This window comes from Aurantiacibacter xanthus (assembly GCF_003584015.1).
Classification (GTDB): Bacteria; Pseudomonadota; Alphaproteobacteria; order Sphingomonadales; family Sphingomonadaceae; genus Alteraurantiacibacter; species Alteraurantiacibacter xanthus.
This window is the reverse complement of record NZ_QXFM01000066.1, coordinates 54003-111511: the sequence shown is the minus strand read 5'-3', so window position 1 is coordinate 111511 and position 57509 is coordinate 54003. Positions and strand designations below refer to the sequence as shown.

Annotated in this window: 48 protein-coding genes and 1 tRNA gene (2 of these 49 cut by a window edge); 22 read left to right on the top strand and 27 right to left on the bottom strand. The window is 64.2% G+C overall.

The features are described 5' to 3' along the window. Positions 1-936 carry the 3' portion of a DUF3734 domain-containing protein gene (locus D2V17_RS07190; protein WP_119592401.1) on the top strand. It extends 249 nt beyond the left edge of the window, so 936 of the gene's 1185 nt are visible here — the last part of the coding sequence; its start codon lies beyond the left edge, outside the window; it ends in the stop codon at positions 934-936. On the opposite strand, the gene D2V17_RS07185 is transcribed toward D2V17_RS07190, so the two are convergent. Genes D2V17_RS07185 through D2V17_RS07170 form a run of 4 tightly spaced genes read right to left on the bottom strand, consistent with a single transcriptional unit; the run spans position 933 to position 3764 of the window. Then, positions 933-1136 carry a hypothetical protein gene (locus tag D2V17_RS07185; protein WP_119592400.1) on the bottom strand — a complete coding sequence of 68 codons (204 nt, stop codon included), beginning with the start codon at positions 1134-1136 and terminating at the stop codon, positions 933-935. The genes D2V17_RS07190 and D2V17_RS07185 overlap by 4 nt on opposite strands. After that, entirely contained in the window at positions 1136-1318 is a 183-nt protein-coding gene (locus tag D2V17_RS07180; RefSeq protein ID WP_119592399.1) for a DUF4169 family protein, read from the bottom strand. Before D2V17_RS07180 ends, D2V17_RS07185 begins: the two co-directional genes overlap by 1 nt. Beyond that, positions 1318-1812: a GreA/GreB family elongation factor gene (locus D2V17_RS07175; protein WP_119592398.1), complete on the bottom strand. Its 495-nt coding sequence runs from the start codon at positions 1810-1812 to the stop codon at positions 1318-1320. The genes D2V17_RS07180 and D2V17_RS07175 overlap by 1 nt, the downstream gene beginning before the upstream one ends. A gap of 5 nt (positions 1813-1817) precedes the next feature. After that, complete coding sequence (locus D2V17_RS07170) at positions 1818-3764, bottom strand: lytic transglycosylase domain-containing protein (RefSeq protein WP_119592397.1); 1947 nt, start codon at positions 3762-3764, stop codon at positions 1818-1820. Between the two features lie 109 nt (positions 3765-3873). Between D2V17_RS07170 and dapA the strand changes: the two genes are divergently transcribed. Continuing rightward, the gene (gene dapA, locus D2V17_RS07165; RefSeq protein WP_119592396.1) at positions 3874-4755 is read left to right on the top strand and encodes a 4-hydroxy-tetrahydrodipicolinate synthase; all 882 of its coding nucleotides are present in this window, start codon (positions 3874-3876) and stop codon (positions 4753-4755) included. A 46-nt stretch (positions 4756-4801) separates the two neighbouring features. Here the strand turns inward: dapA and D2V17_RS07160 are convergent, their stop codons facing one another. Further along, complete coding sequence (locus D2V17_RS07160) at positions 4802-6760, bottom strand: alpha/beta hydrolase family protein (protein WP_119592395.1); 1959 nt, start codon at positions 6758-6760, stop codon at positions 4802-4804. Positions 6761-6922: 162 nt separating this feature from the next. Here D2V17_RS07160 and smpB point away from each other — a divergent pair, with 162 nt between their 5' ends. From smpB to alaS, 8 genes are all read left to right on the top strand, one after another. Continuing rightward, positions 6923-7405 carry an SsrA-binding protein SmpB gene (gene smpB, locus D2V17_RS07155; RefSeq protein ID WP_119592432.1) on the top strand — a complete coding sequence of 161 codons (483 nt, stop codon included), beginning with the start codon at positions 6923-6925 and terminating at the stop codon, positions 7403-7405. Positions 7406-7594: 189 nt separating this feature from the next. Beyond that, positions 7595-8119 (top strand): DUF2062 domain-containing protein, encoded by a 525-nt coding sequence (locus tag D2V17_RS07150; protein WP_119592431.1) that lies wholly within the window; start codon positions 7595-7597, stop codon positions 8117-8119. Positions 8120-8232: 113 nt separating this feature from the next. Next, positions 8233-10617 carry a hybrid sensor histidine kinase/response regulator gene (locus D2V17_RS07145; protein WP_119592430.1) on the top strand — a complete coding sequence of 795 codons (2385 nt, stop codon included), beginning with the start codon at positions 8233-8235 and terminating at the stop codon, positions 10615-10617. A gap of 81 nt (positions 10618-10698) precedes the next feature. After that, positions 10699-12180 (top strand): DUF4139 domain-containing protein, encoded by a 1482-nt coding sequence (locus D2V17_RS07140; RefSeq protein ID WP_119592394.1) that lies wholly within the window; start codon positions 10699-10701, stop codon positions 12178-12180. A 155-nt stretch (positions 12181-12335) separates the two neighbouring features. Continuing rightward, positions 12336-13946, top strand: coding sequence for a DUF4139 domain-containing protein (locus D2V17_RS07135; RefSeq protein WP_119592393.1), 1611 nt, complete (start codon positions 12336-12338; stop codon positions 13944-13946). Positions 13947-14081: 135 nt separating this feature from the next. Next, the gene (gene recA, locus D2V17_RS07130) at positions 14082-15149 is read left to right on the top strand and encodes a recombinase RecA (RefSeq protein WP_119592392.1); all 1068 of its coding nucleotides are present in this window, start codon (positions 14082-14084) and stop codon (positions 15147-15149) included. A gap of 230 nt (positions 15150-15379) precedes the next feature. Next, positions 15380-16201, top strand: coding sequence for a class I SAM-dependent methyltransferase (locus D2V17_RS07125; RefSeq protein WP_119592391.1), 822 nt, complete (start codon positions 15380-15382; stop codon positions 16199-16201). Between the two features lie 91 nt (positions 16202-16292). Then, positions 16293-18956 (top strand): alanine--tRNA ligase, encoded by a 2664-nt coding sequence (gene alaS, locus D2V17_RS07120; protein WP_119592390.1) that lies wholly within the window; start codon positions 16293-16295, stop codon positions 18954-18956. Positions 18957-18984: 28 nt separating this feature from the next. Here alaS and D2V17_RS07115 read toward each other — a convergent pair whose 3' ends face one another. After that, positions 18985-20727: a cation:proton antiporter domain-containing protein gene (locus D2V17_RS07115; protein WP_483950239.1), complete on the bottom strand. Its 1743-nt coding sequence runs from the start codon at positions 20725-20727 to the stop codon at positions 18985-18987. Between the two features lie 161 nt (positions 20728-20888). On the opposite strand from D2V17_RS07115, the gene putP reads away from it, so the two are divergent. Continuing rightward, complete coding sequence (gene putP, locus D2V17_RS07110; protein WP_119592389.1) at positions 20889-22349, top strand: sodium/proline symporter PutP; 1461 nt, start codon at positions 20889-20891, stop codon at positions 22347-22349. Here the strand turns inward: putP and D2V17_RS07105 are convergent, their stop codons facing one another. The 6 genes from D2V17_RS07105 to D2V17_RS07080 all read right to left on the bottom strand — a co-directional run bounded on the left by D2V17_RS07105 (position 22350) and on the right by D2V17_RS07080 (position 31868). Further along, on the bottom strand, positions 22350-23954 hold the full coding sequence (locus D2V17_RS07105) for a bifunctional GNAT family N-acetyltransferase/carbon-nitrogen hydrolase family protein (protein ID WP_119592388.1): 1605 nt from the start codon (positions 23952-23954) through the stop codon (positions 22350-22352). It lies immediately after the preceding gene. A gap of 99 nt (positions 23955-24053) precedes the next feature. Continuing rightward, complete coding sequence (locus D2V17_RS07100; protein ID WP_119592387.1) at positions 24054-25283, bottom strand: NADP-dependent isocitrate dehydrogenase; 1230 nt, start codon at positions 25281-25283, stop codon at positions 24054-24056. A 112-nt stretch (positions 25284-25395) separates the two neighbouring features. Next, entirely contained in the window at positions 25396-26307 is a 912-nt protein-coding gene (locus tag D2V17_RS07095; protein ID WP_245978586.1) for an NAD(P)H-dependent flavin oxidoreductase, read from the bottom strand. 139 nt (positions 26308-26446) lie between these two features. After that, entirely contained in the window at positions 26447-28237 is a 1791-nt protein-coding gene (locus D2V17_RS07090; RefSeq protein ID WP_119592386.1) for an acyl-CoA dehydrogenase C-terminal domain-containing protein, read from the bottom strand. Positions 28238-28404: 167 nt separating this feature from the next. Beyond that, positions 28405-30735, bottom strand: coding sequence for a 3-hydroxyacyl-CoA dehydrogenase/enoyl-CoA hydratase family protein (locus tag D2V17_RS07085; RefSeq protein ID WP_119592385.1), 2331 nt, complete (start codon positions 30733-30735; stop codon positions 28405-28407). Further along, positions 30735-31868, bottom strand: coding sequence for a thiolase family protein (locus D2V17_RS07080; RefSeq protein WP_119592384.1), 1134 nt, complete (start codon positions 31866-31868; stop codon positions 30735-30737). Before D2V17_RS07080 ends, D2V17_RS07085 begins: the two co-directional genes overlap by 1 nt. A gap of 153 nt (positions 31869-32021) precedes the next feature. Here D2V17_RS07080 and D2V17_RS07075 point away from each other — a divergent pair, with 153 nt between their 5' ends. From D2V17_RS07075 to D2V17_RS07055, 5 genes are all read left to right on the top strand, one after another. Further along, positions 32022-33731, top strand: a complete 1710-nt coding sequence (locus tag D2V17_RS07075) for a long-chain-fatty-acid--CoA ligase (protein WP_119592383.1) — start codon at positions 32022-32024, stop codon at positions 33729-33731. Further along, positions 33728-34147, top strand: a complete 420-nt coding sequence (locus D2V17_RS07070; protein ID WP_119592382.1) for a MerR family transcriptional regulator — start codon at positions 33728-33730, stop codon at positions 34145-34147. The genes D2V17_RS07075 and D2V17_RS07070 overlap by 4 nt, the downstream gene beginning before the upstream one ends. A 433-nt stretch (positions 34148-34580) precedes the next feature. Further along, positions 34581-35630: an oligosaccharide flippase family protein gene (locus D2V17_RS07065; RefSeq protein WP_147367279.1), complete on the top strand. Its 1050-nt coding sequence runs from the start codon at positions 34581-34583 to the stop codon at positions 35628-35630. Further along, positions 35627-36694 (top strand): polysaccharide pyruvyl transferase family protein, encoded by a 1068-nt coding sequence (locus D2V17_RS07060; protein ID WP_119592380.1) that lies wholly within the window; start codon positions 35627-35629, stop codon positions 36692-36694. The genes D2V17_RS07065 and D2V17_RS07060 overlap by 4 nt, the downstream gene beginning before the upstream one ends. A gap of 250 nt (positions 36695-36944) precedes the next feature. Next, positions 36945-37904 (top strand): glycosyltransferase family 2 protein, encoded by a 960-nt coding sequence (locus D2V17_RS07055; protein ID WP_119592379.1) that lies wholly within the window; start codon positions 36945-36947, stop codon positions 37902-37904. Between the two features lie 143 nt (positions 37905-38047). On the opposite strand, the gene D2V17_RS07050 is transcribed toward D2V17_RS07055, so the two are convergent. Both D2V17_RS07050 and D2V17_RS21900 read right to left on the bottom strand, forming a co-directional pair. Then, complete coding sequence (locus D2V17_RS07050) at positions 38048-38584, bottom strand: glycosyltransferase (protein ID WP_281270552.1); 537 nt, start codon at positions 38582-38584, stop codon at positions 38048-38050. A gap of 44 nt (positions 38585-38628) precedes the next feature. Beyond that, complete coding sequence (locus D2V17_RS21900) at positions 38629-38787, bottom strand: glycosyltransferase family 2 protein (RefSeq protein ID WP_147367277.1); 159 nt, start codon at positions 38785-38787, stop codon at positions 38629-38631. Between the two features lie 666 nt (positions 38788-39453). On the opposite strand from D2V17_RS21900, the gene D2V17_RS07035 reads away from it, so the two are divergent. Then, positions 39454-40575, top strand: a complete 1122-nt coding sequence (locus tag D2V17_RS07035) for a hypothetical protein (protein WP_147367275.1) — start codon at positions 39454-39456, stop codon at positions 40573-40575. 133 nt (positions 40576-40708) lie between these two features. On the opposite strand, the gene D2V17_RS07030 is transcribed toward D2V17_RS07035, so the two are convergent. From D2V17_RS07030 to cpdR, 3 genes are all read right to left on the bottom strand, one after another. Further along, positions 40709-40912: an Arm DNA-binding domain-containing protein gene (locus tag D2V17_RS07030; RefSeq protein ID WP_119592374.1), complete on the bottom strand. Its 204-nt coding sequence runs from the start codon at positions 40910-40912 to the stop codon at positions 40709-40711. 158 nt (positions 40913-41070) lie between these two features. After that, positions 41071-41145 (bottom strand) — tRNA-Val (locus D2V17_RS07025). 69 nt (positions 41146-41214) lie between these two features. Continuing rightward, on the bottom strand, positions 41215-41589 hold the full coding sequence (gene cpdR, locus D2V17_RS07020) for a cell cycle two-component system response regulator CpdR (RefSeq protein ID WP_119592373.1): 375 nt from the start codon (positions 41587-41589) through the stop codon (positions 41215-41217). A gap of 172 nt (positions 41590-41761) precedes the next feature. Here cpdR and D2V17_RS07015 point away from each other — a divergent pair, with 172 nt between their 5' ends. Next, the gene (locus D2V17_RS07015; RefSeq protein ID WP_119592427.1) at positions 41762-42751 is read left to right on the top strand and encodes an N-formylglutamate amidohydrolase; all 990 of its coding nucleotides are present in this window, start codon (positions 41762-41764) and stop codon (positions 42749-42751) included. A 235-nt stretch (positions 42752-42986) separates the two neighbouring features. Here the strand turns inward: D2V17_RS07015 and D2V17_RS07010 are convergent, their stop codons facing one another. Continuing rightward, positions 42987-43772 carry a SapC family protein gene (locus D2V17_RS07010; RefSeq protein WP_119592372.1) on the bottom strand — a complete coding sequence of 262 codons (786 nt, stop codon included), beginning with the start codon at positions 43770-43772 and terminating at the stop codon, positions 42987-42989. A 129-nt stretch (positions 43773-43901) separates the two neighbouring features. Next, complete coding sequence (locus D2V17_RS07005) at positions 43902-45326, bottom strand: FAD-binding oxidoreductase (protein ID WP_119592371.1); 1425 nt, start codon at positions 45324-45326, stop codon at positions 43902-43904. A 138-nt stretch (positions 45327-45464) separates the two neighbouring features. Between D2V17_RS07005 and D2V17_RS07000 the strand changes: the two genes are divergently transcribed. From D2V17_RS07000 to D2V17_RS06990, 3 genes are all read left to right on the top strand, one after another. After that, positions 45465-46034, top strand: a complete 570-nt coding sequence (locus D2V17_RS07000; RefSeq protein WP_119592370.1) for a hypothetical protein — start codon at positions 45465-45467, stop codon at positions 46032-46034. A gap of 154 nt (positions 46035-46188) precedes the next feature. After that, positions 46189-47574: a DEAD/DEAH box helicase gene (locus D2V17_RS06995; RefSeq protein WP_119592369.1), complete on the top strand. Its 1386-nt coding sequence runs from the start codon at positions 46189-46191 to the stop codon at positions 47572-47574. Between the two features lie 160 nt (positions 47575-47734). Beyond that, on the top strand, positions 47735-47956 hold the full coding sequence (locus tag D2V17_RS06990; RefSeq protein ID WP_147367273.1) for a hypothetical protein: 222 nt from the start codon (positions 47735-47737) through the stop codon (positions 47954-47956). Between the two features lie 22 nt (positions 47957-47978). On the opposite strand, the gene D2V17_RS06985 is transcribed toward D2V17_RS06990, so the two are convergent. From D2V17_RS06985 to D2V17_RS06970, 4 genes are all read right to left on the bottom strand, one after another. After that, positions 47979-48704, bottom strand: a complete 726-nt coding sequence (locus D2V17_RS06985) for a Crp/Fnr family transcriptional regulator (RefSeq protein WP_191229112.1) — start codon at positions 48702-48704, stop codon at positions 47979-47981. A gap of 147 nt (positions 48705-48851) precedes the next feature. After that, positions 48852-51140: an ATP-dependent helicase gene (locus D2V17_RS06980; RefSeq protein ID WP_119592366.1), complete on the bottom strand. Its 2289-nt coding sequence runs from the start codon at positions 51138-51140 to the stop codon at positions 48852-48854. 14 nt (positions 51141-51154) lie between these two features. Continuing rightward, the gene (gene rsmD, locus D2V17_RS06975) at positions 51155-51721 is read right to left on the bottom strand and encodes a 16S rRNA (guanine(966)-N(2))-methyltransferase RsmD (RefSeq protein ID WP_119592365.1); all 567 of its coding nucleotides are present in this window, start codon (positions 51719-51721) and stop codon (positions 51155-51157) included. Further along, complete coding sequence (locus tag D2V17_RS06970) at positions 51718-52494, bottom strand: pseudouridine synthase (protein ID WP_119592364.1); 777 nt, start codon at positions 52492-52494, stop codon at positions 51718-51720. The genes rsmD and D2V17_RS06970 overlap by 4 nt, the downstream gene beginning before the upstream one ends. 160 nt (positions 52495-52654) lie before the next feature. On the opposite strand from D2V17_RS06970, the gene D2V17_RS06965 reads away from it, so the two are divergent. After that, on the top strand, positions 52655-53980 hold the full coding sequence (locus tag D2V17_RS06965) for an AmpG family muropeptide MFS transporter (protein WP_119592363.1): 1326 nt from the start codon (positions 52655-52657) through the stop codon (positions 53978-53980). A gap of 200 nt (positions 53981-54180) precedes the next feature. Here the strand turns inward: D2V17_RS06965 and D2V17_RS06960 are convergent, their stop codons facing one another. The 4 genes from D2V17_RS06960 to trpB all read right to left on the bottom strand — a co-directional run. Continuing rightward, positions 54181-55524, bottom strand: a complete 1344-nt coding sequence (locus D2V17_RS06960) for a bifunctional folylpolyglutamate synthase/dihydrofolate synthase (RefSeq protein WP_119592362.1) — start codon at positions 55522-55524, stop codon at positions 54181-54183. Between the two features lie 158 nt (positions 55525-55682). Then, entirely contained in the window at positions 55683-56531 is an 849-nt protein-coding gene (gene accD, locus D2V17_RS06955; protein WP_119592361.1) for an acetyl-CoA carboxylase, carboxyltransferase subunit beta, read from the bottom strand. After that, positions 56528-57319: a tryptophan synthase subunit alpha gene (trpA, locus tag D2V17_RS06950; RefSeq protein ID WP_119592360.1), complete on the bottom strand. Its 792-nt coding sequence runs from the start codon at positions 57317-57319 to the stop codon at positions 56528-56530. The genes accD and trpA overlap by 4 nt, the downstream gene beginning before the upstream one ends. Beyond that, positions 57316-57509, bottom strand: partial view of a tryptophan synthase subunit beta gene (gene trpB, locus D2V17_RS06945; RefSeq protein ID WP_119592359.1) — the 3' portion only. Its footprint extends 1024 nt past the window's final position; the window shows 194 of its 1218 coding nt (coding positions 1025-1218); the start codon falls outside the window, past its right edge; its stop codon occupies positions 57316-57318. The genes trpA and trpB overlap by 4 nt, the downstream gene beginning before the upstream one ends.

The window sequence follows — 57509 nt, the reverse complement described above, 5'->3', positions numbered from 1 at the left end:
GCGCCAGCCGACAGCGGCCCGGCGCGGCGCTGGTTCAACGAGGTTTCGGCAGCGCTCGTCGCCAGCGTGGGGGCACCGGGCTTTTTCCGTCCGCGTCTGCCGGGGTTCACCGCGCCGGCCGCGCTGTTTACCGCGACCAGCATTTACGACACCTCGCCGCTGCGCGAAACGCTCACCGAACTGGTCGACTTCGACCTGCTGAACGACGGGCCGATGCGCTTCAGCGTCGGCGCGGTCAACGTGATCACGGGCAACCTGACCTGGTTCGACAACCGCCAGTGCCGGATCGGCCCCGAACACATCATGGCCTCGGGCGCGCTGCCGCCGGGTTTCCCGCCGGTCGAGGTCGACGGCCAGTTCTACTGGGACGGCGGCCTCGTCTCGAACACCCCGCTGCAATATGTGATCGACGAGGAGGAGGGGACCGACATGACGATCTATCAGGTCGATCTGTTCCACACCCGCGGCGCGGTTCCGGAAGATCTTGCGGACGTCATGCAGCGTGAAAAAGACATCCGCTTTTCCAGCCGTACCCGGCTCAACACCGACCTGTTGCAGCAGATCAAGGAGCTGCGGGTGACGGCCAACCGGCTGGCGAAGAAGCTGCCGGACGAATGGGCGAAGGATCCCGATCTCGTCGAACTGACCCGCCATCCCGACCCCGGCGCGGTGGCGATCATGCATCTGATCAACCGGCGCGAACTCTACGAGACCTTCTCGAAGGACTACGAATTCTCGCGCGCGACGGTGAACGAACACTGGCGCACCGGGGCGGAAGATGCGCGGATCTCGCTTGAGCATCCGTGCTGGACCGGACGCAATCGCCATCGGCAGGGGCTGATCACCTACGATCTGCGCAACCCCGATGGTCCGCGCGTGCGGGATGCGCTTGGCACTGAACTCGCCAATGCCCGCAAGGGCGCGCCTACGCCTTAGCCTTCGGTAAGATCGAGGTAGGCAACCACGTCGTTGTCGGTGGCGAGGAACAGTCCGGCCTGCACTTCCTCGGGCTGCTGCGCGGCCATCGCCATGGCCTCGGCCAGTGTGCCGTACATCAGCGTTTCTGCCGCGCCGCCCTCGGCCTCGTGATCGAGGTGGTAAAGGCGCACCGTCGCTTCGGAATAGGTCGAGCGCATCAGTCATCCCTCTCCAGCCGCGCGCCGTCGAGCAAGCGCTCGGCGCGGTTCTGGTCTTGCTGGCGGAGCGTCTTCTCGGCCTTGGTCTGGCCGAATTTCGCGCGGTTGGCCTCGGCCTCGCGGGCCTTGTCGGCGCGGTGCTTCGCCTTGCGGGCTGAGCGCAAATTGATGACGTCGGCCATCAGTCGCGGCCCTCGGGGTAGGAGATGGCCATCACCTCCCACTCCTTCTCGCCGCCGGGCAGGCGCACGGTCTTGAGGTCGCCCACCGCCGCGCCGCGCAGTGCGCGCGCAATCGGGGTCGACCAGCCGACCAGACCTTGCCCCGCGTCCTGCTCCTTGTCGCCGACGATGGTGAGCACGCGCTCCTCGTCGTCTTCATCCGCAATGGTGACCTTGGCACCGAAGAACACCCGGCTCTTGTCGGGCTGCTGGGCCGGGTCGATCACGCGGGCGTGCTTCATGACCTTGGCGAGATAGGACAGCTCGCGGTCGATCTCGCGCATCCGTTTGCGGCCATAGAGATAGTCGCCGTTCTCGCTGCGGTCGCCGTTGCCCGCCGCCCAGCTGACGATCTCGACGATCTCGGGCCGCTCCTTGCCGAGCAGGTGGTCATAGCGCGCCTTGAGCGCGGACAGGCCCGCAGGCGTGATGGGGCTGGTCTTGTCGGGTGTCATGGTGGTCAGCGCAGGAAGTCGCTCACCCCGCGCGGGCGGATGGAACTCGCCTGATCGGGATAGAGGTTCTCGTAGACCACGGCGTTTTCGATCACGCGCTGGACGTAGTTCTTCGTCTCGTAAAACTCGATGCGTTCGATCCATTCCAGCCAGTCGACCGCGCCGGTGCGCGGATCGCCGTTGTTGCGCAGCCACTTGTTCACGTTGCCCGGCCCGGCATTGTAGGCCGCAATCGCCAGCGGATAGCTGCCGTTGTAGTAGCGGATCAGCCGCTCGATATGGTTCGAACCGAGCTGGATCGAATACTGCGGATCGGAAATCAGCCGGTCGGCGGAGAAGGGCACTCCGGCAAAACCGGCCTCTTCGCGTGCGGTGGCGGGCATGAACTGCATCAGGCCGCGTGCGCCGGCATGGCTGATGGCGTTTTCGGCAAACTGGCTTTCCTGCCGGGCGAGGGCGTGGACCATGGTCCAGTTGACGCCCGCCGGGGTCTGTACGCGCGGATAGCCGGTGCGAGTGAAGCCCGAATAGCCGTCGGCCTGCGCCGCTTCGCCAAGGATCACGGCCAGATCGCGGCGACCGATATCGCGCGCGAGGTCGGCCACCAGCACATGGTCTTCCAGCGTCTCGGCCTGATCGGCGATGGCGCGATAGAAGCGGATACCGGTCGCCCACGGCGCATCGCGCGCCACTTCTGACACCGCCTGCGTCAGCGGCTGCGCGTTGAACCGCGCGCGCGCCTCGGGCGAGGGCGTGACATCGGGCGCACCGGCGAGCGAGGGGATCGCACGCCCCATCCGCTCCAGCGCGAGCTGGCCGTAGAAGCGGTCAGGGTAGGCTGCCGCCATATCGTAATAGCGGTTGGCCTCGGCATTGTTGCCGGCGCGGCGCATGGCCTCGCCGGCCCAGAAGAAGCCTTTGGAGCGCGTCTGCGGGGTGCGCGCGGCGGAGCCGTACTGGTAGAACAGCGGCGCGGCAGAGGTGCCGTCGCCCAGCCGCCACAGCGCATTGGTGCCGCCCGCCCACATCAGCGAGGTGAAATCGTCGCGCAGGCGATATTCGCCTTGCGAGATATCGGTGCCCGGCGCGAAGGCTTCGAGCGCGCGGGTGGCGATCCGCACGGTGTCGCTCGCCGAAGCGGCGCGGCCCAGCGCCAGCAGTTCGGTGATCCAGGCGGTCTGATCGAGCGGCAGGCGCGAAAGCGCGGGGCTGTTCGCGACCAACGAGATCGCCTCTGCGGTCCGCCCCGACTGGCGCAGTTCGCGGCTGCGGTTGAACAGATAGCCCGGATCGCTGAGCGCGCCGGGGGCGTCGGTATAGCCGTTGCCGCCTTGCAGGATCGCGAGGCGCGCGGCGAACACCCGGCGTTTCGACGGAGCCACGCGGTCAAGCTGGCGTTCGGCCGCCTGCCGCTCGCGCTGCCACAGCAGCGCATCCATGCGGGTATCCTGATCGTCCTGCGTGAAATGATGGCCGTTCATCGCCATCAGCGCGGCCTCGGCGGTGGGGCTCATCTCGCCGCCGCGCCATGCCTCGCGCGCCAGAATTTCGGACCGGGCCGGGTCGCTCCCCATCAGCGCCAGCGCATAGTGTGCCTTGGCGAAGTTGGTGACCGGCGGATAGACGGCGAAGTATTCGAGCAGCGCCGCCTCGGGCACGAATTCGCCGCGCAGCCGCTTCTCGGCGCGTTCGCGCAGGGTCTGCTCGTCAGGGAAATTGGGGTTCGCCAGCAGGAACGAGGAATATTCGGCAAAGGGCAGGTTGGCCTGCCGGTCGGCAAAGAGCGCTTCCCAGCGGTTGATCTGGGCGGCGATTCGGCCCGGCTGCGAGGCAACGAGGTTTGAGCGGGCGGTGTCCCAGTCAGCAGCTTCCTGCGCCAGCGCGATACCGGGGTACGAAAGCGCCACAGGGGCGATCAGCGAATAGATGCAATGTCGAACCATGCTGGACATAGTGCCAGCCCTCTCCTTATCAGGCGCTGAATGACCGGGTCCGCATCGTTTTGGCGGACATCGGGTTAACCGATAGCGAATTTGTGCAAGTGCGAGGAGCCAGCTCACCATGTTTTCCGGATCAATTCCAGCCCTTGCCACGCCCTTTGCCGACAACCGGGTCGACGAACAGGCCTATCGCCGCTTCATCGAGTGGCAGATCGAAAACGGCTCGTCCGCGCTGGTTCCCTGCGGCACCACCGGCGAAAGCGCCACGCTCGACAACGACGAACATCACCGCGTGATCTCGATCTGCGCGGAGGTTGCCAACAAGCGCGTGCCGGTGATCGCGGGCGCGGGATCGAACGACACCCAGACCGCGCTGTGGCACATCAAGGAGGCCCAGCTGGCCGGGGCCGACGCGCTGCTGCTGGTCGCACCCTATTACAACCGGCCGAGCCAGCAGGGCCTGCTCGCGCACTTCTCCTATCTGGCCGAGCGTGCCGACCTGCCGATCGTGCTCTACAACGTGCCCGGCCGCACCGTGACCGACATTCTGCCCGAAACGGTGATCGAACTGCACCGGCGTTTCCCCGGCAAGATCGTGGCGCTGAAGGATGCCAGCGGCGATCTTTCCCGCGTGGTGACGCAGCGCATGGGCGCCGGGCCGGATTTCTGCCAGCTCTCGGGCGACGATCCGCTGGCGCTGGCGGGCTATGCGCTGGGGCAGGTCGGTTGCATCTCGGTGACGGCGAATGTGGCGCCGAAGCTGTGCGCCGATTTCCACGCGGCGGCTCTGGCTGGCGACTATGCCACGGCGCGCGAGCTGAACGAGTGGCTTTATCCGCTGCACCGGGCGATGTTCGCCGATGCCAGCCCGTCGCCGGTGAAATATGCGCTCTCCAGGCTGTTCGACTGGTTCGCGCCCGATACCCGTCTGCCAATCGCGCCGATCTCGGACGAGGCGAAGGCGGCGGTCGATGCGGCGATGGAAGGGGCGGGGATCGCCTGATCCGCCAGCCCTTCCACCAGCCCTTCCACCTGCCTGATGCGCCGGTCTAGTCTGCCGGATTGTGCTCCTGCACGAAGGCCATGGTTTCGGTCAGCATCTGCTGGCGCGTCACGGCGAGCGACAGCCAGTGGTCTTCGCCCGCCAGTTCCACCAGCCGATAGGGCTTGCCGGCATCCTTGAGCGCATCGGCCATCCTGGCGCTTTGCTCGAAGTTGACCACCGTATCGTCGCGCCCGTGGATCAGCAGGATCGGGGCATCGGCCTGCGCCGCGAACCTGCGCGGCGAGATCGCATCCCACCCGCGCGAATCGCCCAGTTCCTCGCGCAGTGAGCGTCTGAACAGGGGGTTGCGTCCCGATTCGCGGTTTTCTGTGCGGTACATCAGGCCGATGTCGCCAATTCCCGCCACCGAGACCGCGCAACGGTAAAGCCCCTGCTGCAAGGTCACGCCGGCAAGCGCGGCATAGCCGCCGTAGCTCGCGCCGACGATGCAGGCGCGCGACGGATCGACCACACCCTGCTCGGCCAGTGCGGCGAGGGCATCGGAGATGTCGGTCTGCATCTTGCGGCCCCACTCGCCGTAGCCTGCGCGTTCAAAGTCCTGCCCGCGACCGGTGGAACCGCGAAAGTTGGGCTGGATCACGGCATAGCCGCGCGAGGCGAAAGCCTGCGCCCACCAGTCGAACCCTTCTGCATCATGCATGTGGGGACCGCCGTGCGGGAGCACGACGACGGGAAGACCCGCTGCCTCGCGACCCGGCGGGAGGGTCACCACCGCGTCCATCTCCAGCCCGTCCTGTGCGGTGTAGGCCAAGGTCGAGACCGGGCCGACCTGATCCGAGCCGATCAACGGCCGGTCGTAGCCGAACGGCTCGGCCTTGCGGGCATCGACATCGACGAGGAACCAGGTGCCGCTATCCTGACTGCCTTGCGTGTGCACGATCACCTTTGAGAAATCGGGCGTCCACTCCATGATTCGGGCATTGTTGCCCGCGAAGGCCCTTTCCACCATCTGCGCGCGGTGTTGCAGTTCGGCATCGAACATCACCGGTTCGGCGCCTTCCTCATCCGCGAGGTAGCCGAGCAACTGGCCATTGGCCGGGTCCCAGTAAAACCGGTCGATCGCCACATCGGCAAGGAATGGCTGCGCCTCTCCTCCTGCCAGCGGCACCTCGAACCAGAGATCGTTGCCGCTTTGCTGGTCCCGCTGAACGTAAATCACGGTGTCGCCACGCGCGCCAAGGCCGACCAGCCCGACGTTACCCTGCAGGTCACGCCCTTCGGCGAGCGTCCGGTTGGCGCTGTTGCGAATCGTCCAGCTGCCGGACAATTCGATCACATCGAGCTCGGCGGCAACTTCGCCTGCACCGTCGACCAGCCACTTGCGGCGGACGCCCTCTGCCGGGGCTCGCGCCACGCGCCGTTGCCCGCCGGTAGCAAAGTCGTAGCGATAGAGAGCCGGACGACCGTGCTCGAAAACGCGATCGCCCTTGTGATTGCGGCCATATTCGACCGCGCCGAAGAAGCCTTGCCAGCCGTCGGCGCTGGCGCGCAACCCGTAGTTGCCGAAAACCGCGTTCATCACCGCGGAGGTGCCGCCGAATACCAGCGCAGCCTGCGCATTGTTCTGAAGCGGGAGAACCAGCCCCTGGCTGATCTCGTACTTGTCGGCCACGAAACCGGACACGTCGACTGTCTCGCTGCGTACGATCAGCAAAGCCTCGTCGCCGACGAAGTTGAAGCCGCGAAATTTCATGTCATCAACTGTCGCGCGGCGCACGCTGTTCAGTTCGTCGTCAAATACAATAACCTGCCGCGTCTCGCCGAGCGTCGTGAACACCGCGAGATGCTTGCCGGAGCGCGAGATCGCCATGTCCTCCACCCCCGGCAGCTCCCCATAGGCTGCGAGCGGCGGCACCTCCTGTGCCAGAGCCGATGGCGAAGAAAAGGCTGCCAGAGCCAGAACGGCAAAGGGCCGCACCAGCCGAACAATTATCGTAGTCATTGCGAAAACTACCCCTTGTTTCCCCACTGTCGGAAGAGTTGCGGGATCGTTCGTGGCAATACAAGTATGATCTGGAACTTTTGGCGGTCTCTTCGCGGCCTTTTCGTGCGACTGCGTGAACGCTTTGCAAAAGGCCTTTGCCCACACTACATGGCACCGACCATGGCGCGCCCTAAACCCACCACCTTCGACAAGCTCAAGATCGTCGCGGAAAACCGCAAGGCGAAGTACAACTATCATATCGAGGATGTCTACGAGGCAGGGCTCGTGCTGACCGGCACCGAGGTGAAGTCGCTGCGTCAGGGCGAGGGCAACATTGCCGAAAGCTATGCCGAGGTGAAGGACGGCGAGGTCTGGCTGGTCAACTCGAACATTCCCGAGTTCAGTCACGGCAACCGCTTCAACCACACCCCCAAGCGGCCGCGCAAGCTGCTGCTGGCGGGCCGCGAGATCGAGAAGATGTTCGGTGCGGTCGAGCGCAAGGGCATGACGCTGGTGCCGCTGAGCGTCTACTTCAATTCGCGCGGGCGCGCCAAGGTCGAGCTGGCCTTGGCCAAGGGCAAGCAGACCCATGACAAACGCGCCGCGATCAAGGACCGCGACTGGCAGCGCGACAAGGCGCGGCTGATGCGCGAAAAAGGCTGACGCGAAGTCAGCACGCCCGAGGCCGCGATGCCTCGTAGGAATCGGAACACGCCGTTAAGCGATGGTTTTTCTCTTCCCGTCTAAAGACCGCTGTCGCAGGCTCAACAAAGGTGTAAGAGCGCCCCCGCAATGACCCACGACAAGCGCGACAACAGGGCGAAAGGCGGCTGGCGCTCGCTGCTGCCCGCTATGCCGCAGCGTGAGGAGATGGCGCGCAACCGCTGGCTGGCGCCGATTGCGCACCGGTTCCTGCATTCCGAGCTGTGGCGGTTCACGCGCCGTTCGGTTCCGCGTGGAGTCGCACTGGGCCTGTTTGCCGCCTTTATCGTGCCGATCGGGCAGATTTTTCTCGCCGCCTTCCTCGCGCTCCCGGCGCGGGCTAACCTGCCGGTGGCGGCGCTGCTCACCTTCGTGACCAATCCGTTCACCGTGCCGTTCTGGCTGGTGGTGGCGAACAAGGTCGGCCGCCTCGTGCTCAAGGTCGATGCGGCGACGTTCAATGCGGCCAATCCCAGCCTGTCGGCGGGCGGGTTCTGGGACAAGTTCGGCTGGTTCCTCGAAACCGCCGGGGTGACGGCCTTCGGCTTCATCGTTCTTTCAGTCGTCACCGCCGCGCTCGGTTATCTGGTCAGCGGGTTCGTCTGGCGGTTTCTTGTCGCGCGCAGGTGGAACCGGAGACCGGCGCGGGCAAAGCTGCTACACCCCGCCGAGTGAAGCAGGCACTGACGATACCCGATGAGACAAACAACGCCCGGCTCGCGATCGAGCTGGCGGGGCTTGTGCTTGCGCTCGTAGCGAGCGGGGGGCTGATCTACTGGGTGAGCGGGATGCCGCTGGTCGCGCTGGGCTTTGCCTGCGGGCTGGCGGGAATGATGCTGGCCGCGGCGCTGGTCATGCGCGGGCAGCGCCCCGCCGCCGATGTCGAGCAGACCCCGCCCGACTGGTCGGTCACGCTCGCCGCCATCGAGAGTACGGGCGGGGCGGTGCAGGGCAAGGCGACGGCGGCGATCGCGATCACCGACCGGGCCAACCGGCTCGTTTGCGCCAATCCTGCGTTCGAGCAGGCCTTCGGCAGCCTTCATGCACCGCCGCGCATGGTGCTCGATGCGGGCGGCAGCGAAGCGTTGGCAGTCATCGGGCGCGAGGCCTGGCGCGACGGCGAGGCGACCGTGCGCGAGGTGACCGATGCCGGGCGGCGCTGGCGAGTCGGGGCGCGCCGGGCGGGGCGGGGCGACGAATATATGATCTGGTCGTTCGCGCCGATTGAAGAGGTCGACATGCTGGCCGACATGGCCGCGTGGCTGCGCGGACCGTTCGGGACGATGTTCGGCGAGGCGGGGCTGTGCCTGGCTCTGGTCGGCCCGGAAGGCACGATCCTGGCCGCCAACAGCGAACTAGCGACGCGCGCCTGCGGCGATGGCTCGGCAACGCTCGCCGGGCAGGAATTTGCCGCGCTGCTGCGGACCGACGACCGCGACCGCATTCATTTCGCGCGCGAAGGGCGCAAGGGCTCGCCGCAGACCTTGTGGCAAGTGCCGCTCGTCTCGCCCGAGGCCGAGGCTGCCTCCCCGGCGAGCAGAGCGACCGCTGCGGCGGAGCCTGCTTCGTTGCTGCTGATGGTCGATGCCGGGATGGGGCTGGGCAGTTCGGGCGGCGATGCCAAGGGGCAGGCCGCACAGCTGGAGGCCTTGCTGGAACAATTGCCGCTGGGTCTGGCGATGACCGACCGCGACGGTCGGTTCCTGTTCGCCAACCCCGCGTTCCGCCGCGCCGCCGGGCTCGACCGGCATAACCTGCCGCCTTACCCTTCCGACCTCGTGATCGCGCGCGACAAGACCGCGATGAGCGATGCCGTGCGCCGCTATGCCCAAGGCCCGGCGTCGAGCGGTGATATTGCGGTCAGGCTTTCGGTTGAGCCTGACGAACCGGCCAGCCTCGGCCTTGCCGGCGTGCGCGGCATGGGCGAGGCCGCCGTGCTGCTCAGTCTTGCCGACACCACCGAGGAGACGCGCCTGCGCCGCCAGGTCGCGCAGGCGACCAAGATGCAGGCGGTGGGTCAGCTCGCAGGCGGCGTGGCGCACGACTTCAACAACGTGCTGACCGCGATCATCGGCTATTGCGACCTCATGCTGCTGCGCCACACGCCGGGTGACAGCGACTATGACGATATCCAGCAGATCAAGGCCAACTCGAACCGTGCGGCGAGCCTGACCCGCCAGTTGCTCGCCTTCTCGCGCCAGCAGACCTTGCAGCCCGAAGTACTGCAACTGCCCGACGTAATGAGCGAGGTCACGCAGATGCTGAAGCGTTTGCTCGGCGCGAAGATCACGCTGGAGGTGCGGCATGACCGCAACCTCGGGGCCGTGCGCGCCGATCCGCGTCAGCTCGAACAGGTGATCATGAACCTCGCAGTCAACGCGCGCGACGCGATCCAGTCGAGCGGCGGCGGCGAGGGGGCGAGCGGGACGCTCACCTTCACCACCCGGCGCGTGGGGGCGAGTGACATCCGGCGCATGGGTTCGGAAATCATCCCGGCGGGCGAATATACCGCGCTGATCGCCGAGGACACCGGCGGCGGCATTGCGCCCGCGGTCATCGGCAAGATCTTCGAGCCGTTCTTCACCACCAAGGAAATCGGCAAGGGCACCGGGCTCGGCCTTTCGACCGTCTATGGCATCGTCAAGCAGTCGGGCGGCTTCATCTTTGCCAGCAACGTGCAGGGCGCCAACGGCAAGCCAGCCGGGGCGCGCTTCACGATTTACCTGCCCGTCCACGAGGCGAGCGAGGAAGACCTGAAGAAGGTCGAGCCCCCTGAGGAAGCGCGCAACTGGGCGGGCGGCGGGCGTATCCTGCTGGTCGAGGACGAAGACATGGTGCGCGCCGTGGCCGAACGCGCGCTGACGCGGCAGGGCTACGAGGTGACCACCGCCAGCGATGGCGACGAAGGCCTCGATATCGTGCGCGGCGGCGAGCAGTTCGACCTTGTCGTAACCGACGTGGTGATGCCCGCGATGGACGGCCCGGCCATGGCGCTGGCGATCCGCGAGGTTGCGCCCGATTTGCCGATCCTGTTCATGTCGGGCTATGCCGAGGCGCAGCTGCGCGACCAGATCGACATCGTGGCCATGCACTTCATTCCCAAGCCCTTCAGCGTGCAGCAGATCGCCGACAAGGTCGCCGAGGTGCTGACCGCCAGTTCGCGCCGGGGCTGATCCTCTGCCGCCCGCACTGTTCAGCGCGCGCTCAGGCCGTGCTATCTCAATGTAAGCTTTACGAGAGGGAAGATTCGCCAGATGCTCAGCCACGCCCGCACCACGTTCGTCGCCTGCCTGCTCGCTGCCACTGCCGCCAGCGCCTCGGCCCAGAGCGACCCCAATGAGCCGAGCGCGCAGGGCGATCTCGCAGTGACGATCTACAACAACGGGCAGAGCCTGGTGCAGGATGTGCGCCAGCTCGATATCGCGCGCGGCCGCTCGACCGTGACCTTCCCCGATGTCTCGGCGATGATCCGGCCCGAGACGCTGAGCTTCAACGCCGCAGATACGTCTATCATCGAGCAGAACTTCGACTTCGACCTGCTGACCCCGCAAAAGCTGATGGAAAAGGCCGTGGGGCAGGAGGTGACGCTGATCCGCACCAACCCCGCCACCGGCGCGGAAACCCGCCAACGTGCCGAGGTGCTCTCGACCGTGGGCGGAGTGGTGATCCGCGTGAACGGACAGGTCGAGGTGCTGCGCGACGATGGCCTGCCGGTGCGCGTGATCTTCGACGAGCTGCCGCCCAACCTGCGCGCGCGGCCCACGCTCTCGGTGAACCTTGAAAGTTCGCGCGGCGGCACGCGGCCTGCCTCGATCCGCTATCTCACCCCCGGCCTCGGCTGGTCGAGCGACTATGTCGCGCTGTTCGATGAGGCGAAGGGCACGGTCGATATGCAGGGCTGGGTGACGCTCACCAACACCACCGGCACCACCTTCACCAATGCCGACACATTGCTGGTGGCGGGTAACGTGGGCGGCGGTCGCCCCATGCGCCGCACTGACATGGTGCGCCCCGGCACCCAGAGCGCCGAGCGCGAACGGCTGGGCGACTTTTATCTCTACCCGATCGAGGGCCGCACCACGATTGCCAACAACCAGACCAAGCAGGTCAGTTTTCTCGATGTGCAGGGGGTTCCCGCGAGCCGCGTCTATTCGGCGGGTGCGGGCTGGCTGGCAACCTGGGACGACTGGCAGAGCGTCTCCTCCGCGATCAGCTTCAATTCCTCGCGCGAAGGCGGGCTGGGCGATGCGCTGCCCGCGGGCACCGTGCGGTTCTACCAGCGCGATGCGAGCGGAAACCCGCAGTTTATCGGCGAAAACTCCATCGGCCACACCCCGATGGGCAGCGTGCTGTCGCTGCGCACCGGCGATGCCTTCGACGTGTTCAGCAAGGTCGAGGTCGAGCGCCGCGACAAGATCACTGCCGCCGACTACGAGCGCTCGGCGCGCTACCGGGTGATCGAGAACGGCGAAGTGACCCGCGAAGTCGAGGTCGACCGGGCGGTCGACTACTATCGCACCACGATGCGCTACAGCTTCACCAATGCCAAGAGCGCGCCAGTTACGGTCGAGTTCCGTCAGTCGGGGCTGGATCGCGGCTATTGGGCCAATGACTACCGCGTGGTCTCGGAGGATATCGCGGGCGAGCAGGTGAACGCCGACACTCGCCTTTACCGCGTGACCGTGCCCGCCAACGGCGAGCGCGTGGTGCGCGTGACTTACGAGACGAAGTACTGAGGGCGCGGGCGATGCGCCGGAGAAAATCGCGCGCCAAAACTCCCCTCCCGTTTACGGGAGGGGCTGGGGGTGGGCATGGGCCCGCAGGGCCCACCCCGCTGCGACCAGGCAGCGAGCTGCCAAGGCTCGCACCCCCTCCCGTAAACGGGAGGGGAGTGGTCGCTCTGCTCACACTCGCCTTGGGCTTCGCCGCCCCCGCCGCCGCGCAAGACCGCGCTACCGTCGACGCCTCCGCCCCCACCCAACAAGCCGTCACCATCTACCGCGACCCCAACCGCGCGCCCGGCGACCGGCTCGACCGCGACAACCCGCAAGGCTTCGCGATGATCTCCGAGGTCCGCACGGTCACGCTCCCACCGGGCGAATCGCGCATCCGCTTCACCGGCGTGGCCGAGGGCATGGTGGCGGTCTCGGCCATCGTCACGGGGTTGCCCGGCGGCACCATCGAGAAGAACCGCAATGCCGACCTCCTGAGCCCCGCCGCACTGGTCGACGGGACGCTTGGCAACCGCGTGCGCATCACCCGCACCAACCCCGGCACCGGGGCGCAGACCAGCGAAAGCGCGATTGTCCGCACCCGCGCCGATGGCGGTCTGGTGCTCCAGACCAGCGAGGGCTTCGAGCCGGTGCGCTGTTCGGGCCTGCCCGAAAGTGTCGCCTTCGAGCGCGTGCCCGCCGGGCTCTCGTCCGAGCCGGTGTTCTCCATCGACACCCGTGACGCCAGCGGCGGCACCTACACGGTGACGCTGTCATACCTCGCTTGGGGCTTCGACTGGGAGGCGAACTACGTCGCCACGCTCTCCGAAGCGGGGGCGCGCGACAATGCGCGGCTGCGGCTGGTAAGCTGGCTGACACTGCTCAACGACAATGGCCAGAGCTTCGAGAACGCCGATCTGATGGCCGTGGCAGGCACGATCAACGTCGAGAGCGATTATGAGGGTCTGGCCGAGCCGCCGCGCGCCCGGCCCTTGCGGCTGACCTGTTATCCGATTGGCAGCACGGCGCGCGGCTCGCCCGAAGCCTCCTTTAACCCTCCGGCCCCGCCGCCTGCGCGAATGGTCATGTATGCGCCGGTCGCGATGCGTGCGCGCGCCGAGTCCGACGAGGAAATCGTCGTTACCGCCTCGATGATCGCGAGCGAGGAAGACCTCGGCGACCTCAAGCTCTATCGCGTGCCCGAACCGGTCACGGTTTCAGCCAAGGGGCTTAAGCAGGTGGCCTTTCTTGACCGGCCCGAGGTCAAGGGGAGGATCGTCTATCGCGCCGACCAGTGCGCGCCGTGGACGCCGCTTCCCGATAATAACGATCAGGCGGATTTCACCCCCGTCATGCTGATGCTGGTGACGAAAAACGACGAGGCGCACGGCCTTGGTGCGGCGCTGCCGCTCGGCAATATGGCGCTGTTCGAACCTTCGCCAGCGGGCGACCTGCTGGTGAACGAACTGGACCTGCGCGACTATGCGGTGGGGCAGGATGTCGAGCTGGATATCGGTCGAAGCCCGGAAGTGTTCACGCAATGCGCGCGGCTCGGTGCGGCGGAGCCCGATACCTATGGTGCCCGCTGGATGCCGATGCGCGCGCGCGTCACCAACGCCAATCTGCACAGCGTGACGCTGCGAATCATGCTGGGGGAGGAAGCGGGGTGGGATTACCGATTCGCCCGCCAACGGCTGCGGACGAAGAACGGAGTGCGCTATGTCGAGGTGCAGGTCCCGGCGAATTCGACCACCGACTTCGACTGGCAGATGCGCTCGACCCTGCGCTGATCCTGCGTTTTGCGGGGCTGACAGGATAAATGTAGGAAATTCTATGTTCCACTCTTGTTCTCATGGAACAAAGTGCGTACACAGGTCTCGTGGACGAAGGGCATCAGGCCCTAGCGACAGAGCGGAGACCGTGTCATGGCTACCCAATTGAAGCTGGTTGAAGAGGATCGCAAAACCGTGGACCGTCAGAAGGCGCTGGACGCCGCTCTCGCACAGATAGATCGCGCCTTTGGCAAGGGCTCCGCCATGAAGCTGGGCCAGAAGGAAGCCATGCAGGTGGAAGCGATTTCCACCGGCTCGCTCGGCCTCGATATTGCGCTTGGCGTGGGCGGCTTGCCCAAGGGACGTGTGATCGAGGTCTATGGCCCGGAAAGCTCAGGGAAAACGACCCTCGCGCTGCACGTGATCGCCGAGGCGCAGAAGGCGGGCGGCACCGCGGCCTTCGTCGATGCCGAACATGCGCTTGATCCGGTTTATGCGAAGAAGCTTGGCGTCGATATCGACGAGCTGATCGTGTCGCAGCCCGACACCGGCGAGCAGGCGCTGGAGATCGTGGATACGCTGGTGCGCTCGAACGCGATTGATGTGCTGGTGGTCGATTCGGTCGCCGCGCTGGTGCCGCGCGCCGAGATCGAGGGCGAGATGGGCGACAGCCACGTCGGCCTGCAGGCTCGCCTGATGAGCCAGAGCCTGCGCAAGCTGACGGGTTCGATCAACCGTTCGAAGTGCATGGTGATCTTCATTAACCAGCTGCGCATGAAGATCGGCGTGATGTACGGCAACCCTGAGACCACAACGGGCGGTAATGCCCTGAAGTTCTATGCTTCTGTGCGTCTCGACATCCGCCGCACCGGTCAGATCAAGGACCGTGACGATATTATCGGCAACTCCACACGCGTGAAAGTGGTGAAGAACAAGGTCGCCCCGCCGTTCAAGCAGGTCGAGTTCGACATCATGTATGGCGAAGGCATTTCGAAGATCGGCGAGATCCTCGACCTCGGCGTGAAGGCCGGGGTGGTCGAGAAGGCGGGCTCGTGGTTCAGCTACGACAGCATCCGCATCGGTCAGGGCCGCGAGAACGCCAAGACCTTCCTCAAGGAAAATCCCGAGATTTGCGACCGGATCGAAGCTGCGATTCGCAGCCAGACCGATGCGGTCGCCGAGGAGATGATGACGGGGCCGGACGCGGACTCCGAAGACTGATCCTCAAGAAGGGCCGGGCAGCAACGCAGGCCGCCCCCCTTGCGAACCGGAGCCGACGCCGTGGTACTTGCCCAGTGCCTGAGCGTCGGCTTCTTCGCATTCGCGCTGTTTTCTATTCGCACTGTCACGCACTTGAGCCATGCTGGCTTTTGGGTGCATGGTTCGCTTGCACAAGGGGCAGGGAATGTGGGCCCACCCCACAACCGGGCCATCAGATAGAGGCAGGGCATTTGGACAAGATTGCATGGCAGGGAAGCCAGGGCGCGAGTTGGGCCGACAACTGGCGCCGGACCGACCGTAGCTTCGGCGTTCTCACCGAAAGCCTGCTCACCCGCCTGCGCGGCCTGAATTATCGGCAAGTGCTCGATATTGGCTGCGGGGCCGGGGAACTGTCGCTGGCCATCGTGCGCAACCGTTCCGGTGTCGAGGTGCGCGGCATCGACATTTCGCCCCAGCTGGTCGAGGCCGCGCAGACCCGCGCGGAGCGGTTTAACAACGTCGCCTTCGTCTGCGCCGATGCCGCGACCTGGAAGCCCGACGATGATTTTGTGCCCGATCAGATTGTGTCGCGGCACGGCGTGATGTTTTTTGACGATCCGGTGGGTGCTTTTGCTAACCTTGCGGCCGTCGCTGCGCCTTCGGCCAAGCTCTTGTTCTCGTGCTTTCGCGCGCCCTCGCTCAATCCGTTCATGACCGAGGTTGCACGGCTCCTGCCGTCGTCGCCGCAATCGCCCGACCCGCGTGCGCCCGGCCCCTTCGCCTTTGCCGATGCGTCCTATGTCGAGCAGATTCTGTCCGCGAGTGGGTGGACCGAGATAAACTTCGCGCCGGTCGATTTTCCGATGATCGTCGGCGGCGGTGAAAATCCGGTGGCCGATGCGCGCGACTACTTCTGCGCCATCGGTCCCGCTGCAAGAGCGCTCGGCGAACTCGATGAGCATGAGCGTCAGACGTTCTTTGCCAGGCTCGATGCGCTATCCGAACGCAACTGCCGGGAAGGCATCGTATCGCTGCCGGCGGCGGCCTGGGTGGTCACGGCAAAACGCGGGTAGCAGTGCCGGAGCGGGGCAGGCGTTAACGATGCCTGTCCATTGTGCGCGTAACATGCTTGTCGAGCAGGCGAACAGGCCCTAATTCGGCGCGATGCACTCGACCAACGACATTCGCCGCGCATTTCTCGACTATTTCGCGGCCAACGATCACACGGTTGTGCCTTCGGCACCGCTGGTTCCCTACAACGATCCCTCGTTGATGTTCGTCAACGCGGGGATGGTGCCGTTCAAGAACGTGTTCACCGGGCTCGAAACGCCGCCTGCACCGCGCGCCACCAGCAGTCAGAAGTGCGTACGCGCCGGGGGCAAGCACAACGATCTCGATAACGTCGGCTACACCGCGCGCCATCTCACGCTGTTCGAGATGCTCGGCAACTTCAGCTTCGGCGACTATTTCAAGGAACGCGCGATCGAACTGGCCTGGGGCATGGTCACGCGCGAACTGGGCCTCGATCCCGAGCGGCTGAGCGTCACGGTCTATCACACCGACGATCAGGCCGCCGACCTGTGGCGCAAGATCGCCGGGCTGCCCGACGAGCGGATCATCCGCATCGCCACCAAGGACAACTTCTGGGCCATGGGCTCGGACGGCCCCTGCGGCCCCTGTTCGGAAATCTTCTGGGATCACGGCCCTTCGGTCGCCGGTGGCCCGCCCGGATCGCCCGACGAGGATGGCGACCGCTTCGTCGAGATCTGGAATCTCGTGTTCATGCAGCACATCCAGGAAGCCGACGCGATTGTCGGCGACCTGCCGCGCCCGTCAATCGACACCGGCATGGGCCTCGAACGCATTTCGACCGTGCTGCAGGGCGTGCACAACGTGTTCGAGACCGACACCTTCCGCGCGCTGATCGAAGCGAGCGAAGACCTCGTGAAGGCCAAGGCCGAGGGCGAGCAGATTGCCAGCCACCGGGTGATCGCCGATCACCTGCGTTCGACCAGCTTCCTGATTGCCGACGGCGTGTTGCCCTCGAACGAGGGCCGTGGTTATGTCCTGCGCCGGATCATGCGCCGCGCCATGCGTCATGCGCACCTGCTGGGGGCCGACCGTCCGCTGATGCACCGTCTCGTGCCTGCGCTCGTCACCGAAATGGGGCAGGCTTACCCCGAACTGGCGCGCGCGCAGCCGCTCATCACCGAGGTGCTCGAACGCGAGGAAACCCGCTTCCGGCAGACGCTCGAAAAGGGTCTGCGCCTGCTCGATGATGAAGTGGCCACGCTGGGCGAGGGCGCGGACCTCCCCGGCGAGGCGGCCTTCAAGCTCTACGACACCTATGGCTTCCCCTACGATCTGACCGAAGATGCCCTGCGTTCGCGCGGCATCGGCGTCGACCGCGAGGGCTTCGATACGGCCATGGCCCAGCAGAAGGCGGCAGCGCGGGCGGCGTGGAAGGGCTCGGGCGCGGCGGCCGACAGCGAGGTCTGGTTCGATGTGGTCGAGCGCGAAGGCGCGACCGAGTTCACCGGCTACACCTCAGAAAAGGGCGAGGGCCGGGTGGTCGCGCTGGTGGTTGACGGCAAGGAAGTTGCCAGCGCCGATGCCGGGCAGGAGGTGATCTTGCTCACCAACCAGACCCCGTTCTATGGTGAGAGCGGCGGTCAGGCTGGCGATGCGGGTATCGTCACCGGGGACAACCGGCTCAAGATTACGATCACCGATACGTCGAAGCCGCTTGGGCGTCTGCATGCGATGCACGGCACCATCGAGGCCGGACAAATCAGCGTGGGCGACACGGTGCACCTCGCGGTCGATGCCGCGCGCCGCGCTGCCATTCGCGCCAATCACTCGGCCACGCACCTGGTGCATGCGGCGCTGCGCAACCTGCTCGGCGACCATGTCACGCAGAAAGGCTCGCTGGTGGCGGCGGACCGGCTGCGGTTCGACTTCTCGCACCCCAAGCCGCTCACTGGCGAGGATATCGCCGCGATCGAGGCCGAGGTGAACGCGCAGATCCGCGCCAACAACGAGGTCTCCACCCGCCTGATGAGCCCGGACGAGGCCATCGAGGCCGGGGCCATGGCGCTGTTCGGCGAGAAGTACGGCGAGGAAGTGCGCGTGCTCTCGATGGGGCAGGACAACTTCGGCGGCTCTGGGCGGACCTATTCGGTGGAGCTGTGCGGCGGCACCCACGTGCGCGCCACCGGCGACATCGCGCTGTTCCGCATCGTGTCCGAAAGCGCTGTATCTTCGGGCGTGCGCCGGATCGAGGCGCTGACCGGCGAGGCCGCACGCCAGTGGGTCGTGGGCCGCGAGGAGGCGCTGAAGTCTGTTGCTGCCACGCTACGCACCTCACCTGAGGAGGTCGAAGAACGGGTCGCGGCGCTGGTTGACGAGCGCAAGCGGCTTGAGCGCGAACTGGCCGATGCCAGGAAGCAGCTGGCCTTGGGCGGCGGCGGTGCTGGCGGCGCGGCTCCGGCGGCGGATGAGGATATCGGCGGCGTCGCCTTCTCGGGGCAGGTCCTGCACGGCATGAACCCCAAGGAACTGCGCGGCCTGCTCGATGAAGCCAAGGGCCGCATGGGCTCGGGGATCGCGGCAATCTGCGCGGTGAACGAGGGCAAGGCTGCCTTCGCCGCTGCCGTCACCGATGATCTGACCGGGCGTTTCAGCGCCGTCGACCTGGTGCGTGCGGGCGTGGAAGCGCTGGGCGGCAAGGGCGGCGGTGGCCGTCCTGATATGGCGCAGGGCGGCGGACCCGACGGCGACAAGGCCGATGATGCCATCGCCGCCGTGCGTGCGCTGATCGCGGGCTAACGCATAACGGCGCGCCGAAGCCGCGTCGTCAGGATGCGACTTCGGCGGTGCTGGTGCGCAGCTTCGGCTTTTCGGCGAGGTCGGCCCCGCGCTGGATTTTCTCGCGCATTTCGTCGCGCTTTTCGTGGATCGAGGCGATCACCGGTCCCATCGGCACGCCAAGATCGACCAGCGCCGCTTCGGATAGCTGGAGCGAGCTTTCGAGCGTTTCGGGCACCGCGGTGGTCGCGCCGCTGCGATAGAGTTCGGCCGCGTGCACGCTGTCGCGTGCGCGGGCGATGATCGGCAGGTCGGGGTACTGCTGGCGCAGTTTGCGGACGAGCTGCTGGGCCAGCACGTGTTCGTCCATGGTCAGGATCACGGCGGGCGCGCTGGCGATGCCCATCTTGTTGAGCACGTCGGCACGCATCGCATTGCCATAGATCGCGACATAGCCGTCGCGCCGCGCATCCTCGACCAGATCGGCATTGGAATCGATGGCGATGTAGGCCTTCTCGTGCCGCGCCAGCATCTGCGCCACCAGCCGCCCGACACGCCCGAGGCCGATCACCACCACATGCGGCGCACGCGGGTTCTCGTCGACTTCTTCCAGCGTCGGGGCGGGGTCCATCCGTCCTGCAAGGTTCTTGCCGAGCAGAGCCAGCAGCGGGGTGATGGTGAGGCCAATCGCGGTCACGGTTTGCCAGAACTGACCCACTTCCCGGCTCACCAGCGCTGCACTGGTGGCGGCGGTCAGCACGATCAGCGTGGTCTCCGAGGGGCTCGCCATGAGGATGCCCGTTTCCACCGAGGTGCTGCGCCGGGCGCCCATGAACCGCAGCAGCACGCCGGTCACCACGGCCTTGAGCAGGAGCACGCCGACCACCGCCAACGCGATAGTGCCGAGGTTGTCCCACACCATCGAGAAGTCGATCCCCATGCCGACGGTGAGCAGGAACACGCCGAGGGCAAGGCCCTTGAACGGCTCCATCATCCCCTCGACCTCGCTGTGATACTCGGTTTCGGCGATCAGCAGCCCGGCGATCAGCGCGCCCACGATCGGTGACAGGCCGACCGCGGTGGTGGCAAGGCTTGCTCCGATCACCACCAGCAGCGAGGCGGCGAGGAAGATCTCCGGGCTCTTGGTGCGCGCGGCCTGCGCGAACAGGCGTGGCAGCACCAACCGTCCGCCGACCATCATGATGAGCACCACGAACAGGCCCTGCCAGAGGGTCGACAGCAGGCCGGCCATCCCGTCCGCATCGGCATAGGGGGCAAGCGCGCCGAGCAGGAAGATCACCGGCACGATCATGATGTCTTCGAACAACAGCATCGAAAGCGCCGCGCGGCCCACCGCCGAGGTGGTGCCCGAGATCGGCAGCACCAGCGCGGTGGAGGAAAAGGCGAGGGCAAGGCCCAATGCCAGCGCGCCGGTCCAGTATTGCCCGGTGTAATAGAGGATCGCGGTTATCAGCGCGCCGATCACCATGATTTCCAGCGCGCCCAGCCCGAACACCAGCTTGCGCAACTGCCACAGACGCTTGAAGCTCAGCTCCAGCCCGATGGTGAACAGCAGCAGGATGATGCCGAACTCGGCAAACGGTTCGAGGCCCTCCGGCTCGGAAATGGTGATGTGCGTGAGCCAGGGATAGTCCGCCACCATGCGGCCCAGCCCATAGGGGCCGACCAGCAGGCCAACGAGGATGAACCCGATGATCGGGGTGATCCGAAAGCGGGCAAACAGAGGGATGACTATTCCCGCCGCTCCAAGGATCACCAGTGCATTGGACATCATTGGTGACAGGTGGGCGGATGCATGCATGGTGCCGGTTATCGACAAAAGTGCATCGCAGGACAACGATAATATTACGATAAAGCGCACAAAGACGCAGTTTCCTGACGAATTTGGTCGGAAAGGGTGACAAGCTGCTGAGCATCCGTATGTCAGGGGGCATGGAGATGCCGACCCTCATTTCGCTCGCCCTCTACTTTGTTCTCATGATTGCCATCGGGCTCTACGCCTGGCGCAAATCGACCGAAGATTCCGAAGGATACCTGCTCGGCGGGCGCAATCTGCCTCCAGCCGTGGCGGCATTGTCGGCCGGTGCCTCCGATATGTCGGGCTGGCTGCTGCTGGGGTTGCCGGGCGCGCTGTATGTTTCCGGCCTGGTCGAGGCGTGGATCGGGATCGGGCTGTTTGTGGGGGCTCTGGCCAACTGGATGATCGTGGCACCGCGCCTGCGTGAACAGACCGTGTCTTACGGCAATTCGCTGACGATCCCGCAATTCCTTGCCAACCGCTTCCCCGACAAGGCGACCGCGCTGCGGGTGGTGTCGGCGCTGATCGTGGTGCTGTTCTTCTCGGTCTACAGCGCGGCAGGGCTGGTCGGCGGTGGCAAGCTGTTCGAGGCGAGCTTTCTCGATCAGCCGCTTCTTGGCATGAGCCCCTATATGGCCGGCGTTGTGCTCACCGCCGGGGTGGTGCTTGCCTATACCATGGTCGGCGGCTTTCTCGCGGTGAGCCTGACCGATTTCGTGCAGGGTTGCATCATGGTGGTGGCGCTGGTGCTGATGCCGCTGGTGGTGCTGCTTGACGACGGCGTTGGCACGGTTGCCACAACGCTGCGCGATGTCGATCCGAACTTTCTCAGTTGGTTTGGCGGGTTGTCGGCCATCGGCTTCCTCTCTGCCATCGCCTGGGGGCTGGGCTATTTCGGTCAGCCGCATATCATCGTGCGGTTCATGGCGGTGCGCGAGGGGGGCATCAAAACCGCGCGCAACATCGGGATGAGCTGGATGTTGGTGGCGCTGATCGGCGCGCTTGGCGTCGGGCTGGTGGGCCGCGCCCATGTCGAGCTGCATCCCGGCATCGAGCTGGCCGATCCCGAGACGATCTTCATCCTGCTGGCGAACACGCTGTTCCACCCGTTCATTACCGGCTTCCTGCTCGCGGCGCTGTTGGCGGCGATCATGAGCACGATCAGTTCGCAGCTGCTGGTCAGCTCCAGCTCGCTGACCGAGGACTTCTATCGCCTGTTCCTGCGCAAGCAGGCGAGCGAGCGCGAGATGGTCAACGTCGGGCGCATCTGCGTGCTGCTGGTGTCGATTGCCGCAATCGTCATTGCCGCCGATCCCGAGAGCGAGGTGCTCGGCCTCGTCTCCAACGCCTGGGCCGGGTTTGGCGCTGCCTTCGGCCCGCTGATCATCCTGTCGCTGGTCTGGCGCAGGATGACGGGTGCGGGCGCTCTGGCCGGTCTGGTGACGGGCACCGTGGTGGTCGTCGCATGGATATTCACCGGGGCCGCTGAGGCGACCGGGATCTACGAAATTATCCCCGGCTTTGCCGCCGCATGGCTGGCGATCTGGCTGGTGAGCAAGGCGACCGCAAAGGAATCAGCAGCCGCCTCCGCCTGATCAGCCGCCGCCGGGGCCATGGCCACGACGCGGGGCGGGGCCTTGCACCTCCCCCGCACCCGCAGAGCCGCCGTCCTCGTTCCACTCGATGCGGTAGAGGTCGTGCCGCCGGTCGGCGAGGTTGCGCACCGTGCCCTCGGCGCGGGCCCATGACAGGTCGGCAAGGTTCACGTCGCTGATCGTCAGCGTCTCGACGTTCTCGCTTGCCTCGGCGGCAATGCCATCGCGGGCGAAGGGGAAGTCGCAGGGGGTCAGAATGCAGCTCTGGGCATACTGGATGTCCATGTTGCCGACATTGGGCAGGTTGCCGACATTGCCCGCCATCACCACGAAGCACTGGTTCTCGATGGCCCGCGCTGCGGCGCAATAGCGCACGCGCATGTAACCCTGCCGGCTGTCGGTGCAGAACGGCACGAAGATGATCCGCGCGCCCTGGTCGACCAGACGGCGCGACAATTCGGGGAACTCGCTGTCGTAGCAGATCTGGATGCCGATCGGGCCGCAGTCGGTCTGGATGACGTCGATCGAATCGCCGCCCTTGATGTTCCACCAATAGGCCTCGTTGGGGGTGGGGTGAATCTTCTCGCGCTCGTGAATCGAACCGTCGCGCAGGCACACGATGGCGATATTGTGGATGTCGCCGTCGTCCATCCGCGTGGGGTGCGAGCCGCCGATGATGTTGATGTTGAACTTGAGCGCCATCTCCGACAGCGTGTCGCGAATGCGCGGGGTGTAGCGCGAGAGCAGCTCGATGCTTTCGAGCGGGGACAGCTCCTCCTCCTCGGCGCTCAGCAGCATCAGCGTGAACAGCTCGGGAAACAGGATGAAGTCCGCCTCATAATCACTTGCGACATCGACGAAATAGCGCACCTGACGGATGAACTCGTCAAAGTCCTTCACCGCGCGGGCCTGCAACTGGCAGGCGGCGATGCGGACGTTCTCGATCCCGCGCGGCACCGAAAGCTGTGCGCTCGCCTCCTGATCGACGAAGGGGTTGCGCCAGACCATCTGCACCGCATTGCCGCGGCTGCGCCGGTCCTCGGGGAGATAGCCGGGCAGCACCGCCAGCGGTTCGAACCCGTTGGCGAGCTGGAAGCGGAGCACCGGATCGTGGATCTTGCCCGCCACGACCTTGTCGAGATAGTCCTCTGCGCTCTCCACCCGCCGCCAGCTTCGTTGCAGGTTGGGCATGCGCCCGGCAAAGACGATCCCCTTCAGTTCGAGCTGCTCGGCAAGGAACCGGCGCTCTTCATAGAGCCGCCGTCCGATCCGGGTGCCGCGCACCTTGGGATCGACGCACATTTCGTAGCCGTAGAGCCAGTCGCCCGTGGCCTCGTGGCGGCTGCCGTAGCCGTTGCCGGTGATCTCGTCCCAGGTATGTGGACGCAGCGCCTTTTCGCCGCCGATGCGCATGGTGGCGCAATAGCCGACCAGCTTGTCGTCGAGCACGGCGACGAAGCATCCCTCGGGGTAGTTGTTGATCTGCCCGCGAATTTCGCCCTGCGTATAGGGCACGAAGTCCTCGTAAACGCGCTTGGCGAGGGCGGCGATGCGGCGGACGTCGGCGGGAACGGCGGCGCGGACTTCGAGGCGGGCTTTGGTCATGCGATCTCCTGTACAACGAAAAGGGGCGCGCGACCGCCGTCGCGCGCCCCTTCATGATAACTTCGCGGTCGGCAGGCCGTTCCGCGAGACACCGCAGCCTCAGACGAGACCCTGTGCCTTCATCTCGGCTTCGAGGCCTTCGACGATGGCTTCGAAGAACTGCTCGGTGGTCATCCAGTTCTGGTTCGGGCCGATCAGCAGCGCCAGATCCTTGGTCATCTTGCCATCTTCCACGCACTTCACGCAGACGCGCTCCAGCGTTTCGGCGAAGGCCACCACGTCGGGCGTGTTGTCGAACCGGCCGCGATAGATCAGGCCGCGCGTCCAGGCGAAGATCGAGGCGATCGGGTTGGTGCTGGTCGCCTTGCCCTGCTGGTGCTGGCGATAGTGACGGGTGACGGTGCCGTGGGCGGCTTCAGCTTCGACGGTCTTGCCATCGGGCGTCATCAGCACGCTGGTCATCAGGCCGAGCGAGCCGAAGCCCTGGGCCACGATATCGGACTGCACGTCGCCGTCGTAGTTCTTGCAGGCCCAGACGAACTTGCCGCTCCACTTGAGCGCGGCGGCAACCATGTCGTCGATCAGGCGGTGTTCGTAGAAGATCTTGGCTTCCTCGAACTTCTCCTTGAAGCCCTCGGTGTCGAACACCTCCTGGAACAGATCCTTGAACCGGCCATCGTACTTTTTCATGATGGTGTTCTTGGTCGAGAGGTACACCGGCCAGCCACGGTCGAGGCCGTAGTTGAAGCTGGCGCGCGCGAAGTCGCGGATCGATTCGTCGTGGTTGTACATCGAGACGGCGATGCCGGGCTGGTCGAAGGTGTGGACCAGCAGGTCGATGTTCTCGCCGTTGTCGCCCTCGAACACCATGCGCAGCTTGCCGGCGCCGGGGATCAGGGTGTCGGTGGCGCGATACTGGTCGCCGAAAGCGTGACGGCCGACCACGATCGGGTCGGTCCAGCCGGGCACGAGGCGCGGCACGTTGTCGATCACGATCGGTTCGCGGAAGATGGTGCCGCCGAGGATGTTGCGGATCGTCCCGTTGGGCGAGCGCCACATCTGCTTGAGATCGAATTCCTCGACGCGCGCTTCGTCGGGGGTGATGGTGGCGCACTTCACGCCGACGCCATATTGCTTGATCGCGTTGGCGGCGTCGATGGTGATCTGGTCGTCGGTCTCGTCGCGCTTTTCGACCGAGAGGTCGTAGTACTTCAGGTCAACGTCGAGATAGGGCAGGATCAGCCGTTCGCGGATCCATTGCCAGATGATCTTCGTCATCTCGTCGCCGTCGATCTCCACGATCGGATTGAGTACCTTGATTTTGGCCATAAACTGTCCCTGTCTCTAGCGAATGTTTGCGGAAGTGGGTTTGGCGAGCCTCTTACGGGGGCACAGCCGCGAGCGCAAGCGAAGGCGGGAGCCAGGCTTTTGAGCTTGCGAATTACTCGCAGAAAGCCGCGCGGGCTGCCTGGTATTCGGCGATAAGCTGTGCGCAGATGGCGGCGGCGGGGCGTATTTCGCGGGTCGAGCCGACGCCGTGCCCGGCCGACCAGATGGTCTTCCAGGCGCGGGCTTCGTCGCTCAGCGTCATTTCGCCGTGGCCATCGGGGAGGGTGGCGCTGGCAAGGCTTGGGGCGAGGAAGTTCGCGCCGACCCCGGTAACCTTGTCGGTATAGGTGATGTCCTTGGCGCTGGCCGCGATCATCATCTGCTTTTGCGGTTCGCTCGCCATGCTTTCGGCGGCAGCGATGAAGTGCGAGCCGATATAGCCGAACTGCGCGCCCATCATGCGCGCGGCGGCAATGTGCCGCCCGTGGCTCATCGCGCCCGACAGGATCAGCGGGCCGTCGAACACCTCGCTGATCTCACTCAGCAGCGCGAAGGGGCTGAGCGTGCCGGCATGTCCGCCAGCCCCGGCGGCAACCGCGATGATGCCATCGACGCCAGCCTCGGCGGCTTTCTCGGCGTGGCGGCGCTGGATCACGTCGTGGAACACCAGCCCGCCATAGGAATGCACCGCTGCCACCAGATCGGGCACCGCGCCGAGCGAGGTGATGACCAGCGGCACCTTGTGCTTCACGCAGATTTCGAGGTCAGCCTCGACGCGCGGGTTCGACTTGTGGACGATCAGGTTCACGCCATAGGGCGCAGCATCGGGGCCGCAGCGTTCCTCGATTTCGCAGAGCCATTCGTCGAACCCGGCGCTGGAGCGCTGGTTCAATGCAGGGAAGGTGCCCGCGAGGCCGGAGCGGCAGCATTCCACCACCAGATCCGGCCCCGAGACGAGGAACATCGGCGCAACGACGGCGGGGATCGCCAGCCGCTGCGCGAAGGCTTCGACCATTGCCGTCATTGCCAAACTCCTCCCCTCCCCATGGGGAGGGGATCGAGGGGTGGGGATGCGAGGCTGATGCTGTGCGCTGGCGCGAGACCGGGCAAACCCCTCCCCCGACCCCTCCCCTTGAGGGGAGGGGAGTTGGTGGCGCGAAGGCTCAAAACGCTTCCTCGGGCAGGTCCATCATGCTGGCCTTGCCGCTGCGGATCGCCATGAACTGCGCCGTCGCGACGGGCAGCAAGCGGTCGAAGAAGAACTGCGCGGTGATGAGCTTGGCCTTGTAGAAGGCCTCTTCCGAGGTGCCTTCGGCGAGCTTCGCATGGGCGATCTTGCACGCCTTGGCAAAGCAATAGCCCATGGCCACGAAGCCCAGCAAGCGCAGGTAGTCGGTCGCTGCGGCAGCCGCTTCCTCGGGGTCTTTCAGGCCCTTCTGCGCGATATGCCCGGTGGACAGCTGCAGCGCGCCGAAGCTCTGTTGCAGCGCGCCCACCAGCTTGCCGATGGCGGGATCGGCGGCATGATCCTCGCAGAACTGCGAGACCGGGTGGAAGAAGCTGCGCAGGTTGCGGCCCATCCGATGCGGCAGCTTGCGGCCCACAAGGTCGAGCGCCTGAATGCCGTTGGTGCCCTCATAAATCTGCGCGATCCGGGCATCGCGCGCGAACTGCTCGACGCCCGATTCCTGGATGTAGCCGTGCCCACCATAGACCTGCACCGCCAGCTGGGCGCTTTCGTGGCCAAGGTCGGTGAACAGGGCTTTGACCACCGGGGTCATCAGCGCGACGAAATCGGTCGCCCGTTCGCGCACCTCCGGTTCACGCGCGGAATGTGAGGCATCGAGCGCGCGGCTCACCCAGCCCGACAGCGCCCGGCAGCCCTCGTTATAAGCCCGCATGGTCATCAGCATCCGGCGCACATCCGGGTGGACGATAATCGGATCGGCCGGGCCATCGGGGTTCTTCACGCCCGAAAGCGAACGGCCCTGCAAGCGGTCCTTCGCGTAGTAGACGGCGGACTGGTAAGCGATCTCGCCCACGCCAAGGCCCTGAATGCCGACCGCCACACGCTCGGTGTTCATCATCGTGAACATGGCCTCGAGCCCCTTGTTCGGCTCGCCGACCAGCCAACCCTTCGAGCCATCGAAGCTCATCTGGCAGGTGGCCGAGGCCTTGAGCCCCATCTTGTGTTCGATCGCGGTGGGGCCAGCATGATTGTGCTCGCCCGGCTCGCCATCGGCATTGGGCAGGAACTTAGGCACCAGAAACAGCGAGATGCCCTTTACGCCAGCAGGAGCATCGGGAAGCCGCGCCAGCACGAGGTGAATGATGTTCGACGTGAGGTCGTGGTCACCCGCCGAGATGAAGATCTTGTTGCCGGTGACGAGGTAGCTGCCGTCATCCTGCGGCTCGGCCTTGGTGCGCAGCATGCCCAGATCGGTGCCGCAATGCGCTTCGGTCAGGCACATGGTGCCCGACCATTCGCCATTGGCCATCTTGGGCAGGTAAAACTCCTTCAGCTCGTCGCTGCCGTGAGCTTCCAGCGCGACCATCGCGCCGCCAGTAAGGCCGGGATAGAGCCCGAACGAGAGGTTGGCTGAACAGGTCATCTCCTCGACCATCTTGCCGAGCGCATGCGGGGCGTTCTGGCCGCCCCACTGTTCGGCTACGCCAAGTCCGGCCCAGCCGCCTTCGCAAAACGCCTTGTAGGCCTCCTGAAAGCCCTTGGGCGTGGAAACGGTGCCGTTTTCGAGCTTGCAGCCTTCCTGATCGCCCGACCAGTTGATCGGCAGCAGCACTTCCTTGCACAGTTTGCCCGCTTCTTCGAGAATTGCGGTGGATACGTCGGAATCGAAATCCTCGTACCCTTCGACATCGCCAAAGCCATCGTCGTTGTGCAGCTCTTCGAGCACGAAGCGCATGTCGCGAATGGGTGCGTCATAGACTTGCATCGCTTGTCTCTCCTTAAGCCCCGCTTGCCGTAACCCACGCCCGCTCAGCCTGAGCTTGTCGAAGGCCGCGCGCCGGTGTTGCCCCGACTTGGGGCGAGCGTCGTGGCTGTCCTTCGACAGGCTCAGGATGAGCGGAGGTGGGATAAGAGGCGGGCATCTTTCTTGTCTTAGTTCCTGAGCGGCTTGCCGGTTTCGAGCATGTGCTCGACCCGCGCCTGCGAATTCGGATTGCGGACCAGCCGCATGAAGCCCTCGAACTCCAGCTTCAGCAGCTGGTCTTCGGTGACGAGTTCGGTTGGATCGGTGTCGCCGCCGGTGAGGACATGGGCCAGCTCAGCGGCCACCACCTCGTCGTGCGGAGTGGCCATGCCGCGCTTGCGGAAATCATCGACCGCCAGCTTGAGCGCCGCGCGTCCCGAAGCGCCGGGCAGGCGGAACTCGGGCTTTTCGGGCGGCTGGTAACCTTCGACCATGCCAAGCGCGCGCTGCTTGGCGTCGAACAGCAGACGGTCGCGGTTCATGGTGATCTCGTCGGTCGGGCGCACGAAGCCCAGTTCCTTGGCTTCGGCAGCACTCTTTGCCACGGTCGCCGTAGAGACAATCTCGAACACCTTGCTCACCGCGGCCATCGGGCCTTTTGGATGGCGGGGATTGTCGATCCAGCGTTCGAGCATTTCGCCGCATCCGCCCCAGCCGGGGATGATGCCGACGCCCGTTTCGACGAGGCCGATATAGGTCTCGGCATGGGGCTGGATCGCGTCGGAGTTGAGGCACATCTCGCAGCCCCCGCCCAGCGCCAGCCCGGTGGGCGCGGCGACGACAGGGAAGGGCGCATATTTGAGCGCCTTCAACGCCGCTTGTCCGCCCTTGACCAGCTTCTCGACCTCGCTCCAGGCGGCGATGTTCATCGCGAAGATGGCAAGCCCAAGGTTCGCGCCCGCCGAGAAAGCCGGGCCTTCGTTGTAGATCACCAGCGCCTTGAAGTCCTTGGCGACCACCGGAATGGCCTGCTGGATCAGCTTCATGACCTCGCCTTCGAGCGTGTTCATCTTGCCGGTGAATTCGAGGCAGACGACCCCGTCGCCCACGTCCCACAGCGCGGCCGAGCCGTTTTTGATCAGCGGCTGCGCGGAAAGCTTGATGTCTTCGAGCAGCAGCACGCCTTCGGGGCGCACTACGTCATGATAGTCGCCATCGGTGCCGAAATACTGGCGCTTGCCGTTTTCGACCCGGTAGAACGTGCCGTCACCCACCTGTTCGAGCAGCGGCGGCACCGGCAGGCCATCGGCCTTCAAGCGCTCGACCAGCCTGGCAGCGCCAATCTTGTCGATCATCTCGAAGGGGCCGGACTTCCAGTTGTAGCCGAGCTTCATCGCGTCATCGACGCCGACGATGGTCTGCGTCGCCTCAGGCACGATCGAGGCCGAGTAGGACAGGGTCGGGCCGAGGATCGCCCAGGCATAGTCGCCGACCTTGCCGGGGATCGAAATCAGCTTGGCCAGATCACCCTTGGCCGCCGATCCGCGCACCACGCTCGACCCGCGCGCGGCGGAGAACTCGCCCGACTTGAGGTCGATCGCTTCCTTGACCTTGCCGCCACCCTCGCGGTTGATGCGGTAGAACCCGCCCTTGCCCTTGCGGCCGGTGTAGCCTTCGGAAATCAGCTTCTCGATCAGCGGCTCGCTGCGGGCGATCTTCTGGTAGGGATCGTCGGCGGGCAGGGTGCTGGTGAGGCTCTTCTGCAGATAGGGCATCAGATCGAGCCCGATCAGGTCGATCAGCCCGAAAATGCCGGTCTTGGGCACACCCATCGGCTTGCCGCCAATGGCATCGGCGTCTTCGACCGAAATGCCCATGTCGAAAGCGGCGTTGACCGCGGCCTGAATCCAGAAGGTGCCGATGCGGTTGGCGATGAAGCCGGGCGAATCCTCGCAGTCGACCGGCGTCTTGCCGAGCTTGCGGTCGGCAAAGTCGCGCACCTTGGCGACGGTGGCCGGATCGCTCTGCGGGCCTGCCACGATCTCGATCAGCCGCATGTAGCGCGGCGGATTGAAGAAGTGGGTGATGAGGAAATCACGCTTGAATTCGTCCGAGCGGCCATCGGTCAGCTGCGCGAGCGGGATGGTCGAGGTGTTCGAACTCACCGCCGTGCCGAGGGTGCGGACCTTTTCCAGCTTCGCATACAGGTCCTGCTTGATGTCGAGCCGCTCGATGATCGCCTCGATCACCCAGTCGCAATCGGCAACCTTGTCGAGATGGTCCTCGATATTGCCGGTCTCGACCAGCCTGGCCGCGCGCTTGCCCATGAAGGGGGCGGGGTCGGTCTTGAGCATCTTGGCCACGGCGCCTTCGGCGATGGCATTGCGGTTGGCACCGTCCTTGGGGACGATGTCGAGCAGCAGCACCGGCACGCCCGCATTGGCGACCTGCGCGGCGATCCCGGCACCCATGGTGCCCGCACCGATCACGCAGACTTTCCTGATCGTATTGTCGCTCATTATTCGGCCTCCAGAATGGTGGCGATGCCCTGACCGCCACCGATGCACTGGGTGGCGAGCGCATATTTCTTGCCTTCGCGCTTCAGCAGCTGGGCGACCTTGCCGGTGATCCGCGCGCCGGTCGCGCCGAGCGGGTGGCCGATGGCAATCGCGCCGCCGTCGAGGTTGATCTTCTCAGGAGGAATGCCGAGGTCACCGATGCAGGCCAGCGACTGGCTGGAGAAGGCCTCGTTCAGTTCGACGATATCGATATCATCCATGGTCAGGCCAGCGCGCTTGAGCGCCTTGCGGGTCGCCTCGACCGGGCCGATGCCCATGATCTCGGGCGCGCAGCCGGAAATTGCCATGCTTTTGATCTTGGCGAGAACCGGAAGGCCGTTCGCCTTGGCATAGTCCTCCGAGCAGACCAGCAGCGCGGCCGCGCCATCGGTCAGCGGCGAGGAGGTGCCCGCCGTAACGGTGCCGTTCTGGTCGAAGGCGAGCTTCAGCCCGGCAAGGTCTTCCGCCGTGGTGCCGGGGCGGGGCGTACCGTCGACTTCGACAAGCCCGCCGGCGGTCTGGATCGGCACGATCTCGTCCTTCAGCTTGCCCGCTTCGATGGCGGCGCCTGCCTTCTTCTGACTGGCGACGGCGAACTCTTCCTGCGCGGCGCGCGAGAGGTCGTATTTCTTCGCCACGTTCTCGGCGGTGTCACCCATGCCGAGATAGGCGGCGCTGCGCTGCGCCAACTCGGGGTTGGGCATCGGGTTGAACCCGGTCATCGGCACCCGGCTCATCGATTCGACGCCCGCGCAGATGAACACCTCGCCCGCGCCAAGCGCGATCTGGCCAGCGGCATAGTGCACCGCGCTCATCGACGAGCCGCAGAAGCGGTTCATCGTGATCCCGCCAATCGACTGCGGCAGATCGGCCAGCAGCACAACGAGGCGAGCAAGATTGAAGCCCTGTTCGCCCTCGGGGAAGGCACAGCCGAGCACCAGATCCTCGATATCCTCGGCCTTCACGCCGGTGCGCTCGATCAGACCCTTGACGGTATTGGCGGCCAGATCGTCGGGACGCACCTTGGCCAGCGCACCGCGATAGGCGGGGTGGAAGGGCGAACGGACATATCCGGCGATAACAGCCTGGCTCATGGGAACGGTGCCTTTCTCTCTTCTCTCCAGCGCGATTGACCTTTTGCGCCGTTTTGTTACGATAAAGTTCGGAGGCTGACGTATACGTCAAGCAGAACAAAATCAAGATGCGGTTTCGGCAAACTAACGCATCATAACGGGAAAGGGCGCCTGATGAACCAGGCTGAATCGGAAATCCTGCCGCTCGACACGAGCCGCATTCTCGACGCCTCCGGGGCTTTGCGCAAACGGGTTCTGACCGAAGCGCTCGATCATTCTGTGGCCACGCATCCAGAGCGCGTTGCGATGGATTTCCTTGGCCGTGAGTGGACCTATGCCGAACTGGGCGAGGCGGTGGAGCGGCTGGCTGGCGGGCTGGCCAATGCGGGGTTGGGCAAAGGCGACCGGTTTGGCCTGTGCCTGCCCAATACGCCTTACTCGGTGATCGTATACTACGCCGTCTTGCGGCTGGGCGCGATCGTGGTGAACCTCAACCCGCTCTATTCCGAGCACGAGCTGGAATTTCTGATCGCCGATTCGGGCGCGAAGATCATTGCCGTGCCTGATCTCGAAGCGCTGCACAGCAAGGTTGCCGCCGCCCATGGCAGAAGCGCGCTCGAACGCATCCTGCTGTGCCCGATGGCCGACGTGCTGCCGTTCTGGCAGAGTGTTGGCCTGCGCACGCTGAAGCGCGGCGATCTCGCCAGGAAGCGTGCCGGAGTGACCTATCTCGACTATCGCCGCCTTGCCGCCCATGCACCGCTCGCGCAGCAGGCCGAAGTCGCGCCCGACGACATCGCCGTGCTGCAATATACCGGCGGCACCACGGGCAGGCCCAAGGGCGCGATGCTCACTCACGCGGGGCTGGCCGCGAACGCGGCGCAGATGATGCTGCACGTGGGCAACGAGCGCGCGATGCAGGAGCGGACGCTGGGCGTGCTGCCGCTGTTCCACGTGTTCGGGCTGACCTGCGTGCTCAATTTCGGGATCGACACCGCGAGCGAACTGGTGCTGCTGCCGCGTTTCGTGATGAAAGAGGTACTGGCGACGGTGAAGCGCAAGCCGCCGACGCAGATCTTCGCCGTGCCCACGATCTACAACGCCATCGGCTCGCTGCCCGACGACCAGGTGCCCGATCTGTCGATGGTGCGCACCTCGATTTCGGGCGGGGCGCCGCTGCCGCTTGAAGTGCGCACCCAGTATGAGCGGCGCACCGGCTCGCCGATCTCGGAAGGCTATGGCCTGACCGAGGCCTCGCCGATCATCACCTGCAACCCGCTGCTCGGGCGTGAACCGGCGAAGGAAAACTCGGCAGGCCCTGCCTTTCCGCACACGACCATCGAAATTCGCGATCCCGAAACGGGCGAATGTTGCAAGGGGCCGAACGAACGCGGCGAAGTCTGCGCGCGCGGGATGCAGCTGATGCGCGGCTACTGGAACCGCCCCGACGCCACCGAAACGGCCTTCATTGACGGCGCGCTGCGAACCGGCGACATCGGCTATCTCGACGAGGATGGCTACCTGTTCCTGGTCGACCGCATCAAGGACATCATCCTGTGCTCGGGTTACAACGTCTATCCGCGCATCATCGAGGACGCGGCTTACGAGCACCCGGCGGTGAAGGAAGCCGTTGCGATCGGCATCCCCGACGACTACCGCGGCGAGGCTCCGAAGCTGTTCATCGCTCTGCACGATGGTATGTCCCTGACTGAGACCGAGCTTCACGCCTTCCTCAAGGATCGTCTGAACCCCATCGAAATGCCCGACGCTTACGAATTCCGCCCTGAACTGCCCAAGACTCTGGTTGGCAAACTGGAGAAGAAAGAGCTGGTCGCCGAAGAGCGCGCCAAGGCTGCCGCGCGCAAAGCGGAGATATCGGCATGACCGATGTCGACCAGGCCGACGACACCGCGATCGATCCTGCGGCGGAAGAGGGACTCAAATCGATTGCGGAGGCTTCGGAGGAACTGGGTGTGACCCAGCGCACCTTGCGCTTTTACGAGGACAAGGGCCTGATCCAGCCGCGCCGGGTGGGGGCGATGCGCGTTTACTCGCGGCGGGAGATGGGGCGCATGCAACTGATCCTGCGCGGCAAGCGGCTGGGTTTCTCGATTCGCGAAATCGGTGAGTTCCTGTCGCTCTACGACACCGAGCATGGCAAGGAGAGCCAGATGCGGCATCTGTTGCAGCAGGTTGCGGATCGGCTCGAAGAACTGCGGCACCAGCGCGACGCCATCGACAAGACCATCGTCGAGCTTGAGGCGATCGAACAGCAGGCGCGCGAACGCCTGCCGGACTGACTGAAAAAATATCAAATTTTCAAATGGTCGTTCATAATGTCGGGCGTGGCAGGGATCGGAGTTAGTCGATTTATCGGCCATTTTGCTTAGGTCTCGTGTTCTGGCGTTAACTTGGATGCCCCACGGGTGCCCCCAGATTGCGCAAAAAAATGGCTCAGCCTGAGGGGCTGGGCTCGACCGCGTCAGCGAGGCGGTGCTGTAAGGTGCCAGTGTAGCGCTCGCGCTGTCCGGACCTCTGTTTATACCGATAACATCGGTTTCAGGGACGGGCGGTCAGTGAGCCTCGTCTTTGCTTGCCTGATGGCGGTGTTAGTCGACGGTGACACGCTGCGCCGATATTGAGGAGGCCAACGGACGTGTGCGTCTGGCGCGTTTCGATGTGACTCTGTCTCGGATTTGCCACGGCCGGTTTCATTTTCAGCGATAGCATTTTTTGATTGGCTATGCAGCTTTGGTGCTGCAATGCAGCATGCGTCGGTGTGGGCTGCGGGTATCCAAGATTGTCGCCGCCGAACTACGTGAGAATCAGGTATATGTCTCTCAAGGTGAGCCAAGGATCGTTGAGCGTCGGCCACGCATGACGGATTTGAAAAGCAAAACCATTGGTGGGGTGCTTTGGTCGGTAGCGCGCGCTGGCTGGAGCAGTGCGGTTACGCTCGTTCTGTTCATCGTTCTGGCTCGGGTACTTGAGCCGAAGGATTTCGGCCTTTTCGCTCTGGCCAGTATCCTGGTAGAGGTGGGGCGCGTGGTGTCGTCGGGTGGTCTTGGCGATGCCGTGATCCGATCACAGGAGCTCGATGATCGGTTCCTCAGCACGGTCTTTTGGCTGAACCTCGCTCTTTCGCTGGGATTTGCATTCCTGATAGCGCTCGCGGCGCCGATTTACGCAAGTCTCTTTGATAACGTCGACAACGTTCATATTATTTATGCATTGGCGCTAACCCTGCCCTTGGGCAGCCTTGGTGCCGAATGGGCTGAAGCGGTTCCGGTGACACAGATGCTGTCTCTGATGGTGATCCCGTTCGTATTCAACTTCTTTTGCGGACCTGCGCTAACCGCTTCGAATTACCCGAGCGAGGTGCTCAAGGTTGCCATGGTGCAACTGCTGACCACAATATTATGTACATGGATCGCCGTGCGCTTTGGTCTGGTGGCCGTGGCCGCAGCCTATGTGCTGCGCGCATATGTCACCATGCCCTTGCAACAATATATGCTCGCGCGCCGTTTGAGTATCCGGATGAGTGACACCGGGTCCGCGATGACACTCCCACTAGGCTGCGCATTGACGATGGCGGTCTCGGTGCATTTCTCTCTGCGATCGTTCGAGACCCAATATGCAGGAGACTGGACTCCTGCGCTTCTTTCGGTTGCGTTAGGGGCTTTGGTCTACACGGTGCTCGTTATGGTTCTGGCTTGGGCCAAATTGCGTGACATGGCTATGACTCTCCTCTCGACACTCCGCAAAAGGGAATCCTCAAGATGACGTCTATTACACCTTCGGCGCCTGCCGCGGTTGCAACGGCGCAAACCCATCTCCAGGTGATCTCGCGGCTGCAAGGTCTAATTGATCACGTGCTTGCTCCCAGTCTGCCGACCCTGCGTGCGGAACCGTTTGCGCTGATCGACATGCCAGACCATGGCAACGTGGGTGATAGCGCGATCTGGGCGGGCGAGATCGCATGGTTGCGAAAAAATGTGGGGTTTGATCCGGCGTTGGTCGCCGATCACCGCGATCCGTTAGATCAGGTAAACCGCGATCTGGTCGGAAAGACCGTACTGCTGCATGGTGGAGGCAACTTCGGGGATATCTGGACAGCGAACAATGATTTCCGTGAGGCGATCATCTCGGCCAATCCGGGCAGCACTATCATCCAGTTTCCTCAGTCAATTCACTACGACAATCCCGCAAGTATCGCCACGACCGCGCGCAACTTGAAGGCAGCCAAGGCGTTACGGCTTTTGGTGCGTGACGATGAAAGCCATGCTCTGGCGTCCCAAGCCTTTGATTGCGAAGTTACGCTGTGCCCTGACATGGCTTTTGCGTTAGGGCCGATGCAACGCATCGCTACGCCAGATCTGGATGTGTTGCTCTTGATGCGCACCGACAAGGAAGGCGTTGGTTTTTCCTCGCAGGATTGGCCTATCGGCTGGGAACAGGACGATTGGCTGGAAGATTCGCCAAACCTTTACCGCGATGTCCAATGGGATAGCCGGATCAAGGCATTAATGAGCCTTTCGCCAAGGCGGATGTCCCGTACCGCGCGGCGCAATTACTATTACAATCAGTTGGCAGAACGACGGCTGGCGCGCGGCTTAAAACAGCTGTCACGCGCGAGATTTGTGATTACCGACCGACTACATGTCCATATCCTGAGCACGCTGCTCGGGCTCCCGCACTGCTTCCTAGATAATCACTATGGCAAAATTTCACGATTTTCGGCGGCCTTTTCCACTCGTTGGACCGACAGCTATCAAGCAAAAACGCTTTCCGAGGCGGTCGCCTGTGCCAAGGCTTGGCTCCAGGCAAAGGAGAATGCTGATGTCTAACTCGCCAGATGTTCCCGATATCATCTGCTACCGTAATCGTGCCTCCGGTCCTGATCAGATCATCGCCACGATAAACGGGTGTTCGCGTACCTGGTAGTTCAAGGCCGCGTTGGAGGTAGCTCAATCACAACCGAACGCGTGCTATTGCCTCAGGGGGATGGTAGCCTGGAACCGAATACCTGCCGCTCCTCATCTGCGGCGCCTCTTGGGGCTCGGCCTGGGCGTGCTATACTAAGGAAATGAGCGAAGGATGTTAATCTCAGTCATAATGTGCACCCGAAATCGGGCTCGACAGCTGCGCCATGTGCTTGACAGTTTTGTCGCACTGCGCGCGCCAGAGGGAGCGACTTGGGAGATGATTGTTGTCGACAACGGCAGCACCGACGAGACGTCGGCAGTGATCGAGGCGTTTGCGGACCGTTTGCCGCTGCGCCGAGTGTGGCAACCAGTGGCGGGCCTGTCGAATGCACGCAATGCCGGTGTCGCTGCCGCAAAAGGTGACTACATTTGCTGGACCGATGATGACGTGGAATTGGATCCCGACTGGCTCGCGGCATACGCGCGCGCGTTTCAGCGCTATCCGGATGGGACGATTTTCGGCGGCATAGTGGAGCCAGTGTACGAGATTGAGCCGCCTGCTTGGATGGTCGAAAACAGCGGCATGCTCGCTGTTGCTTTTGCAAAACGCGATCATGGGGCGATTGAAGGTCAACTTCCTACCGAGCAGGATCTGTTGCCATTCGGTGCCAACTTTGCGGTGCGTGCTGCTGAGCAACGTAAATTTCTTTATGATGCAAACCTGGGCGTCAGCCCAAATCAGAAGCGGCTCGGGGAAGAGTCCGCAGTTTTAATGGCAATCGCTGCTCTTGGTGGCTCATATTACTGGATTCCATCAAGCCGCGTACGTCATTTGATCCCAGCTTCCCGTATGAGCCTTGAATACATTGAAGTGTATTATCATTCTTCTGGCGAAACTTGGGCTTATCTCAGTGAGAATGATGGCTTTCCGATTATGGGGCAAGCTATCCCGACGGAAGGAGCAAGAATTTTCGGTGTGCCGATTTGGCTATGGTGTCGATCGCTGCGGCCTGCCGTTGCCTATAAGATAAAAAAGACGTTGAAGCCCCGTGCAGTACATTGGTGGCTTTGGAATTTTACTCAAAAATGTAAAATGAGGGGTGCTCGGGACTACTTTCGACGCGCTGAATAGAAAGTCGGACGATTTTATGATCACCACCTCAAGTATGGAATTGGACCTTGGATTTGTGGTTTGACCAAATCACCATGGCTGATGCCAAGGGTTTCATCAAATCACTGCCCACCCATAATTTCCTTGATCCAATTTCGAGTATTTCAGTAAAAATGCTTGAGGGGCAGCGCGTCTAAATGGCGGCCCAATAATGCGCCATTTCCATACTGGTAACTCTGGTTGAGCTTTTTAATGTCCTCTATCGTTTTTCGACCATGAAAATGGTGTACCACCAAGTCAGGGTGATAGATAATAGGAACGCCGTGCTTATTCGCACGATAGATCATTTCGGTGTCTTCGGCAGCGCGGAAGATGCCTGCCGGCCCAAATCGCTCATTCCATAGGCCAATTCCATCGAGCACTTCGCGGTGCATGGTGAGGTTGCAGCCATGAATAAAGCCGCCAGGGAATTGCGTGGAATCGACCCCGTATTTTGCCGGGGCCATATCTGTCTTGATGGTGATCGGTGCATCTGTAGGATCACCCAGTTCGACTCTGCCGCCGATTATGGCTGGCTCACCAATTTTGGAATGCAGTTGAGCGAGGACGGCAAAGTAATGTCTGTCCACGCGGCAATCATCATCGGTGAAGATGAATATATCGTGTCTAGCGAGCGAAGTTCCCATGTTTTTGCCCGACACACCCCCGGCGTGGGCTCATATGTATAGGCAACCGCGGCATTTTTTTACGCAAACGTCTGTACAACAGCTTGTGTGTCGTCGCTCGAGCCGTTGTCGACCACGATGATTTCCACGGTATGACCAGCTGCGGTTTCGTCCAGCGACTGCAAAGCGACGGATAAGGCCTTGGCCCGATTGAGCGTAGGTATAATTACGGAAAACATGCGGTCCCCATTCCGAGGGTAGTGCAATTTGCACTTTTCATAGTCTGAAGGCGTTATCTACTGAAATGTGCAGCGCAATCTGGCATCTCCTGTTTGTGACGGTGCGGTTCCTGCTTACCTGGCTGACGTGAACCGCCCCGGGATTGCCGGAGGCCCTAACTCCTGAGACGAAGGGGCTACGATGAGCAAGGCGACGAACAAGTTTGCCCCTGAGGTTCGTGAGCGGGCAGTCCGCCTCAAGGCGCTGGAGCGCGAGAACCGTGAGCTGCGTCACGCCAGCGAGATCCTACGCTCGCACCCATCGGAAATATCCCGCCTGCCGAAGCTGAACCATGATACTACGCCATGCTGGACGACACCCCCATGGCCGCATAGTTTTAAGTCGATCGGCCTCCGGCAATCCCGGGGCGGCTCAAGACCGCTGATGTTCCTGGGCGAAACTGCGGTGCCCAGAACCTGCATTTCTCCTTCAGTTGCAGGTAGGGGTGCGGTAACCGGGCGCCTAATCAAGAGAGGTAATGCGCGATGCCTACCGAAACGAGGAACGCGGTTCCATCGGGTTCTGAAGGAGCCCGCGCCAGGCCCTCCCGAATAGTTGGCATTGATATCGCACGATCGATAGCGATCCTGCTTGCCATGGCGAGCCATGTGTGGGTGGTCGCACGGATGGGCGACTTCGTAGAAGATCCATGGGTGGACGCACTGAGGATCTGCATGGCCGCAGCTACGCCGACCTTCATTATCCTTTTCGGAACCATGCTCGAAATCGTCTATCGGCCACGCTTCATCGCCGGGCACCGGAAGACGATCACAGTGAGATTGGTGTCACGTGCCACCCAATGTTGGCTCCTCTACGCCCTCTCAATCGGTGTTCTCTTCTTAATGCGCGACGACTACTCTGCTGCATTCTCGATCGCGACGGTTCTGATGCTGGGCGTTACGCCATTCACGGATATCCTTAAGTTCTATGCAGTTGTCCTTGTTCTGGCTCCGCTTCTTCTCTGGGTTCGTTGCCGGTTGGGGCTCGTTCCGCTCGCAGCCGGAGCCATTGCCGTTCATCTTGCTTACCCGCTTTTGACTGCGCTGCCGACGCCAAATGAACTTGGACTTTCGAAGGAACTCGCCCGCCTATGGAAATTCCTGTTCGGCCTCGGCGAGGCGCAGTTGGGCGGTCCGTCAATCATGCGTGGAATCACGCTGGTTATCGCGGGAATGGTGCTCGGACGTATCCTCATTGGCAGTTCCGGGGGGCGGCCGGACATGGCGCGTCTTCGACATCGGACAAAGCTGCTGCTCGCGGGCGCGGGGATATCGCTCGCCGTGTTGTTCGCAGCGTTCGATCAAAGCACCATCAAGGAACTTGGAACAATGTCCCTGCGGATGGCGGGGCATCCGCTCTATTTTCTTTTTGGCGTGCATTTTGCAGTCGTGTTGATGGCAGCGACGACGTTGCTCACCACTTCCGTCAAGGCAGATCGCTTTTGGAGAAACATTGCGTTCTTTGGGAGGACCAGCCTGTTCACTTTCGCCTTTGGTAACATGCTGCTTTACTGTGTTACCGCCGAACCGGAAAATCTTGCCGCCGCGTTGCAACTCGTCGCTGTGCTGGTCGTCACGATCATCACCCTCAGCGTTTGGTTCGACCTCACTATGCGACGGAAGGGCTGGATCGCGCACTGCGTGATCGAGTTGCAGCGAATGATCACCTCGTTCGTCAACTCGCTCATCAGCGGCCCCGCTGCCAAGCTTTCATTGCTGGCACTTCGATCCAAGCGGTCAGGGGGCTGAACTCGAAAAGTAATAATCGGTAGGGGAACCGTCGGGCCTTGCCACTCAGACAAGGCCTTATGAACCGCCTGGAAGTGGTCGTGGGCAGAATGACAGCTTCTTGCCGTTTCCCCACGCAAACCGGATAGGCAGCTCACGGCCAGCTACCGGACCTCAGTTGGCTCGGCGAATAGCCCGAGGCCGAGCGTGACTGCTTCTTCTTGCCGCCGAATCGGTACTTGAGGCGCCAGCTTTTGAAGCCGGTCGGAGTGATGTATAGGTGCAGGCCGTGACCGTCGAGCAGCTTCACCGGGCGAGGGCCCGGCGTGGCATTTCGACAGTCTCGATCGGTTAACATCCGATGCCCGCAGCAGCTTGGGTGTGTGCCCCCGGAATACCCCCAGATGCCCCGTGCTTTCCTGCGAACGGGTGGGAACTTGTGCTAGGCCGAATGCCCAAAAAACCGCGCTTTCGCAACGGTTATGGGGTCTTCCAGCAATGTCGGGGAAGGGCGAATGGTGGGCGTAGCAAGGATTGAACTTGCGACCCCTACGATGTCAACATAGTGCTCTACCACTGAGCTATACGCCCACACCATTCGGGTTTGCCTGCGTAAGGCAGGCGCGCCCTCTAGCGCCACCTGACGGGGCTGGCAACCCCTCAGTTGAGGGCCAGTGCCTGATCTTCGAACATTCGCTCAACTTCGAGCACCAGATCGCGCAGATGGAACGGCTTGGAGAGCATCTTGGCGTTCGATGTTTCGCGGCTCACGCGCAGGGCGACGGCGGCGAATCCGGTGATGAACATCACCTTCGTGCCGGGGCTGATCTCGTTGCAGCGCTGCGCGAGTTCGATCCCGTCAAGCTCGGGCATCACGATGTCCGACAGCAGCAGATCGAAAATTTCGTTTTCGAGCAGGGGGATGGCGTCCATGCCGTTGCTCACCGCCGACACCGAATATCCGGCCTGTTCCAGCGCCCGCGTAAGATAGGTGCGCATTGCGTCGTCGTCTTCGGCCAGCAGGATCCGGATCATGCTCTCATCCTCGTTCGTGAGTGAGCCGAAGCCCTACCCCGAAGCGGTTACAAATTCCTGCACCGATTCCAGCCTGACCGACTTTGAGACAGGCGGCGACAGGGAAGCTAACACGGCGCCCGGTCGGGGGTGCGATTTTGACAAGACAGGCGATCCGGGCCAGCAGTGGGCGATGACGCTCCCACCGCCCCGAAAGAGCGATTCGCAGACTTCCCGCGCCCGCTCGGCCGTTGCGCAAGTGTCGGTCGGCGGCTCCTTGCCCGGAATGCGCGGGCAGCCGGCCTTTGTTCTTCACCGCCGTTCTCCGGCCCCGATCCCGGTGCTGATCGCGGTGCCGCATGCCGGGCGAATCTATCCCTCCGATCTGCTGGCGCGGATGCGCAATCCGGCGATCGCCTCGGTGCGCTTGGAGGACCGGCTGATCGACCTCGTGGCCGAACAGGTCGCACTGGAAACCGGGGCCGATCTGCTGGTCGCCCGCGCGCCGCGCGCGATGATCGACCTTAACCGCGCAACCGACGATATCGACTGGGACATGGTGGCAGGTGGCCCGCCGACTTTGGAGTGGGCCACGCTGCCGCGCTTCGCTGCCGGACGCCGCTCACGCAGCGGGCTGGGGCTGGTGCCGCGGCGATTGTCGGGCATGGGCGAGCTGTGGCGTCAGCGTCTCACGCCTGCCGATCTGGCTGCCCGGATCGACGAGGTCCACCGGCCCTATCACAGCGAACTGGAGGCGAGCCTGGAGCGCCTGCGCGATCGCTGGGGTGCTGCGCTGCTGATCGACCTGCACTCGATGCCGCCACTTGGCCCGAAGGAGGGCGCGGGCAGGGCGGTGGATTTCGTGATCGGCGACCGCTTCGGCGCATCGTGCGACGGCATGCTGGTGCAAAGCGCGCTGTCGCATCTTTCGGTCGGTCGCTGGCTTGCGAGCCACAACCGGCCCTATGCCGGCGGCTATGTGCTCGACCGGCATGGTGCGCCTGCGCGCGGGATACACGCGATGCAGGTGGAGGTGTGCCGCCAGGTCTATCTCGAGGAGACCATGCACGAGCCGGGGCCGGGCCTTGGCGAGGTGGTTAGTACGCTGGTGGGGCTGGTGCGCCTGCTGGCGGACGAGGTCAGCCTGCGCAGCGGCAACGGGCACGCGCTGGCGGCCGAATAGGCAAGAAAAAACCACCTCGTGCGCGAAGCACGAGGTGGCCAAGGTTCAGGGAGGAGGTGTGCCTGAGCACACCATCCGGCCTAGCCATGAGGGAAGCTGAGCCGGACAGGTCCAGTATAAGAAGGGCCCGTGCCTTTTCAAGCACGGGCCCCGAATGAATTTGTCGCAAAATGCATCAATTGTGTCGTCTGCGAAGTACGGCGCGCGGTACGTCGCAGACGGGATGATGCGGCGATCAGTTGACGGTCGCAGCCTCGGGAGCGACCGGGCCCTTGCCCTGCTGCGCCTGCTTGCCGAACACGACCCGCATCAGATCGAGCGAGAACAGGTGCGCGTGGATCAGCGGCAGCATGCCGTTCTCGTTCCACTTGCGCAGCTGGTCGCCGCGCGGCTCGCGCAGCTTTTCCTGGTTCACCATCTTGAAGCCGCGATAGATGAACGGCTGGTCGGGGGCGTCGTTGCGCTGGATCGACACTTCGCCGTCCATCAGCAGGTCGGCCTTCATCAGTTCGTCGACGAAGCTCTGGGTCTTCATGCCGGCTTCCTCGAACTTCTCGCAGAACTGGAGCAGGTTCTGGGTGTGCTCGGTCGGGTTCTTCTCGGCATCGAACAGGGCCTGGCCTTCCTCGAACTCGCCGATCAGCGAGCTGGTCGGGTCGAAGCACAGCGACAGGTTGTCGGACGAGGGGTCGATCTTGGCGAGCAGGAACGGGTAGCGACGCACATAGGCGGGCACATAGGGGGTGCCGATCGGAGCGCCTTCGTCGTCGAAGAACACGTTCACGCCTTCGTTCAGGCCCATCAGCGCCAGCGGCACCGGCTTGTCGCCCGAGGAGAATACGATCGGATAGTCGCGCTGCGCAGCGGGGAATTCCTCGGCGGTCAGCGGGATCGCGTGCTGATTGACGACCCAGTCGGCCCGGTCGACCGAACGGGCATTCCAGCCGCCGTGCTGATTGCTGTTGAGCGGAATAAGGTCCTTGTACAGGATCGGCAGGCTGGCTTTCGGCTCTGAGGCCATAAATTCATCTCCAAAAAACGGGCTGTATTCTTGCCGTGTTGCGCCACCTTGGTGCCCGAACCAGGCCGGGCTCATGATGACGAACTATTCAGGGCGCGTACTTTAGGATTTTCCCTGCATCTGCGCAACCTAGGGAACAAGCTTACCGGGGTTAAGTATTCCGTCAGGGTCCAATGCCTGCTTGACCTGCCGCAACAGTGCCACCTTGACCGGATCGCCCATGCGGCCAAAAGTCTCGCGCTTGAGCTGCCCGATCCCGTGCTCGGCGCTGATCGATCCGCCCCATTCGGTCACCAGCGCATAGACGTGCTCGCTGATCGCCTTGGCGTCGCCTTCGTACCACTGCGCCGGATCGACCCCTTCGGGCGCGATCACATGGAAGTGCACATTGCCATCGCCAAGGTGCCCGAACGCGACCGCCTCGGTGCCCGGCCACTCGCGTTCGAGCAGCGGCACGGCCATGTCGACGAAATCGGGCATGCGCTCCACCGCGACCGAGATATCGTGCTGCACGGCGGGGCCCTTGTCGCGTTCGGCGGCGGCGACGGAATCGCGCAGCAGCCAGAACTGTTCGGCCTGCGTCTCGTTGGCCGCGATCACCGCGTCTTCGAGCAGGCCCGCCTCGAAGGCGCTCGCCAGCACGTTTTCGGCCAGATCGCCCAGAGCGTCGCGCGTATCGGCGCTCGCCACCAGCTCGATCAGCGCGTGCCAGCCGTGCGGTTCGCCCAGCGGCGCGCGCGCACCGGGTAGATGGTGAAGCACGTCTTCCAGCGTGCCCTGCGCCATCACCTCGAACCCTTCGAGGGCCTCGCCCGCCTGCTTCTGGCAGTGGAGCAGCAACTGCCGCGCGGCGGGGAGGGTGGGAACGCCCGCCCAGAGCACCCGGCGCTCGGCAATGGCCGGTTCGAGCTTCAGCGTCGCCGCCGTCACGATGCCGAGCGTGCCTTCCGATCCGATCAGCATCTGCTTGAGGTCGAACCCGCGGTTATCCTTCATCAGCGGGGTGAGCGCGGAGAACACGCTGCCGTCGGCCAGCACGGCCTCCAGCCCGAGCACCTGCGCACGCATCATGCCATGGCGCAGCACCTGCGTGCCGCCTGCATTGGTCGAGATCAGCCCGCCGACCGTGGCCGATCCCTTGCCGCCCAGCGTGAGGGGGAAGCGCAGGCCCTCGGCCTCGACCGTTTCGTGCAACGTCTGCAACACCAATCCTGCCTCGCAGGTGATCCGCATGGTGGCCGGATCGAGCGCGCGCACCGCGTTCATCCGTCGTAGCGACAGCACCAGCGCATGGCCGCTGTCATCGGGCGTGGCACCGCCGCACATGCCCGAATTGCCGCCCTGCGGCACGATCGGCACGCCGAATTCACCGCACAACTTCACCAGCGCCGCCACCTCTTCGGTCGTGGCGGGTGAGGCGAGGCCGAGCGCCCGACCGGTGAACCGGCCACGCCAGTCGGTCAACCAGGGATCGACGAGGTCGGGGTCCTGGGTGAAGCCACGCGGGCCGAGGAGGTCGGCAGCGCGGGCGGCGAAGGTCTCGATGTCGCTCATGAGCGCGCTGATGCCAGCGCCGGGCTGACTTTGCAAAGCCTTGAATCCGGGGTTAAGCCACTATTCAAGCGGGTGGCCTAGAACACGAACCCGTCACGCCAATTGCTTGCTGATGGTTGCGAACTGCCTCTGCCACACATGAAACCTGCTGTCCCTCTCCTTGCCGGCCTCGCGCTGCTCTCCGCCTCGGTGGCGGCAGATCGCGCGGCTCACGCCGAAGATCGGCGCGGCGAGCCGGGCGGGCAGTCGTTGCCCGGCGGGTTCGAGGGCACGGTCGATGCGCGAATCCGCGTGCTCGAACGCGCCGCAGAGCCCGAGAAAGCGCAGCAGGTGCGGATCGAACGGCGGGTGGTGATCCGGGTCTCGCCCAGCCGCGATACCACCAGCGCCCGCCTCATGGCCGAGCTGCCCCGCCGTTCGATGACGACTCGCTATCAGGAAGCCGATCACGCCGATTGCCTGCCGCTCGATCAGCTGATGAGCGTGCAGCCGATGGGCGATGACCGGCTGCTGCTGGTGACGCAGGACCGCCGCCTGCTGTCAGCTGCGCTCGATCGCTCTTGCAGTGCGCAGGCGTTTTACGCCGGCTTCTATGTCGAGCGGAACGATGACGGGCGCCTGTGCGTGAACCGTGACGAGCTGCAATCGCGCGCGGGCGACACTTGCCGCATCTCCAGCCTGACCCGTCTGGTCGCTGTGCGCGACTAACACCGGGTTCGGGCGAACGATCGCCAAAACTTGACTTTTGCGCCTGCACAGGCAAAGGGCGCGCTGGTGTTCGTGGCCCGGCGTGATTCCGGCCTGCGATAGCTTTTCGGCACCGCTGAGTGCCACCACCTCGATCCGGACAGACACACAGCCTATGAAATTTGCCGATCTCGGCTTGTCAGACGAATTGCTCAAGGCCGTCAGCGATGCGGGCTACGAGGAGCCGACCGCCATTCAGGCTGAGGCCATCCCGACCGTGCTGATGATGCGCGATCTGATCGGCATTGCCCAGACGGGCACCGGCAAGACCGCCAGCTTCGTTCTGCCGATGATCGACGTGCTCGCGAACGGTCGTCGCCGTGCGCTGATGCCGCGCTCGCTGATCCTCGAACCGACCCGCGAACTGGCCGCCCAGGTGGCGGAGAACTTCGAGAAGTACGGCGCCAACCACGATCTCAAGATGGCGCTGTTGATCGGCGGCGTGCAGATGGGCGATCAGATCAAGGCGCTGAACGACGGCGTCGATGTGCTGATCGCGACGCCGGGCCGCCTGATGGACCTGTTCGAGCGGGGCAAGATCCTGCTCAACGGCTGCGATCTGCTGGTGATCGACGAGGCGGACCGGATGCTCGACATGGGCTTCATCCCCGATATCGAATTCATCTGCGAGAAGCTGCCGACGCCGCGCCAGACGCTGCTGTTCTCGGCCACGATGCCGGGGCCGATCGCCAATCTGGCGAAGAAGTTCCTCTCGAACCCCAAGCGGATCGAGGTGAGCCGTGCAGCCTCGACCAACCAGAATATCACCGCTTTCAAGATCCCGGTGAAGACCCGCGAAAAGCGCGAAACGTTGCGCTGGCTGCTGCGCAACGATCTGGTCGAAACGGCGATCATCTTCGCCAACCGCAAGACCACGGTGCGCGAGGTCAACAAGAGCCTCCAGCGCCATGGCTTCTCCAGCGGCGAAATCCATGGCGACATGGATCAGTCGAGCCGGATCGCCGAGCTGAACCGCTTCAAGTCCGGCGAGATCAATATCCTCGTTGCCTCCGACGTCGCCGCCCGCGGGCTCGACGTGAAGGGCGTGAGCCACGTGTTCAACTTCGACACGCCCTGGCACCCGGATGACTATGTTCACCGCATCGGCCGCACGGGCCGCGCGGGCAACAAGGGTCGGGCCTTCACCTTCGTCTCCGACGAGGATGCCGAGGCCATGGCCAATGTCGAGAAGCTGACCGGCAGCGCCGTGGCGGTGTTCGGCAAGAAGGACGTGCGCGTCGAATTGCCCAAGGCCAAGCCCAAGGCGGAACCGGAGCAGCGCGAGGACGACCGCAGCGAAGACGAAGCACCGCGCAAGGCCCGCCGCGAACGGCCCGAACGCAAGGAGCGCAAGCCCAGCGAAGCCCGCAGGCCCAACGACGAGCGCAAGCCGCGCGAAGATCGTGGCGGCAGGCGCTATGACCGGCAGGACGACGAGCCGGTGCCCGCAGGCGAGTGGAACGGCCCGCAGCCGAGTTTCCTCGGGGTCAGCGCGATCTGAGCATTCCGGCTAGTTCCCGGATAGATTTAGTTTGTCGCATTCGCGCCGCCTTTGGTGCATCGGTTGGACACGATGGGGAAATGCGTAAGGGGGCGGCCCCTTGCGCAGTACCTGACCGGGGGAAGAACAGCCCGATAGCTCCTGCGAAAGCGAAGTCCCGATGGACCAGTTGCGAAGCTACAAGGCGAGTGGAACAGACCGTGTGAGCGGCGAAGCCCGCACGCTCGAATTCGACGAGAGCGATGCCGCCGGCGCGATTGCCCTTGCCGTGCGCACCTTTGGCCCCGGCCAGTTTCTGCTCTCGTGCGAGAACGGGCGCAACTGGCGCATTCACGTCGCGAACGACCACTCCTGGTGGCTCGAACCTCTCGCCCGGCTCTGAGGCCGGGGCATCGCCTGCGCGCCTAGCCTTCGCGCCCGGCCAGATAGAGGTAGGCGGGATCGAACTCGCCGAGTTCCTTCAGCCCGTCCCAGTCGAGAATCTCGATCACCTGACCGCTGCCTGCGACAAGCCCGCTCTGGCGCAGCTTCTTGAGCATGCGGTTCACGTGCATCTGGGTATAGCCCAGGCATTCGCCGATCTGCGTCTGGCTCAAGGGAAAGCGGAAGGTTCCCTCGTCGGTAAGGCCGACCACTTCCGAGCGGCTGTAAACCTCGCACATCAGGTGCGCGATCCGGGCCATGCCGTTGCGGGTGCCGATGTTGAGCAGCCATTCGCGATGCATCGAGGCGTCGACCATGGTCGCAAACCACAGGATACGGGCGAAGCGCGGGTGGTCTTCGATCAGCTGGGTCAGCGCCCGGTGGGGCAGGCGGGCGATCTTGCACGGCGTGAGCGCCGCGATCGAATGGTCGAGCACTTCGAGCGGATAGCTGTGCAGATCGACGAAATCGCCCGGTATCTGCACTTCCATGATCTGGCGTTCGCCGGCGGCGGTTTCCTTGAACCGGGCGGCAAAGCCCTCAAGGATCAGCGAGGAATAGCCCACCTTCTGGCCCTCGCGCACGAGATAGTCGCCCGCTTTCAGCTCGACCACTTCCTGCAGGTGGGATGCGATCAGATCGCCTTCGTGCTCGCTGAGCGAGAAGCGCTGGCGGATCGTGGCCAGAAATTTGCTTATGTCAGGCATTGCGCCACCGGCGGGCGCTGGCACCTGTGTGTCGAGAAGAGTCCTCATGGTCCGTACCCCAACGGCTTCTTGTTACTGTGCCGGTTGTCCGGCTCCAGCATCACAATCGACAATGCGCCATTTTGTGCCCGGAGAAAAGGTGCCGGATCAGTCCGCCGCGGTAACGAAGCTGTCGATCACCTTCTTGATGCCGCTCTTTTCAAAGGATATTTCCAGCTTGTTGCCTTCCTGCGCGACGACTTCACCATAGCCGAATTTCTCGTGAAAAACGCGTGCGCCGATGGCGATGTCGCTGCGCGGTTTGGCGGCGAAGCTGGCGGCCGAACGGGTATTTTCCTTCACGCGGGCAGGCTTGGTCTCATAGCCGGTGGCGAGCGCTCGCTGCCAGCCGGGGCCGCGCGTGCCGCTGCGCTCGGGCCGGGTGCTGGCGACATGGGCGAAGGGGTCTTCCTGCTCGCTCCAGTTCGCCTGCCACAGGCTTTTCCCGCCGCTCAGCGTGGTTTCGGCCTCGACATGCTCCTCGGGCAGCTCCTCAATGAAGCGGCTGGGGATCGAGCTGGTCCACTGGCCATAGATGCGCCGGTTGGCGGCATGAAGGATCGTGCAGCGCCGCCGCGCGCGGGTGATCGCGACATAGGCGAGGCGGCGCTCCTCCTCGAGGCTGGCGAGCCCGCCCTCGTCAAGCGAGCGCTGCGAGGGAAACACGCCTTCCTCCCAGCCGGGCAGGAACACGTTGTCGAACTCCAGACCCTTGGCCGCGTGCATGGTCATGATCGTGACCTTCTCCTCGTCGGAGGCGGCGTCGTTGTCCATCACCAGGCTGACGTGTTCGAGGAAGTCGCCGAGGGTTTCGTAGTCCTCCATCGCGCGCGCCAGTTCGACGAGGTTGTCGGCGCGCCCTGCGCTTTCGGCGGAGCGGTCGGCCTTGAGCATTGCGTCGTAGCCCGATTCCTCAAGCACGAGGCGCATCAGCTCGGCGGGGCTGAGGCTGTCGCTCGCCTCACGCCAGCGCAGGAAGTCGCCCATCAGCGCGGCGATGGTGTTGCGGGCGCGGGCGGGCAGTTCGTCGCTGTCGGCCAGCTCCAGCGCGGCGGCGGCCAGCGGCAGGCCTTGCGCACGGGCATGGCGGTACATGTTTTCGAGCGCCTTGGCCCCGAGCCCGCGCTTGGGCTGGTTGTAGATGCGTTCGAAGGCAAGGTCGTCGGCGGGCTGGGCGATCACGCGCAGATAGGCGAGCGCATCGCGGATTTCGGCGCGCTCGTAAAAGCGGAAGCCGCCGATGATGCGGTAGTTGAGCCCGATCTGGATGAAGCGGTCTTCGAACTCGCGGGTCTGGTACTGCGCGCGCACCAGAATCGCCACCTGTTCGAGCGGCGCGCCCTCGCGTTCGAGCCGTTCGATCTCCTCGCCCACGCGGCGCGCTTCCTCGGGCGCGTCCCACACGCCGAGCACGCGCAGCTTCTGTCCGGCGGGAAGCTCGGTCCACAGGGTCTTGCCGAGACGCTGCGAATTGCCCGCGATCAGCCCCGAAGCGGCAGCGAGGATCTGCGGGGTCGAGCGATAGTTCTGCTCCAGACGAACCACTTTGGCACCGGGGAAGTCTTTTTCGAACCGCAGGATGTTGGCCACTTCCGCCCCGCGCCAGGAGTAGATCGACTGGTCGTCATCGCCCACCACGCAGATGTTTTTCCGCTCCTGCGCCAGCAGCCGCAGCCACAGGTACTGCACGGCGTTGGTGTCCTGATACTCGTCCACCATCACATATTTGAACCGGCGCTGATATTGCTGCAGCACCTCGCGGTCGGTCTTGAGGATGGTCAGCATGTGCAGCAGCAGGTCGCCGAAATCGCAGGCGTTGAGCGCCTTCAGCCGCTCCTGATAGGCAGCATACATTTGCTGGCCCTTGCCGTTGGCATAGGCCTCGTTGTCGACGGCGGTGAGATCGCCCGGCAGCAGGCCGCGGTTCTTCCAGCTGTCGATCAGACCCGCCAGCTGACGCGGCGGCCAGCGCTTTTCGTCAAGATTGGCCTCGCGGATCATCGTCTTCAAAAGGCGGAGCTGATCGTCGGTGTCGATGATAGTATAGTTGCTTTGCAGCCCGACCAGCTCGGCATGGCGGCGCAGCATCTTGGCGCAGATCGAGTGGAAGGTGCCAAGCCAGGGCATCCCCTCGACCGCATCGCCGATCAGATCGCCAACCCGGTGGCGCATCTCGCGCGCGGCCTTGTTGGTGAAGGTCACGCATAGGATCTCACTCGGCCACGCCAGCCGTTCGCGGATCAGGTGGGCGAGCCGGTGGGTGAGTGCAGCGGTCTTGCCGGTGCCCGCGCCCGCCAGCATCAGCACCGGCCCCTCGGTAGTGAGCACGGCCTCGCGCTGCGGTTCGTTCAGGCGGGCAAGCCATTCAGGTGCTTGGGTGGGGGCAGGCAAGGTCATAGTCGAGCGAACGTTTAGGGAACGTCGCTCTCTTGCGCAATGGGTTGCCGCAGCAAGACCAGCCGCGCCGCGCCCACCTTGCGCTCGCTCTCGATCTCGAGCGCCTTGAGCTTGACCTCTTCCTTCGCCGCCACTTCGAGCGCGACCCATGTGGCAGGCCCGATCCAGCCGAGCCGTGTAAGCCGGTCAAGCGCCACCGCGCCCGCGCCGCTGTGATAGGGCGGGTCGAGCAGGATCAGGTCAAGCGGCTCTTTCACCGGGCCGAGTGAGAACACGCTGGCCGCGCGCACGTCGCATTGCGGCGCGGCGCGCAGGGCGGCGATGTTCTGGCGCAGGGCGCGGATCGCCTGCGCGTCTTCCTCGACGAACAGACACTGCGCCGCGCCCCGGCTGAGCGCCTCCAGCCCCAATGCGCCCGAGCCTGCGAAGAGGTCAGCCACCCGCAGCCCTTCGAAAGTGCCCAGACGGCTGGTCAGCATGGCGAACAGCGTTTCGCGGGTGCGGTCGGACGTGGGCCTTGTCGCCTCACCCTTGGGCGCGACCAGCGGGCGGCGTCGCCAATCTCCGGCGATAATCCTCATGCGCGGCCCTGCTGCCTGAGCGAGGAGCGGAACCGCTCGACATGCTCGCGCGGCACCTCCTGCGCCCCGCCGCGCGGCAGGTCGCCGATGTGGAACGGGCCATAGGCGGTGCGGATCAGGCGGCTCACTTCGAGCCCCAGATATTCGAGCACCCGGCGCACTTCGCGGTTCTTGCCCTCGGTCAGCGTGAGGATGATCCACTGGTTGCGGCCCGTGCGCCGTTCAAGATCGGCCTCGATCGAGCCGAACCGCATCCCGTCGATCTCGACCCCTTCGCTCAGCGCCTCAAGCTGCTCCTGCGACACCTCGCCAAAGGCCCGCGCGCGATAGGTGCGCGGCACGCCGGTGGCGGGCAGTTCGAGCTGACGCTTGAACTCGCCGTCGTTGGTGAGCAGCAGCAGGCCCTCGGTGTTGAAGTCGAGCCGCCCCACCGGCATCAGCCGCGGCGCGCCCTTGGGCAGGGCATTGCGCAGGGCGTTGTAGATCGTGGGGCGACCGGCAGGATCGCGCTCGGCGGTGATCAGGCCCTGCGGCTTGTGGAAGGCGAACAGCCGGGTGCGCTCGGGCTTGGCGACGGGCTGGTCGTCGACGGTCACTCCGCGCAGGTTCTCGATGATGGTGGCGGGCGTGGTGACGAGATCGCCATTGCGCTTGACGCGGCCTGCCTCGATCATCCGCTCGGCCTCGCGCCGACTGGCAACGCCCGCGCGTGCGAGGAGCTTGGCGATGCGTTCGCCTGAGGGGCGGTCGCCCGATTTTTCGTTGTCGCTCATCGTGCGCGCCTTAGCCGCGTGCGGGCAACAGGGGAAGGGCAGGCGGTGCAATCCCCACTTCGCGCGCATTCGCCAATTGCCGAGCGCGCCTGAACCGTGCGATCAGGCGGCGTACATGCTGTGTCGCCCCAATGGTGCAGCACCAAGGAGACCTGAGACGATGCAACCAGACAAAGCCGCAGCGAGCGAGCGCAGCCTGTTGGGATCGCTGCGCCCCTATCTGGAAAAGGAATCGCTGGCGGCCTTCTTCCTCGGCGTCTCCTCGGGCTTTCCCTATGCGATGATCGCCGCCACGCTGACCACGCGGCTCGCGCAGGACGGCATTGAAAAGAGCACGATTACAGCCTTCTCGCTCGCGTTCCTGGTCTACAACTTCAAGTGGATGTGGGCCTGGATCGTCGACGCGGTGAAGCTGCCGCTGCTCGGCAGGCTGGGCCACCGCGTCTCGTGGATGCTGGTGACGGGCGTGCTGGTGATCGCGGCGGTGATAAACCTCGCGCTGGCCGATCCGGCGCAGGATATCGTCTGGATGGCCACCAGCGCCGTGCTTGTCGGCGCGGCGGGCGCCACCTTCGATATCGTGATCGATGCTTACCGGATCGAGACTTTGAGGCCCTATCAGCTTGGCGTGGGCTCGGGCATGAGCCAGTACGGCTGGCGCATCGGCGCCGGGCTGGCGGCGGCGGTGGCGCTGGTGGTGGCGGCGCGTTCAGGCTGGCAGATCGCCTACATGGCCTGCGCGCTGTTCGCCTTTCCCGCGATGCTGACCGCGCTGATCCTCGGCGAACCGGCGCGGCACAAGGTCGAGATCGTGCGCACCGGCATTGCCGAGAAGTGGAAGAGCATCGTCGTCCCCTTCACCGAGTTTTTCCAGCGCAGCGGCGCTTTCGTGGTGCTGTTGTTCATCCTCGTCCACAAGATCGGCGACACGCTGGCGAACCTCACGCTGCGCCTGCTGTTCGACGACCTCGGCTACACCAACGACGAGATCGCGATCTACGACGTGGGCGTCGGCTTCTGGGCGCTGATTATCGGTGTGTTCGTGGGCGGGGTGATCTATGCCCGGCTCGGGCTCAAGAAGTCGGTGCTGATATCGCTGGTGCTGATGGCCATTTCCAACCTCAGCTTTGCCGCGCTGGCGGCGGCGGGCCATTCGAACATCGGCATGGCCGCGGCAATCGGGTTCGAGAACTTTGCCAGCGGTTATGGCGGCGTGGTGGTGGTGGCCTACTTCTCGGCGCTGTGCGACCTGCGCTTCACCGCCTCGCAATATGCGCTGATCTCGGCGGCGGCGAGCATCGTGGGGCGGTTCCTCACCGGCACCACGGCGGGCACGCTGATTGAATCGATGGGCTACGTGAACTTCTACATCATGACGACCATTGCCGCGCTTCCGGGGATCGTGCTGTTCTGGTGGATGATGCGCACGGGGCTGGTCGATGCCGCTATGGGTACGGCGGGGACGGAGAGGGCGCCGGAGGACTGAGGGCCGTTTGGTCCTTCGAGACGGGCTCGGACTTCGTCTTCGCGCTCCTCAGGACGAACGGAGATACGTACCTACTCCCGCTCACCCTTAGCTTGTCGAAGGGGCATCACGAGGTTTGCCTAACTATGAGGCGAACCTCGACGGGTGGCCTTCGACAAGCTCAGGCTGAGCGGATGGGGTGCGGACCGCGGGTCAGCAGCCTAATCCGGCAAGTCGCCGTTCTCGGCCAGCACCTTGCCCGCGAGGTACAGCGAACCGAAGATCAGCACCGTGCCCGCTTTGCCGCCCGGCAACGCCTCCAGCGCCCCCATAAAACTCTCGGCAGTGCTGACCTTCGCCACACCCGCCTCGCGCGCCAGCTCGGCCAGCGTATCGAGCGGGGCGTGGTCGCTGCCGGGGATCGGCACGGCGGTGAGGCTCGCCAGATGCGGCGCGACGATCTGGATAAAGCGCCGCGCGTCCTTCACCGCCATCATCGCCACCACCGCATCGACGGGCTGCTCGACCTTCTCTGACAAAAATTTCGCCAAGGCCTCCGCCGCATCGGGATTGTGCCCGCCATCTAGCAGAAACAGCCGTTCGGGGTGCGTGGCTGTAACCGGCCCCGCGCCCAGCTTCTGCAACCGCGCGGGCCAATAGGCGCTGCGAATACCCTCGGCGAGCGCCTCCTCGCTCACTGCCACGGCGCTCTGGTGGCGAATCATCGCCACGGCGAGCGCCGCGTTGTCGGCCTGATGCGCGCCGGGCATGGTCGGCAGGGGCAGGGCGAGTTCGCCCAGATAGTCGCGATAAGCGATGCCCGTATCGGAAATGTCGGCGAACCAGTCGCGTCCGCGCATGGCGTGTGGAGCGCCCGCTTGCTCGGCGCTCAGGCTCACCTGCGCGGCGACATCGGGGGCATAGTTCTGCGTCACCAGCGGCACGCCCTCGCGCGCGATGCCTGCCTTCTCGAAGGCGATACGCACCATCGGGTTGGCCTTCGGATCGGGCGCGCCGGGCTCGTCGTTGAGCAGGAAGGCCTCGTGATCGACGCCCAATGTGTTCACCGCGCAGACCGCTGGCTTGTCCATGACGTTGGTCGCATCGAGCCTGCCGCCGAGCCCGACCTCGATCACGCAGGCGTCGGCCGGAATGCGGTGGAAGGCGAGGAAGGTGGCCACCGTCGTCACCTCGAAGAAGCTCGGGCCGAGGTCTTCGGAGATGTCGAGCACTTCGGCCAGCAGTTCGCCCAGCAGCCGGTCCTCGATCAACTTTCCCGCGATGCGGATACGCTCGTTGTAGCGCACAAGGTGAGGCTTGGTGGCGGTGTGGACGACCAGCCCCTGCGCTTCGAGAATCGCGCGCAGGTAAGCGCAGGTCGAGCCTTTGCCGTTGGTGCCCGCGACGTGGAACACCGGCGGCAGGTCAAGCTGCGGATTGCCGAGCCGCGCGAGCAGCTCTTTCACGACGTCGAGCCCGATGCGCCCCTGCGGCAGGCTGAGCGCGGCAAGCCGATCGAGCTGCGCCTGAACGAAGGCGTCCGAACTGGCGGCGAAGTCTTTCACAAATTCTCTCCCTCACCTTCAGGGGAGGGATCGCGAGACTTGGCGCCGCGCAGCGGTGCCCAGTCGCAGCAGGGAGGGGCTTGCGGCCCCTGCGACCCGCTGCGCGGCTCGCCCCCACCCCTTGATCCCCTCCCCGGCGGGGAGGGGAGAAATGCGCATCACGCCGCTTTCCTCGGCGCGAGATAGTCGAGCAGCGTCGCCAGCGTTTCTTTCAGATCGTGCCGATTGACCACCATGTCGACCATGCCGTGCTTGTGCAGATATTCGGCGCGCTGGAAGCCTTCGGGCAGTTGCTCGCGAATCGTCTCCTGAATCACCCGCTGCCCGGCAAAGCCAATCAGCGCATCGGGCTCGGCAATGTGGACGTCGCCCAGCATTGCATAGCTGGCGGTGACGCCGCCGGTGGTCGGATCGGTCAGCACCACGATATAGGGCAGGCCCGCCTCTTTCAGCCGGCGCGTCATCACCGTGGCGCGCGGCATCTGCATCAGGCTGAGAATGCCCTCCTGCATGCGCGCGCCGCCTGCTGCTGTAACGGCGATATAGGCGCACCTAGCCTTAAGCGCGGCCTCAGCGGCGTTGCAGAAGGCATCGCCCACCGCCATGCCCATCGAGCCGCCCATGAACGAGAAGTCCTGCACGCCGACCACGGCCTTGCGCCCGTCGATCGTGCCGGTGGCGGCGGAGAAGGCATCCGGGTGCGGGCTCTTTGCGCGCGCCTGCTTGATGCGGTCGGTATAACGCTTGGTGTCGCGGAACTTGAGCGGGTCTTCCGCCACCACCGGATCGGCCAGCAGCGTGAAACCCGGATCGAGCAGCTGCGCCAGTCGCGCATCGGCCCCGATGCGCCCGTGATACTCACACTTCGGACAGACCGAAAGGTTGGCCTCGTAGTCTTTGGCGAACAGCATGTCCTGACAGCGTGGACATTTGATCCACAGGTTGTCGGGCGTATCGCGCTTGCTCACGAAGGGAAGGCGATTGCGAACTTTGGTCAGCCAGCTCATGCTGTTGCCTTTCGCGCGGAATGGACCGCCTTGGCAAGCCCCTCGACCAGCGCCTTGAGGTGCCGGGGAGCCTCGGCCCCGTGCTTTTCCACCAGATCGATGAAGGCCGAGCCGACCACCACCCCATCAGCCACCTTGGCGATTTCGGCGGCCTGCTCGGGCGTGCGCACGCCGAAGCCGACCGCGACGGGCAGGTCGGTGTGCGTCTTGATGCGCTGCACGTTGTCCTCGATCGAGGCCATGGCAGCCTGCTGCTTGCCGGTGATCCCGGCAACCGAGACGTAGTAAAGGAACCCGGAGGAGCCTTCGAGTACGGCGGGAATACGCTTGTCGTCGGTGGTGGGCGTGGCGAGACGGATCAGGCTGATGCCCTTGTCGCGCAGCGCGGGGCCGAGATCCTGATCCTCCTCCGGCGCAAGATCGACGCTGATCACGCCATCGACACCGGCCTTGGCGGCTTCTTGCGCGAACCATTCCGGCCCGCGGCGGACCATCGGGTTGGCATAGCCCATCAGCACCAGCGGCACCTCAGGGTGACGCGCGCGGAAATCGGCGGCGAGCTTCAGCACGTCTGCTGTTCTGGTGCCCGCGTTGAGGGCGCGGATGTTTGCGGCCTGAATGGCGGGGCCGTCGGCCATCGGATCGGTGAAGGGCATGCCCAGCTCGATCACGTCCGCGCCGCCTTCGACCAGCGCGTCGAGATTGGCGGCGGTGTCGCCGTCGCCCGCGGTGATGAAGCAGACGAGCGCGGGGCCCTTGGCGAAGGTGGTTTGGAAGCGCGTGCTCACATCTCTACTCCCAGCGCTTCGGCCACGGTAAAGATGTCCTTGTCGCCGCGTCCGCACAGGTTGGCGCAGATGATCGCGTCCCTGGGCATGGTCGGCGCGACCTTCACGATGGCGGCGATGGCATGGCTGGGTTCCAGCGCGGGGATGATGCCCTCGGTGCGGCAAAGCAGCTGGAACGCGTCCAGCGCTT

What these genes read in the sequence shown, in the direction of transcription:
- D2V17_RS07105 (WP_119592388.1), bottom strand. Translation starts at nt 23,954, where the DNA reads ATGACCAAAGCCCGCCTCGAAGTCCGCGCCGCCGTTCCCGCCGACGTC.
- D2V17_RS07085 (WP_119592385.1), bottom strand. Translation starts at nt 30,735, where the DNA reads ATGAGCGACAATACGATCAGGAAAGTCTGCGTGATCGGTGCGGGCACC.
- alaS (WP_119592390.1), top strand. Translation starts at nt 16,293, where the DNA reads ATGCACTCGACCAACGACATTCGCCGCGCATTTCTCGACTATTTCGCG.
- cpdR (WP_119592373.1), bottom strand. Translation starts at nt 41,589, where the DNA reads ATGATCCGGATCCTGCTGGCCGAAGACGACGACGCAATGCGCACCTAT.
- D2V17_RS07060 (WP_119592380.1), top strand. Translation starts at nt 35,627, where the DNA reads ATGACGTCTATTACACCTTCGGCGCCTGCCGCGGTTGCAACGGCGCAA.
- D2V17_RS07005 (WP_119592371.1), bottom strand. Translation starts at nt 45,326, where the DNA reads ATGAGCGACATCGAGACCTTCGCCGCCCGCGCTGCCGACCTCCTCGGC.
- D2V17_RS07140 (WP_119592394.1), top strand. Translation starts at nt 10,699, where the DNA reads ATGCTCAGCCACGCCCGCACCACGTTCGTCGCCTGCCTGCTCGCTGCC.
- D2V17_RS06965 (WP_119592363.1), top strand. Translation starts at nt 52,655, where the DNA reads ATGCAACCAGACAAAGCCGCAGCGAGCGAGCGCAGCCTGTTGGGATCG.
- D2V17_RS07100 (WP_119592387.1), bottom strand. Translation starts at nt 25,283, where the DNA reads ATGGCCAAAATCAAGGTACTCAATCCGATCGTGGAGATCGACGGCGAC.
- D2V17_RS07095 (WP_245978586.1), bottom strand. Translation starts at nt 26,307, where the DNA reads ATGACGGCAATGGTCGAAGCCTTCGCGCAGCGGCTGGCGATCCCCGCC.
- D2V17_RS07030 (WP_119592374.1), bottom strand. Translation starts at nt 40,912, where the DNA reads ATGTTAACCGATCGAGACTGTCGAAATGCCACGCCGGGCCCTCGCCCG.
- D2V17_RS07075 (WP_119592383.1), top strand. Translation starts at nt 32,022, where the DNA reads ATGAACCAGGCTGAATCGGAAATCCTGCCGCTCGACACGAGCCGCATT.
- accD (WP_119592361.1), bottom strand. Translation starts at nt 56,531, where the DNA reads ATGAGCTGGCTGACCAAAGTTCGCAATCGCCTTCCCTTCGTGAGCAAG.
- D2V17_RS07160 (WP_119592395.1), bottom strand. Translation starts at nt 6,760, where the DNA reads ATGACTACGATAATTGTTCGGCTGGTGCGGCCCTTTGCCGTTCTGGCT.
- D2V17_RS06980 (WP_119592366.1), bottom strand. Translation starts at nt 51,140, where the DNA reads ATGACCTTGCCTGCCCCCACCCAAGCACCTGAATGGCTTGCCCGCCTG.
- D2V17_RS07080 (WP_119592384.1), bottom strand. Translation starts at nt 31,868, where the DNA reads ATGAGCCAGGCTGTTATCGCCGGATATGTCCGTTCGCCCTTCCACCCC.
- D2V17_RS07010 (WP_119592372.1), bottom strand. Translation starts at nt 43,772, where the DNA reads ATGGCCTCAGAGCCGAAAGCCAGCCTGCCGATCCTGTACAAGGACCTT.
- D2V17_RS07035 (WP_147367275.1), top strand. Translation starts at nt 39,454, where the DNA reads ATGGGCGACTTCGTAGAAGATCCATGGGTGGACGCACTGAGGATCTGC.
- D2V17_RS07090 (WP_119592386.1), bottom strand. Translation starts at nt 28,237, where the DNA reads ATGCAAGTCTATGACGCACCCATTCGCGACATGCGCTTCGTGCTCGAA.
- D2V17_RS21900 (WP_147367277.1), bottom strand. Translation starts at nt 38,787, where the DNA reads ATGTTTTCCGTAATTATACCTACGCTCAATCGGGCCAAGGCCTTATCC.
- D2V17_RS07055 (WP_119592379.1), top strand. Translation starts at nt 36,945, where the DNA reads ATGTTAATCTCAGTCATAATGTGCACCCGAAATCGGGCTCGACAGCTG.
- D2V17_RS07170 (WP_119592397.1), bottom strand. Translation starts at nt 3,764, where the DNA reads ATGTCCAGCATGGTTCGACATTGCATCTATTCGCTGATCGCCCCTGTG.
- recA (WP_119592392.1), top strand. Translation starts at nt 14,082, where the DNA reads ATGGCTACCCAATTGAAGCTGGTTGAAGAGGATCGCAAAACCGTGGAC.
- D2V17_RS06990 (WP_147367273.1), top strand. Translation starts at nt 47,735, where the DNA reads ATGGACCAGTTGCGAAGCTACAAGGCGAGTGGAACAGACCGTGTGAGC.
- D2V17_RS07115 (WP_483950239.1), bottom strand. Translation starts at nt 20,727, where the DNA reads ATGTCCAATGCACTGGTGATCCTTGGAGCGGCGGGAATAGTCATCCCT.
- D2V17_RS07070 (WP_119592382.1), top strand. Translation starts at nt 33,728, where the DNA reads ATGACCGATGTCGACCAGGCCGACGACACCGCGATCGATCCTGCGGCG.
- D2V17_RS07175 (WP_119592398.1), bottom strand. Translation starts at nt 1,812, where the DNA reads ATGACACCCGACAAGACCAGCCCCATCACGCCTGCGGGCCTGTCCGCG.
- D2V17_RS06970 (WP_119592364.1), bottom strand. Translation starts at nt 52,494, where the DNA reads ATGAGCGACAACGAAAAATCGGGCGACCGCCCCTCAGGCGAACGCATC.
- putP (WP_119592389.1), top strand. Translation starts at nt 20,889, where the DNA reads ATGGAGATGCCGACCCTCATTTCGCTCGCCCTCTACTTTGTTCTCATG.
- rsmD (WP_119592365.1), bottom strand. Translation starts at nt 51,721, where the DNA reads ATGAGGATTATCGCCGGAGATTGGCGACGCCGCCCGCTGGTCGCGCCC.
- D2V17_RS07000 (WP_119592370.1), top strand. Translation starts at nt 45,465, where the DNA reads ATGAAACCTGCTGTCCCTCTCCTTGCCGGCCTCGCGCTGCTCTCCGCC.
- D2V17_RS07180 (WP_119592399.1), bottom strand. Translation starts at nt 1,318, where the DNA reads ATGGCCGACGTCATCAATTTGCGCTCAGCCCGCAAGGCGAAGCACCGC.
- D2V17_RS06985 (WP_191229112.1), bottom strand. Translation starts at nt 48,704, where the DNA reads ATGCCTGACATAAGCAAATTTCTGGCCACGATCCGCCAGCGCTTCTCG.
- D2V17_RS07015 (WP_119592427.1), top strand. Translation starts at nt 41,762, where the DNA reads ATGACGCTCCCACCGCCCCGAAAGAGCGATTCGCAGACTTCCCGCGCC.
- D2V17_RS07145 (WP_119592430.1), top strand. Translation starts at nt 8,233, where the DNA reads ATGCCGCTGGTCGCGCTGGGCTTTGCCTGCGGGCTGGCGGGAATGATG.
- D2V17_RS07150 (WP_119592431.1), top strand. Translation starts at nt 7,595, where the DNA reads ATGCCGCAGCGTGAGGAGATGGCGCGCAACCGCTGGCTGGCGCCGATT.
- D2V17_RS07185 (WP_119592400.1), bottom strand. Translation starts at nt 1,136, where the DNA reads ATGCGCTCGACCTATTCCGAAGCGACGGTGCGCCTTTACCACCTCGAT.
- D2V17_RS06995 (WP_119592369.1), top strand. Translation starts at nt 46,189, where the DNA reads ATGAAATTTGCCGATCTCGGCTTGTCAGACGAATTGCTCAAGGCCGTC.
- dapA (WP_119592396.1), top strand. Translation starts at nt 3,874, where the DNA reads ATGTTTTCCGGATCAATTCCAGCCCTTGCCACGCCCTTTGCCGACAAC.
- smpB (WP_119592432.1), top strand. Translation starts at nt 6,923, where the DNA reads ATGGCGCGCCCTAAACCCACCACCTTCGACAAGCTCAAGATCGTCGCG.